We start from the raw sequence: 57671 nt of genomic DNA on the forward strand, positions 1-57671 counted from the left end.
CCCACCCATGCGCTCCAGCACGCGCACGGCGAGTTTGGTAAAGAGCGCATAGGCATCGGGATGCAGCGCGAGCCAGCCCCACAGCGCCAACCCGGCGCGCTCCTTCCACGGCCGCAGGTGTCGCTCCATCTGCTTTTCGCGCAGCTTGCGCAACAGATCGGACAGCGGGATACCGACCGGGCACACGCTATTGCATTCGCCGCATAACGTCGCCGCTTGCGGCAGGTCGAGCGCCTTGTCGATGCCGACATAGCTCGGCGTCAGTACCGACCCCATCGGCCCCGGATAGACCCAGCCATATGCGTGCCCGCCGACCTTCTGATACACCGGGCAATGGTTCATGCACGCGCCGCAGCGGATGCAGCGAAGCATCTCCTGGAAGTCGCCGCCGATCAGCCCTGTGCGGCCACCGTCGACCAGCACCACGTACATATGCTCGGGCCCATCCTGATCGCCCGCGCCACGCGGCCCGGTCAGCATCGAAAAATAGTTCGAGGTGGCCTGGCCGGTTGCCGAACGCGGCAGCAGGCGCATAGCCGTCGCGAGATCCTCGAGCGTCGGCAGCACCTTCTCGATGCCGGTGACAGCGACATGCACGCGCGGCAACACCGTGCACATACCTTCGTTGCCCTCGTTGGTCACGAGCGCGACCGAGCCCGTTTCCGCGATGATGAAATTGCCGCCCGTCACGCCCATGTCCGCGCTCAGAAAATGCGGCCGCAGCATCTCGCGCGCCTCACGCGTCATGTCGGGAATCTCGGTGAGCCGCGGCCGGCCGTGCGTCTTCGCGAACAGATCGGCGATCTCGTCCTTATCCTTGTGAACGACCGGCGCGATGATGTGGCTTGGCGGCTCGTTGTCGTTGATCTGCAGGATGTATTCGCCAAGGTCGGTTTCGATCGACTGCACGCCCATCTGCCCGAGCACTTCGTTCAGACGCATTTCCTCGGTGACCATCGACTTGGTCTTGATCACCTTCTTCACGTCGTGCTTGCGCGCAATGTCGCCGACGAGCCGCGCGGCCTCCTGCGTGGTCTCCGCGAACAGCACAGTCACGCCGCGCCGGGTCGCCTCGCGCTCGAAGGTTTCGAGCCACACGTCGAGATTCTCGAGCGCGCGATCACGGCGCTCCTTGAGCGCGGCCCGCGTCGCGGGGAAATCGATCGCGGTCATCGCGCTCGCGCGCGCCGACACGAACTTCGTGGACAGCTTGGTCAGGTTCTGCTGCAGGCGCTGGTCGGCGAGTTTCTGGCCGGCGCGAGCCTTGAACTGCATCGATTGGACTTGCATGGCGGCCCTGATGAGATCGGATTGAAACGCGCGGCGCATTCGCGCCCGACGCAATGCGTGACAGACAAGATAAACGTGACGCGAACAATGGCGGTGTTCGCCGCGCGGGGATTACACGTCGCCGGCCAGCACCTGTGCGATATGCAGCACGCGCGTCGTCGAGTCGCCGTTGCGGCGCAGCCGCCCTTCGATATTCAACATGCAGCCGAGGTCGCCGAGCACCACCGCACCGGCGCCGCTCGCGGCGATGTTCGCGCACTTTTCGTCGACGATCGCGGTCGAGATATCGCCGTATTTGACCGCGAAAGTGCCGCCGAAGCCGCAGCAATGCTCGCAGCCTTTCATCTCGGTGACCGCGACGCCGACCTGCGCGAGCAGTTCGCGCGGCTGTTCCTTGACGCCCAGTTCGCGCAAGCCCGAACACGAGTCGTGATAAGTCACCTGTCCCGCGAACTCGCCCGGTTGCAACTGCACCTTCGCGACGTTGACGAGGAAATCCGTCAGCTCGAACACCTTGCCGCGCAGGCGGCCGAAACGGTTCATCAGTTCGGGATCGTCGCGGAACACGTCGCCGTAGTGCGCGCGGATCATGCCGCCGCACGAGCCCGACGGCACCACCACATAGTCGAACTGTTCGAACTCGCGCAGCGTTTTCTCGGCAAGGTCGCGCGCGAGGCGGCGGTCTCCCGAGTTATACGCAGGTTGCCCGCAACAGGTTTGCGCGGGCGGCACTACGACCTCGAAACCGGCGCCTTCGATCAGCTTGATGACGGAGAAACCGATCTCGGGACGCATCAGGTCAATCAGGCAAGTGATGAACAATCCGACTCGCATGAGCCCTCCTTGCGGGGAAACGTCCCTGATTATCCGCTGTTTGCCGGTGCAATACCAACGGCCGAAAGGCATAGGAAGCACGCCGCGCCGGATTGGAAGCGCGCCTCGAAGCGTTCGCTTTTTTCACAATACGAGATACAATCAGTTTTCGCTGTTTGACGCATCCACCGATTCTCATATGAGCGATACGAACCCGGATCCCAAAACTTCGATCCAGGTGATCGAACGCATGATGCGCCTGCTCGACGCACTGGCGGCGCATAGCGACCCGGTCAGCCTGAAAGAACTGGCCATCCGCACGGAGCTGCATCCATCCACCGCGCACCGCATCCTGAATGATATGGTGATGTGCCGGCTGGTCGACCGTTCAGACCCCGGCACCTACCGTCTTGGCATGCGCCTGCTCGAACTGGGCAATCTCGTCAAGGCGCGCCTGTCGGTGCGCGACGCGGCGCTCACGCCGATGCGCGAGCTGCACCGCGAAACCGGGCAGACCGTGAACCTGTCGGTGCGTCAGGGCGACGAAATCGTCTATATCGAACGCGCGTATTCGGAGCGCTCGGGCATGCAGGTGGTGCGGGCGATCGGCGGGCGCGCGCCGCTTCATCTGACCTCGGTCGGCAAGCTGTTCCTCGCGGCCGACGAAGCCACCCGCGTGCGTGCCTACGCAACACGCACCGGTCTGTCGGGCCACACGCAGAACAGCATCACCGATCTCGCGAAACTCGAGCGCGAGCTGTCGCATGTGCGCCAGCAGGCCTGCGCGCGCGACAACGAGGAACTGGAGTTGGGCGTGCGCTGCATCGCCGCCGGCATCTACGACGATACCGGCAAGCTGGTCGCGGGGCTGTCGCTGTCGGCGCCGGCCGATCGTTTGCAGGATTCATGGCTCGGGCAGTTGAGCCAGACCGCGTTGATGATTTCGGAATCGCTCGGCTACCGCCCGCAGCCGCAGCAGGACCATGCGCACGGCGGGCACGGCTCACATGGCTCGCACGGCCAGCATTAGTAAAGGGGGCGGCCGCCCAACCGCCGTGCATCCTTTGCCCTCCCGCCGGCGCCATGAAAAAAGCCTCGCATCCGCGAGGCTTTTTCTTTGCCCGTCATCTGCAGCCGGACTGACTACCACCGGCTGAGTATGCGTTGCGGCTTCAGGTACCCGGACCGCCGGCATCGGCGCTCGTGATACGCGGCTGGTCGCCGCCGTTGTCGAGCCACGTACGCAGACGCGTCGCGTCCGCGAAACGCGAGTACTTGCCCGACGAATCGAGCAGCACCAGGATCATCGGCCGGCCGTGGATGGTCGCCTGCATCACGAGACACTCGCCCGCTTCGTTGATGAAGCCGGTCTTCTGCAGACCGATGTCCCACGTCGGGTTGCGCACCAGCGCGTTCGTGCTGTTGTACGCGAGCGTGCGCTTGCCGGTGTACACCTCATAGCTGTGATCGGTCGAGAACTTGCGGATCAACGGGTACTGATACGCCGCGTTGACCATCTTCACGAGATCGCGCGCGCTCGACACGTTCATGCTCGTCAGACCGGTCGGGTTCTCGAAGTGCGTGTCGTTCATGCCGAGCTGCCTGGCCTTCGCGTTCATCGCCGCGAGGAACGCCGGACGGCCGCCCGGGTAGTAGCGCGACAGCGCCGCCGCCGCGCGGTTTTCCGACGCCATCAGCGCGATGTGCAGCATGTCCTCGCGCGACAGCACCGAGCCCACCGACAGACGCGAACCGGTGTTCTTCTCGTAGTCGCGGTCTTCGTCGGTGACTTCGATCTGATCGGTCATCGGCTCTTTCGAATCGAGCACCACCATCGCGGTCATCAGCTTGCTGATCGATGCGATCGGTACCACCGCGCGCGAGTTCTTGTCGAACAGCGTCTCGCCGCTGTTCTGGTCGATCACATAGGCGACGCTCGAGCGCAGCATCAGCGCGTCCGGCGTCTCGTGCAGACCAAACGCCTGGCCGACGCTCGGCTGGCGCGGCTCGTACGCGACGCGTCGCATCACCGAACGGTGTCGGCCGTTCGCCGTGAACGTGACGCGCTTGCGTTTGACGCCGGCGTGCGGGGCATCTTCATCCGCCGCAGCGGCTTTGACGGCCTCACCCTTGCCGGCTTTCGCCGCATGGCTCGACACCTTTCCGGTGGCGGCCGCCTGCGCAGGCTTCCTGGCAGTTTTAGCGTGTTTGGAAGTGTTTGCGGATGCAGCAGACGTAGCTGCAAAAGTGCTGACAGGCGTAGCGAACGCCGCTGCGACGGCCAGCGAGACGGCCACCGATAGAGCGGTGCTGCGCGCCGCGCCGTGGAGCACTTTTAGCGACGAAAACATGTCGGTTTTCATGGGTGTTCGATAGGGAGCGGCGAGAGGTTTCCGCAAGTGTAGTAAAGCAACGAAAAATTAGCAATTTGAAGCACTTATACGCGCTCCTTAAACCGGCTTGTCAGCTCCGATCGCGAAAACACGAATAAGTGCCGCGCCTCGATCGAAAAAAAACGATCGTCGCGCCAGCAAGCCTCGCCATCGCCGCCCGGCCCAATCGAGCAGATCATTGCAGGATAACGGCAATTTTGAGACAACCTTGATTCGGGGAAATACTGTCAGAGCACAGGCGGAAACTACTGCGCCGCGCCATGAAGGCGTTGCGAGCGTGCGACGGACTTTTTTAAGTGTCCGACGAAAGTCGCTAACGCGCGTTCGACTGCCATCGTTCTTTAACGTTCCTTGTCATCTTGTGGTTTACATCGAATTGATGATGATCGGTTTTTTAGGGGCGAATTGCTGCCACACGAAAAAATAATCTCCCGACGGCCTGCTAAACGGTTGGTTTATGTCGCACCAGTACGGTGCAACGAGCAATCGTTCCGCGTCATGTTAATGACATGCCTACTGTATAACCTATTGTTTTGTCGCCATTTTCTTAACATTGTGCGATGCACAAAAAGCGCTTGACATTCCTTGTGGGCATCCTAAAATGGGAACCATTGCTGCGATGCACAAAACATCGCGGTCCGGGGAGACGATAAATCTGCGTCTCGCCACCCACCCAATGCGGTCCGCACAGACCGGCCGCAATCCAGGAGCGTAAACCATGACTCTGCTGACCCCTGAGCAATTCGCCGCAGCCCAGAAAGCCAACTTCGAAACCCTGTTCGGCCTGACGACCAAAGCATTTGAAGGTGTCGAAAAGCTGGTCGAGCTGAACCTGCAAGTTGTGAAGTCGACGCTCGCCGAAAGCCAGGAAAATGCCCAACGCGCGCTGTCCGTGAAGGATGCGCAGGAACTGCTGGCACTGCAAGCAAGCCTCGCCCAGCCGGTGGCTGAAAAGGCGCTGTCGTATGGCCGCCATGTGTACGAAATCGTTTCGGCAACGCAGGGTGAATTCACCCGCGTCGCGGAAGCGCAATTCGAAGAGCAAAACCGCAAGGTTCAGGCGCTCGTCGAAAACGTCGCCAAGAACGCGCCGGCCGGTTCGGAAACCGCTGTCGCCGTGATGAAGTCGGCTATCACCGCCGCCAACACCACGTACGAAACGGTCCACAAGGCAACCCGCCAGGCTGTCGAAATCGCCGAAAGCAACTTCAACGCAGCTGCAACGGCCGCTTCGAAGGCAGCTTCGCAAGCCGCTGCGCAAGCATCGCGCGCCGCCGCCAAGAAGGCCGTCTAAGCTTCACGCGTCAACACGCCAGGCTTTATGCCTCGCGTCGTCTTTCACGCCGGCCCAGCCTATGCGCTGCGCCGGCGTTATCGCAAGCAACAGCGTCGTGCCGTTGCCGCTTATACGGTTTGATGAGCCGAACGCTCCGATACGTTGCAATGGCGTATCGTTTGCCCGGCCGCCAAGCCGGGATTTTTTTGCCCGCCACTGGCCGCCACGAAAACAGAAACGGCGCGCTCCGCCATGGAGCGCGCCGTTTTTCTTTGCCGTACGGCTCGACCGGCTTTGCCGCGCCCGCATGTCGTCACGCAGGCGCGGCGCACCGCGTTACTTCTTCTTGACGGGCGGCAGATCGGTACAGACGCCTTCATACAACTCGGCCGCCATGCCGATCGATTCGCCGAGCGTCGGATGCGGATGGATCGTCTTGCCGATATCCGTTGCGTCCGCGCCCATCTCGATCGCGAGACAGACTTCGCTGATCAGGTCGCCCGCATTCAGACCGACGATACCGCCGCCGATCACGCGATGCGTTTGCTCATCGAACAGCAGCTTCGTGAAGCCCTCGTCGCGACCGTTGGCGATCGCGCGACCCGATGCGGCCCACGGAAACACCGCCTTGCCGAACTTGACGCCTTCGGCTTTCAGCTGGTCTTCCGTCTTGCCGGCCCATGCCACTTCCGGATCGGTGTAGGCCACCGACGGAATCTGCAGCGCGTCGAAGTACGCCTTCTCGCCATGCGCGGCTTCCGCCGCCACGTGGCCTTCGTGCACGGCCTTGTGCGCAAGCATCGGCTGACCGACGATGTCGCCGATCGCGAAGATGTGCGGCACATTCGTGCGCTGTTGCCTGTCGACTTCGATGAAGCCGCGATCCGTCGCCGCGACGCCGGCCTTTTCCGCGCCGATCCGCTTGCCGTTCGGCGAGCGGCCGACGGCCACCAGCACGAGGTCGTAGCGTTGCGGCTCGGCCGGCGCCTGCTCGCCCTCGAACGACACGTAGATGCCGTCGTCCTTCGCTTCGGCGGCGATGGTCTTGGTTTTCAGCATCACGTTCGCGAAACGCTTGCTGTTGTACTTCTCCCAGACCTTGACCAGATCGCGGTCCGCGCCGGCCATCAGGACGTCGAGCATTTCGACCACGTCGATGTTCGCGCCGAGCGTCGAGTACACGGTTGCCATTTCGAGACCGATGATGCCGCCGCCGATCACGAGCATGCGCTGCGGAATCTGGCGCAGTTCGAGCGCGCCGGTCGAATCGACCACCCGCGGATCTTCCGGAATGAACGGCAGCTTCACCGCTTCCGAGCCCGCTGCGATGATCGCCTGGTTGAACCTGACGACCTTCTTGCCGCCCTCGGTCTGCACTTCCATGTGGTTCGGATCGACGAACGCACCCGTACCGACCACCACTTCGACCTTGCGCGCCTTCGCCATGCCGGCGAGACCGCCGGTCAGCTTCTTGACCACGCCGGACTTGAAATCGCGCAGCTTGTCGAGATCGATCTGCGGCTTGCCGAACGTGATGCCGTGCGCGGCAAGATCAGCCGCTTCGTCGATGACGAGCGCGGTGTGCAGCAGCGCCTTCGACGGGATGCAGCCGACGTTCAGACACACGCCGCCGAGCGTCGGATAACGCTCGACCAGCACGGTCTTCATGCCGAGGTCGGCTGAGCGGAACGCGGCCGAATAACCGCCGGGGCCCGAACCGAGCACGAGCATGTCGCACTCGATGTCGGCGCTGCCCGAATAGCTGCCGGCTTGCGCACCCGCTGCCGCGGCCTTCGGCGCCGCAGCGGCAGGCGCCGGCGCGGGAGCCGCCTTCTCGGGCGCTTTCGGCTCCGCAGCGGCCGCAGCCGCGCCGCCCGCCGTTGCCTCGACGAGCGCGATGACCGTGCCCTGCGAGACCTTGTCGCCCGGCTTGATACGCACTTCCTTGACGGTGCCGGCGGTATCGCTCGGCACTTCCATCGACGCCTTGTCGGATTCGAGCGTCAGCAGCGACTGCTCTTTTTCGATGGTGTCGCCCGGCTTGATGTTGACTTCGATGACGTCGACGTCCTTGAAGTCACCGATGTCCGGCACTTTTACTTCGACGAGACTCATGGTGTCCCCTTCTCTTATTGATCGATGATGAGCGGCGCCTTCGACGCGCACAGCGCACGCGAACGCGCGGACGGCGCGACGCGGATCGGTCGAAACCATCCGCGCCCGCGCCGGCGGACCTCACCAGCCGGTCAAAGAATCACACGCCGGAAATCGGCAAGAATCGAACCGAGGTATGCGTTGAAGCGCGCGGCTTCCGCTCCGTCGATCACGCGATGGTCGTACGACAGCGACAGCGGCATGGTCAGGCGCGGCTCGAACTGCTTGCCGTCCCACACCGGCTTCATCGCGCTGCGTGACAGGCCGAGAATCGCGACTTCAGGCGCATTGATGATCGGCGTGAAGTGCGTGCCGCCGATACCGCCCAGCGACGAGATCGAGAAGCAGCCGCCCTGCATCTGGTCCGGCTTCAGCTTGCCCTCGCGCGCGGCCTTCGACAGGTCGGCCATTTCCTTCGCGATGTCGACGAGGCCCTTCTTGTCCGCGTCGCGAATCACCGGCACCATGAGGCCGTTCGGCGTGTCAGCGGCAAAACCGATGTGGTAGTACTGCTTGAACACCAGGTTGTCGCCGTCGAGGCTCGCGTTGAAGGTCGGGAATTTCTTCAGGGCCGCCACGCAGGCCTTGATCACGAACGCGAGCATCGTGAACTTGACGCCCGCCTTCTCGTGTTCCTTGTTCAGCTTGACGCGCAGCGCTTCGAGCTCGGTGATGTCCGCTTCGTCGTTGTTCGTGACGTGCGGAATCATGACCCAGTTGCGATGCAGGTTCGCGCCCGAGATCTTCTTGATACGCGACAACGGCTTCGGATCGATCGGACCGAACTTCGTGAAGTCGACCTTCGGCCACGGCAGCAGATTCAGCTCGCCACCGCCGGCGGCCGGCGCGGCCGCACCAGCCGGCGCCGCGCGCTGGCCCGTCATCACGCCCTTCACGAACGCGGTCACGTCGGCCTGCGTAATGCGGCCCTTCGGACCGGTGCCCTTCACCTGGCCGACGTCCACCCCGAGTTCGCGCGCGAACTTGCGCACCGACGGCGACGCATGGCTCGGATGACGCGAGCCGCCTTCTCCAGCCGGGATCAACGGCGCCTGCGCGAGCGCGGACGGCGCGGCCGGTGCCGGGGTCGGCGTGGCCGGCGCGTCGAACGGCTTTTCAGTCGGCGCCTTCGCGGCCGGTGCCGGCCCGGGTGCCGGGGCAGCGCCGCCTTCCGCTTCGATCACGACGATGACCGAGCCTTCCGACACGGTATCGCCAACCTTCACCTTCACTTCCTTGACGACGCCGGCGGCCGAGCTGGGCACATCCATCGTCGCCTTGTCGGATTCGAGCGTGACGAGCGACTGTTCCTTCTCGACACGATCGCCGACCTTCACCGCGATCTCGATCACGGGAACGTCTTTGTAGTCGCCGATATCCGGCACCTTGATTTCCTGCACGCCACCGCCTGCCGCCGCGGGTGCGGGCGCCGCAGCGGGAGCTGCCGCCGGCGCAGGAGCAGGAGCCGGTGCGGCAGCCGGCGCGGGCGCCGCGGCAGCGGCGTTGGCGCCTTCGAGCACGATGATCAGCGTGCCTTCGGACACCGCATCGCCGACCTTGACCTTCACTTCCTTGACGACGCCGTCGGCCGAGCTCGGCACGTCCATCGTCGCCTTGTCGGATTCCAGCGTAACGAGCGATTGCTCTTTTTCGACGGTGTCACCCGCCTTCACCAGCACCTCGATCACAGGGACGTCCTTGTAATCGCCGATGTCCGGCACCTTGACTTCGATCGCTTGACTCATTGTTAGTGTCTCCTGGGCCGCGCACGCCGCCGGCCCCTCGCGATGAGGAGCAAGCGCGTGCATCGTGGCACACGGGTGATGCCTTAGACGGTCATCGGGTTGGGTTTGGCGGGATCAAGGTTGTACTTCTTGAGCGCCTCGGCGACCACCTTGCGTTCGATCGTGCCTTCGTCCGCCAGCGCGTTCAGCGCGGCGACCGTGACCCAGTAGCGATCGACTTCGAAGAAGTGACGCAGCTTCTCGCGCGTGTCCGAACGGCCGTAGCCGTCAGTGCCCAGCACGACGAACTTCTGCGGCACGAACGCGCGGATCTGCTCGCTCAGCGCGCGCACGTAGTCGGTCGATGCGATGACCGGACCCGGCGCATCCTTCAACAGCTTCTCGACGTGCGACAGCTTCTTCTCTTCGGTCGGGTGCAACAGGTTCCAGCGCTGCACTTCGTGACCTTCGCGCGCGAGCTCGGTGAAGCTCGGCACGCTCCACAGGTCGGCGTTGACGCCCCAGTCGTTTTTCAGCAGGTCGGCCGCGGCGATCACTTCGTTGAAGATCGTGCCCGCGCCCATCAGTTGCACGTGCGGCGCCTTTTTATCGGCTGCGGTCTTGCTGAACGAGTACATGCCCTTGATGATGTCGGCCGCCACGGTCTCGCCCTGCGGGATCGCCGGGTGCTCGTAGTTCTCGTTCATCACGGTGACGTAGTAGTAGACGTCTTCCTGGTCGGCGACCATGCGGCGCAGACCGTCCTGCACGATGACCGCGAGTTCGTAGCCGAACGTCGGGTCGTAGCTGATGCAGTTCGGCACCGAAGCCGCCCACATCAGCGAGTGGCCGTCTTCGTGTTGCAGGCCTTCGCCGTTCAGCGTCGTGCGGCCCGCCGTGCCGCCCAGCAGGAAGCCGCGCGAGCGCATGTCGCCAGCGGCCCATGCGAGGTCGCCGATGCGCTGGAAGCCGAACATCGAGTAGAAGATGTAGAACGGGATCATGATCTCGCCGTGCGTCGAGTACGACGTCGCGGCCGCGATCCAGTCGGCCATGCCGCCGGCTTCGTTGATGCCCTCCTGCAGGATCTGACCGGTCTCCGACTCACGGTAGAACATCAGCTGGTCGGAATCTTCCGGCACGTACTTCTGGCCGTCCTGATTCCAGATACCGATCTGACGGAACAGACCTTCCATGCCGAACGTACGCGATTCATCCGGCACGATCGGCACGACGCGCTTGCCGAGCGTCTTGTCCTTCAGCAGGATGTTCAGGATCCGCACGAACGCCATCGTCGTGGAGATCTCGCGGCCTTCGCCCGTGCCCTTCAACAGCGGCTCGAATGCCGACAGTTCCGGCACCGGCAGCGACTCGGCCTTCTGACGACGCGCCGGCAGATAGCCGCCCAGGTCCATGCGCTTTTGGCGCATGTACTCGAGTTCCTTCGAGCCTTCCTCGAACGTCAGGTACGGCACGTCGACGATCTGCTCGTCCGTGATCGGCAGACGGAACTGGTCGCGGAACTTCTTCAGCTGCTCCACCTGCATCTTCTTCTGCTGGTGGGTGATGTTCATCGCCTGGCCGGCTTCGCCCATGCCGTAGCCCTTGATCGTCTTCGCGAGGATGACGGTCGGCTGGCCCTTCGAATTCGTCGCTTCCGTGAACGCCGCGTAGATCTTGTGCGGATCATGGCCGCCGCGGTTCAGATTCCAGATGTCGTCGTCGGACCAGTCGGCGACCAGCGCCTTCAGCTCCGGCGTGTTGAAGAAGTGTTCGCGCACGAACGCGCCCGACTCCGACTTGTACGTCTGGTACTCGCCGTCGACGACTTCCATCATGCGGCGCATCAGCGCGCCCGACTTGTCGCGCGCGAACAGCGCATCCCAGCGGCTGCCCCAGATGACCTTGATGACGTTCCAGCCGGCGCCGCGGAATTCGCTTTCGAGTTCCTGGATGATCTTGCCGTTGCCACGCACCGGACCGTCGAGACGCTGCAGGTTGCAGTTGATCACGAACACGAGGTTGTCCAGACGCTCGCGGCCGGCCATGCCGATCGCGCCGAGCGATTCCGGCTCGTCCGTTTCGCCGTCGCCGAGGAAGGCCCAGACCTTGCGGCCGTCGGTCTTCGCGATGCCGCGCGCCTGCAGGTACTTCATGAAGCGCGCCTGGTAGATCGCCATGATCGGGCCCAGGCCCATCGACACGGTCGGGAATTGCCAGAAGTCCGGCATCAGCCACGGATGCGGATACGACGAGATGCCCTCGCCGCCGACTTCCTGGCGGAAGTTGTCGAGCTGCTTGTCGGTCAGGCGACCGAGCAGGAACGCACGCGAGTAGACACCCGGCGACGAGTGGCCCTGCACGAACACGAGGTCACCGCCGTGCTCGGCCGACGGTGCGTGCCAGAAGTGGTTGTAGCCGACGTCGTACAGCGTGGCGGCCGATGCGAACGACGCGATGTGGCCGCCGACGTTGGTTTCCTTGCCGGCGCGCAGCACCATCGCCATCGCGTTCCAGCGGGTGTACGAGCGGATACGGTGTTCGATGTCCTGGTCGCCGGGGTTCTTGGCCTGGCGCGCGACCGGAATCGTGTTGATGTAAGGGGTGTTAGCGGAGAACGGCAGATGTTCGCCGTGCACGCGTGCGAATTCGATCTGTTTTTCGATCAGGTAGTGGGCACGGTCAGGGCCTACTGCAGAAATCACGCCATCCAGCGCTTCCAGCCATTCGCCGGTTTCCTGGGGATCGTCGTCTTTATCGGCGGCGACATATTTCATGACTTCGTCGGGTACAGCGGACATGCTCGTCTCCTGGGTATGGGGAACGCACTTTGAACAGACGACGCGGACGCAGGAATGGCCGCGGCAGCTCCGGCCGATTGTAATAAGGGTCCCGACGTCAGCGCAACCAAATTTTCAAATTACGAGATCAATTCTCATAATGCGGAAAATTGCTGCGACGCAACCTGGTTTGACTGCCGATCGACTGATCCGCCGGCTAGTTTGCGCCGATTAACTGCACTTTCCGTGCTTTTTTGCGCCATTTGTCGGGGACGTGCTGAGCTACAATGCCACGCATGTTGACCGAACGGCTCTTCTCTCGCTCGGCGCGCACCGCGGGTTCGCCGGCGGATTCGTCGCCGTCCTCGCGCTGGCACCACGGACCCTGGTGGTCCAATTCCTATTTGCTGACGCCGCTCCTGTCGATCCTGGTGTTCCTGGTCGTCATGAGCCTGATTCTGTGGAGTCTGAACCGGCGCGAGCAGCAACAGCAGGAAGACACGCTGTACCGCAACGTCGCGTGGGCGCAGCAGCAGATCCGCCTGTCGATGACGGGCGCGCAAGAGCAGATCCAGGCACTCGCGCGCGACCTCGCCGCCGGCCATGCCGACGAGCATTCGTTCCAGGTGAGCACCACGGACATCATGCAGGGGCATCCTGAGATCCTCTACATGAACTGGTACACGGGCCAGCAGCAGCCGCGCTGGCCCAACGCCGCGCCGCCGGTGCTCGGCCAGCGGCTCGCGCGTCCGAACGACGCGCAGATGGACGAAGCTGTCAAGGCCGGCTTCGCCGAGGCGCGCAACACGCGCCGCCAGGTGTACTCGCCGCTCATCTACGACGACCTCGGCAACGGCTTCATCACGCTGCAAACGCCGATCTTCCGCGACCGCGATTTCCTCGGCACCATCGCCGCGGTGTTCTCGGTGGAAGGCATTCTGAAGCGCGACATCCCGCCCGAGCTGTCGGCCAAATACAAGATCTCGATCATCGACGCGAACAACCGCGAGTTGACCACCACGTCGACCCGCCCGCGCCTGCCGCGCGACATGTTCTACGACCTGCCGCTCGACCCGCCGGGCCAGGGCATTTCGGTGCGCGTGTACGCGTTCCCGCAGATCACCAACTTCACGAACAACACGCTGGTGTGGCTGGTGGCCGGCCTCTCCTGCTTCGTACTGTGGAGCCTGTGGAGTCTGTGGAAGCACACGCGCCAGCGCTTCGAGGCGCAGCAGGCGCTCTACGCGGAAGCGTTTTTCCGCCGCGCGATGGAAAACTCCGTGCTGATCGGCATGCGCGTGCTCGACATGCACGGCCGCATCACGCACGTGAACCCGGCGTTCTGCCGCATGACCGGCTGGGACGAAAGCGACCTCGTCGGCAAGAGCGCGCCGTTCGCCTACTGGCCGCGCGACGCGTACCCCGAGATGCAGCGTCAGCTCGACATGACGCTGCGCGGCAAGGCGCCCTCGTCCGGCTTCGAGCTGCGCGTGCGGCGCAAGGACAGCTCGACGTTCCACGCGCGGCTCTACGTGTCGCCGCTGATCGACAGCTCGGGCCGCCAGACCGGCTGGATGTCGTCGATGACCGACATCACCGAGCCGAAGCGCGCGCGCGAAGAGCTCGCCGCCGCCCACGAACGCTTCACGACCGTGCTCGAAAGCCTCGACGCGGCAGTGTCCGTGCTCGCCGCCGACGAAGCCGAGCTGCTGTTCGCGAACCGCTATTACCGGCATCTGTTCGGCATCCGCCCGGACGGCCACCTCGAACTCGCGGGCGGCGGCTTCGACGCCTCGCAGGCGTCGTCCGATTCGATCGACATGGTCGACACCTTCGTCGGCCTGCCCGCCGCCGCGCTGACCGAAAGCACCGCCGACGCGCAGGAAATCTACATTCCCGGCATCCAGAAGTGGTTCGAGGTGCGACGCCAGTACATCCAGTGGGTCGACGGCCATCTCGCGCAGATGCAGATCGCGACCGACATCACGACCCGCAAGCGCGCGCAGGAACTCGCGCGCCAGCAGGACGAAAAGCTGCAGTTCACGAGCCGCCTGATGACGATGGGTGAAATGGCCTCGTCGCTCGCGCACGAACTGAACCAGCCGCTCGCCGCCATCAATAACTATTGCTCCGGAACCGTCGCACTGGTTAAATCCGGTCGAACGACGCCCGACAATCTGCTGCCGGTGCTCGAAAAGACCGCGCAGCAGGCGGTGCGCGCCGGCATGATCATCAAGCGTATCCGCGAGTTCGTGAAGCGCAGCGAGCCGAAGCGGCAGGCCACGCGGGTCGCGGATATCGTCGCGGACGCGGTGGGTCTCGCCGAAATCGAGGCAAGGAAGCGGCGCATTCGCATCGTTACCGATCTGCGCTCGCGGCTGCCGGTGATCTACGTCGATCCGGTGCTGATCGAGCAGGTGCTCGTGAACCTGCTGAAGAACGGCGTCGAAGCGATGGCCGAAGCGCGCCCGAACGCGGTCGACCCGGTCATCCGCGTGGTCGTGCGACTGGAGAGCGGCTTCGTCTGCATCAGCGTCGTCGACCAGGGGCCCGGCGTCGACGAAGCGACCGCCGAGCGGCTGTTCGAACCGTTTTACAGCACCAAGTCCGATGGCATGGGCATGGGGCTGAACATTTGCCGTTCGATTATCGAATCGCACCGCGGCCGTCTGTGGGTGGTCAACAACGTCGAATCCGACGGCCACATCACGGGCGCCACGTTCCATTGCAGTCTGCCCATTGGGGAGCCTGACGGCCCGAGCAACGGCGGGTCCGAGGCGCCGATACCACAAACCGTTACGGGAGAGCTATGAACAGCCCAGTCACCACACAGGAAACCGTGTTTGTCGTCGACGACGACGAGGCCGTGCGAGATTCGCTGCGCTGGCTGCTGGAGGCGAACGGCTACCGCGTTCAGTGCTTCTCGAGCGCCGAGCAGTTCATCGACGCATGGCAGCCGCATCAGCATCCGGGCCAGATCGCGTGTCTGATCCTCGACGTGCGGATGTCCGGCATGAGCGGGCTCGAGTTGCAGGAACGCCTGATCGCCGACAACGCGTCGCTGCCGATCATCTTCGTGACGGGCCACGGCGACGTGCCGATGGCGGTGTCGACGATGAAAAAAGGCGCGATGGACTTCATCGAAAAGCCGTTCGACGAAGCCGAACTGCGCAAGCTCGTCGAGCGCATGCTCAACAAGGCACGCAGCGAAAGCACCAGCGTCCAGCAGCAGCGCGCCGCGGCCGAGCGCCTCGGCAAGTTGACCGCGCGCGAGCATCAGGTGCTCGAGCGGATCATCGCGGGCCGCCTGAACAAGCAGATCGCCGACGACCTCGGCATCAGCATCAAGACGGTCGAAGCGCATCGCGCGAACATCATGGAAAAGCTGAACGTCAACACGGTCGCCGATCTGCTGCGACTCGCGCTGTCGAACAAGCCGCAAACGGCGCAGTAACAGAGGCACGGGCGGCCTTTCGTTCGGAGGGGCCGTTGGTACGTGGCCGCCATCCGTGGCGGTTGCGTCGCCGGTTCGCGACTGCCTGACCGACGCCGAGTCCGGCGTGCGGGTGGCGCGCGAGCGGCCTGCCCCGCCGCTCGCAGTGCGCTTCCTGGCCGCCACAGGACCGCCGCCACAGGGCCGCCGCCTCACATCCCGGACGCTCCCACGCGCGCCGCGCGCCCCGAATCCACTGCGAAAGCGCGCCCCCGCGCCGGTATAATGTCGGACTTCGCAGCGGCGCCTTGCCCGAACCGGCAGCGCGCCTGTCGCAGGGCGACGGGGCTCCGTGGCTCCGTCAGCCAGCCGAAGCACGCCGTCGCGCGCCCCTCCGCGCGAGCGCTTCGCCCCGCCTGCCAAACCGTCTGTCCCGACCTGATTCCCGATCCCAATCTCGACCCAACGTTCGACCGACCATGACTGCCAAACTGATCGACGGCCTCGCCCTCTCCAAGACCCTGCGCGCCGACGTCGCGGCGCGCGCCGCCGCCCTGACCGCCCGCGGTCATCAGCCGGGCCTCGCCGTGATTCTGGTCGGCGACAATCCGGCCAGCGAAGTGTATGTGCGCAACAAGGTGAAGGCCTGCCACGACAACGGCCTCGGCTCGTCGTTCGACCGCTATCCGGCCGATCTGCCCGAAGCCGACCTGCTCGCGCGCATCGACGAGCTGAATCGCGATCCGGCCATCCACGGCATTCTCGTGCAGCTGCCGCTGCCGAAGCACATCGACAGCCACAAGGTGATCGAGGCGATCGCGCCCGAGAAGGACGTCGACGGTTTCCACGTCGCCAATGCGGGCGCGCTGATGACGGGTCAGCCGCTGTTCCGTCCGTGCACGCCGTACGGCGTGATGAAGATGTTCGCGGCCTACGGCATCGATCTGAAGGGCGCGAACGCGGTCGTGATCGGCCGCTCGAACATCGTCGGCAAGCCGATGGCGCTGCTGCTGCTCGAAGCGGGCGCGACCGTCACGATCTGCCACAGCAAGACGCGCGATCTGGCCGCGCACACGCGCAACGCCGACGTCGTGGTCGCCGCGACCGGTCTGCGCAACATCCTGACCGCGGACATGGTGAAGCCGGGCGCGACCGTGATCGACGTCGGCATGAATCGCGACGACGCCGGCAAGCTGTGCGGCGACGTCGACTTCGCGGGTGTCAAGGAAGTGGCCGGCCATATCACGCCGGTGCCGGGCGGCGTCGGCCCGATGACGATCACGATGCTGCTCGTCAACACGATCGAAGCGGCCGAGCGCGAGGCGGACGCGGCCAAGGCGTAACCGCTGGGCGGTGAGCGCGAGGCGGAGTGAGGCGACTCATCCGTCTCGTCCACCGGATCATCACCCGCCCTTCTCTCTCGCAGAGCCACCGCCTCCTTACCGCGTCGCCGGATCCCGCGGCCCGCGGCCTGCCCCAACGCGCGCCCAACGCGCCGCAACATCTGTTAATTTGTCAGCCGATGGATTGGAATCGGCGCCCCCCGCCCCAATAATGTCCGTAGCCGGTGCCGCCATGCGCCGGGCGTCGAGCGACCCAGCACGAGACGGCACGCGCGAGCGCCGCACCGCCCCCTTCACCCGCGTCAGACAGGAAGCCTTATGTCCACTACCGCCACGCATCAAGACAACCCGCTCCTCGATTTTTCCGATCTGCCGCGCTTTGGCTCCATCCGACCCGAACACGTGACGCCCGCCCTCGACGTGCTGCTCGCCGACGCGGCGGCCGCCGTCGAGCGTGCCGCGCTGCCGGCCACGCCCGCGTCGTGGGCCGACGTCGTCGAACCGGTCGAGCGCGCCACCGAGCCGCTGTCGCGCGCGTGGAGCGTGATCGGTCATCTCAATGCCGTCGCCGATACGCCCGAGCTACGCGCCGTGTACGGCGAGAACCTGCCGCGCGTGACCGAGTTCTGGTCGAGCGTCGGCCAGAATCTCGCGCTCTACGAGAAGTACAAGGCACTGAACGCCAGCGACGAATTCGCATCGCTGAACGGCGAACGCAAGAAGATCCTCAGCAACGCGCTGCGTGATTTCCGTCTGTCGGGCGCCGAGTTGCCGGAAGACCAGAAGCCGCGTTTCGCCGAATTGCAGGAGCGCCAGGCGGCGCTGTCGAAGGCGTTTTCGGATCACGTGCTCGATGCGACCAACGCGTATGCGTACATCGTCGATGCGGGCAACGAAACGCAACTGGCGGGACTGCCCGAAGACGTGATCGAAGCCGCGAAGGAAGCCGCCGAGCGAGACGGCAAGACTGGCTACAAGTTCACGCTGCACTTCCCGTCTTATTTCCCGGTCATGCAGTACTCGGAAAACCGTTCGATGCGCGAAGCGATGTATCGCGCATACGTGACGCGCGCGTCCGAGCTCGGCGCGCAATACGGCAACGGCAAGACCGAGTGGGACAACACCCAGGTGCTCGCCGACGAACTGAAGCTGCGCGCCGAAGAAGCGCAGATGCTCGGCTACGGCAACTTCGCCGAAGTGTCGCTCGCGCCGAAGATGGCCGAATCGCCGGCGCAGGTAATGGCCTTTCTCGAAGACCTCGCGACGCGCGCGCGTCCGCATGCCGAGCAGGACTGGAAAGAGCTGCGCGAATTTGCCGCGAGCGAACTCGGCATGACCGATCTGCAGCCGTGGGACATGACGTTCGCCGCCGAGCGCCTGCGCCAGAAGCGCTATTCGTTCTCGGAAAACGAAGTGAAGCAGTACTTCCCGGAAGACGCGGTGTTCAAGGGCCTGTTCAAGGTCACCGAGACGCTGTTCGGCGTGCGCATCCGCCGCGACGAAGCGGCCGTCTGGCATCCGGACGTGCGCTTCTTCCGCGTCGAGAATCAGGACGGCGGCCTCGTCGCGCAGTTCTATCTCGACCTGTATGCACGCGAAGGCAAGCGCGGCGGCGCCTGGATGGACGACGCACGCGGCCGTCACAAGCTCGCGCATGGCGCGGTGCAAACGCCGGTCGCGTATCTGACCTGTAATTTCTCGGCGCCGGTCGGCGGCAAGCCCGCCTGCTTCACGCACGACGAAGTGATCACGCTGTTCCATGAGTTCGGCCACGGCTTGCATCACATGCTCACGCGCGTCGATGAGCTCGGCGTGTCGGGCATCAACGGCGTCGAATGGGATGCGGTCGAGCTGCCTTCGCAGTTCATGGAGAACTTCTGCTGGGAGTGGGACGTGCTGTCCGACATGACCTCGCACGTCGATACCGCGAAGCCGCTGCCGCGCGAGCTGTTCGACAAGATGCTCGCCGCGAAGAACTTCCAGAGCGGCCTCGGCACGCTGCGGCAGATCGTGTTCTCGATGTTCGACATGCAACTGCATACCGGCTTCGACGCGAACGGCGCGAAGAGCGCCAACGAACTCGCGCGCGAAATCAACGAACGCTTCCACGTCGTGCCGCAAGCGCCGTTCTCGCGTTGGCCGAATACGTTCAGCCATATTTTCGCGGGTGGTTACGCGGCCGGCTACTACAGCTACAAGTGGGCTGAAGTGCTGTCGGCCGACGCGTACGCGGCGTTCGAGGAAGCCGCGCAAGCCGCGGGCAGCGTGCTCGATCAGTCGACCGGCATGCGTTATCGTCGCGAGATTCTCGAAGTGGGCGGCAGCCGTCCGGCGATGGAATCGTTCAAGGCGTTCCGTGGCCGCGAGCCGAATATCGATGCGCTGCTGCGGCATAACGGCATGGCGCCGGGTGCCGCGCACTGAGCGATTGAAACGTCGCGATGATCGTTCGTTCGGCCTGGATGCGATGGCGCTGAATGAACGATGCCGATAGAAAAACCGGCGGTCTGCTCGCGCAGGCCGCCGGTTTGTCATTGATGCGCGAGATACGTCGCTACGCGCGATGCAGCTTGAAATCGACCTGCTCAGGCCGCCCTTCGAGCGATAACGACACGCTCGCGGCCGGCGCGCGGCCGACCACCCTGCCCCGGCTCACCACCACGAGCCGCGCGGCGCGCAGACGGATCGCCTCGAGCTCGTCGCGCGCATCGAGCACGACGAGATTGGCCGCGCATCCGGGCGCGATGCCATAGTCTTCCAGACCGAGAATGCGCGCCGCGTTCACGGTCACCGCGTCGAAACAGGCGTGCATGCCGTCGACGCTGGTCATCTGCGCAACATGCAGGCCCATCTGCGCGACTTCGAGCATATCGGCCGAACCGAGGCTGTACCACGGGTCCATCACGCAGTCGTGGCCGAACGCGACCGTGATGCCCGAGGCCAGCATCTCCGGCACCCGCGTCATGCCGCGCCGTTTCGGGTACGTGTCGCTGCGGCCTTGCAGCGTGATGTTGATCAGCGGATTCGCGATCGCCGCGACGCCCGACTCGCGAATCAACGGCAGCAGCTTGCTCACGTAGTAGTTGTCCATCGAATGCATCGACGTCAGGTGCGAGCCGGCGACACGTCCGTGCAGGCCGAGCCGGTGCGTTTCGGCCGCGAGCGTTTCGATGTGGCGCGATAGCGGATCGTCCGATTCGTCGCAATGCATATCGACGCGCAGGCCCTTTTCGGCCGCGTACTCGCACAGCATGCGCACCGACTGCGCGCCGTCGGCCATCGTCCGCTCGAAATGCGGAATGCCGCCGACCACGTCGACGCCCATGTCGATCGCGCGCTTCAGATTATCGAACGCGCCGGCGCTGCGCAGCAGACCGTCTTGCGGGAAGGCAACCAATTGCAGATCGAGATACGGCGCGACGCGGCGCTTCACTTCGAGCAATGCCTCGACCGCGAGCAGACGCGGATCGCACACGTCGACGTGGCTGCGGATCGCGAGCAGGCCGCGCGCGACCGCCCAATCGCAATACTGCATCGCGCGTTCGATCAACGCTTGCTGCGTGAGCTCGGGCTTCAGCTCGCCCCATAGCGCGATGCCTTCGAGCAGCGTGCCCGACGCGTTCACGCGCGGCAAACCGTACGACAGCGTCGCGTCCATATGGAAATGCGGGTCGACGAACGGCGGCGTGACGAGCGAACCGGCCGCGTCGATTTCGTCGCGCGCGCTCGCGGCCAGGTTCGGCTCGATGGCGACGATACGGCCCGCGTCGATGCCGATGTCGACTGGGGACTGGTGATGCGGGGACAGCTGGGCGGCACTGCGCGGCAGCGTCGCGTGGCGGATGATCAGATCCATGTTCGCTCCGGTTGATCGCGTTCGGACTCGCTACGATTCTATCGGCGCCAGAAAAATGCGGGCACCGATGCGTACCGGCGCGCAGGCCGAAATCCGTACCGGCTGCGCGCGATGCGAGGCGCCTATACTCGCCGTTTCGGCCATGCATTGACGGAGCGTACAGATGAAAACGATCGGCGTGATCGGCGGAATGAGCTGGGAGTCGTCCACCGAGTATTACCGGCTGCTGAACCGCCACGCGAAGGCGCGGCTCGGCGGCCATCACAACGCGCGCAGTCTTCTGCTGACCGTCGATTTCGCGTCGATCGAGGCGAACCAGCGCGCCGGCGACTGGCACGCGCTCGGCGAACAGATGGCCGACGCCGCGCGCCAGCTCGAACGCGGCGGCGCCGATCTGGTGATTCTTGCGACGAACACGATGCATCGCGTGTGCGAATCGATCGAGCAGGCGATCACGGTACCGTTCCTGCACATCGCCGATCCGACCGGCGCGGCGCTGCGCGCGGCGGGCGTCGAGCGGGTGGGCCTGCTCGGCACGCGCTACACGATGGAGCAGACGTTCTATATGGGCCGGCTGCGCGAGCGCTATGGACTCGACACGCTCGTGCCTGATGAGGACGAACGCGCGGACGTGCACCGCATCATTTACGACGAGCTATGCCACGGTAACGTGGCCGACGCGTCGCGCAAGGTTTATCAACGCGTGATCGAGCATCTGGCCGCGCGTGGCGCGCAGGCGGTGATACTCGGCTGCACCGAGATCACGCTGCTGATCAAGCCGGAAGATTCGGTGCTGCCGGTGTTCGATACCACTGCGTTGCATGCGCAGGCGGCGGTGGAGTGGGCGATCGGGGCGAAGTGAAAATGGGCTCGGGGCTCTGGTTTTGCGCCGGAAGGAAAACAGATTCGTCTCCCTTTGTCGGCGAGAGATGGCGCGAGTCGAAAGCGATAGATCGACACTCATCACGTCCCGTGCATACACATCGGACCGGATGGAACTGTCCGCGCCTTGCAACAAGCCGATTACTCGTTGAGGAGGCGCTGGATCTCGTCAAGAAAAGAAGCGACGGTGTAGCCCCACGGCTCGGGAGAAAATCCGCGCCCATACATCTGATCGAACGCAATGGCCAGATCGTGCGAGTGTTCGGTCCTGAACGAGTCTATTTCCCGAACTAAATTGGCGTAATCGTGAGGACTGTCCTGCTTGTAACACGCGACTATTTCCGGGACGGTTTCTCCGAACAGGTCGAAGTCCTGGCCGAAATACGTTCTCATGAGGTGGTCCATTGCGGGATAGCGCTCTGATGAACTCATTTCTCTCTCATTCAAGGTAGGCGGTGAGGATGTAATAAGGCATGCCGTTGTAGGGTTCGTATTTCAGCGTGACGAAGACGTTGTTCATTCGCGTAAGTTCGCCAGTAACCCGCGTCACTCCATAGCCGATGTCGCCAGAGACGACTTTGGTGACTGTGATCTTTGCGTTTCGAGTTGGGGACTGCACCCACGTCCTGATTCTTACGGCATTGGCCTGCACCGTTTCCGAAATGGCGCGTTCGGCATGCTCAAGGGTTATAAACGAGGATACGATTTTTCGCTTTGGTTCACGTTTCAGCCGCTCCCTGAGCCATGCTTCGTTCTTACCAACATGCTTCTGGAGCGTGTGCCCTCCGAGCCTTGGATTGAGCGCTTTCGCCTCGTGCATTTGCAGATGGATCCGGCCCATCCTAACGCTGGCCGCGCGTGCAGCCTTGATCGAGCCAGCAAAGCCGAACGGCACGGCCATCTCGATAGACAGGCCGATCTGGTCTGCCATGTCAGGGCTGACCCGCATCGCCTCTGCCAGCTTCGCCGTGCCCTGCTGAGTCAAGCTGGCGGTATCGCGCCCTGTCCAGACCTGACGCAGGCCCGCCGCGGCCGTGTCCGAACCATGCGCCCCGAACACTACACACCCGGCCTTGCTTGCCATCGCCGGTTCGGGCAACACGCACAGCGCTGCCGCTCCGGCCATTTCAAGCACCCCGCCGACAACCTGCAAACCGCCCCACAGACGGTTGGAAAGCATTTCGGTGGGGCTAATCGAGTGGCGAGCCAGCACGGCCGACAGCTGCGGGGCGCTCAGCACCACGCGCACGCTGTCTGAATCCTGTTCATATGACATCTGAAACCTACTCCTGGTCGTTGGGACGACCACGCTAACCGTCGGCTTAGACATCGGATATGGGCGATGGATGATTCTTGCGTCACACCGGTCAACGAAGATTCGGATACTGACTCGCGCTCGGCGAACGGATGGCCAACGCCGCGCGCCAACTCGAACGCAGCGGCGCCGATCTCATGATCCTCGCGACGAACACGAGCCGGAAGATTCAGTGCTGCCCGGCTTCGATACCGCCGCGTTGCATGACGAGGCGGCGGTGCAGTGGGCGATTGGAGGAGAGAGACGATGGGATCGAGGCCTCGATCCCGCGCGAATCGTGTTGCATCTATTCACGCGCGCAGCATACGCAGCGAGCGCCACAAGCAAAACGTAGCGCCGAAAGTCAAAAAGCCCGCATGGCTTGCGCGATGCGGGCTTTCAACAATGCTTTGGTTGCGGGGGTAGGATTTGAACCTACGACCTTCGGGTTATGAGCCCGACGAGCTGCCAGACTGCTCCACCCCGCGTCAGAGAAAAAAGAGTATATCGGATCGCTGACACAACGTCAAATGTTGGCGCGAAATACATATCGAGTGCGGTCGAGCAAGCGGCACATTCGCGCGGCGCGATGCGTCGCACGCGCTACGAAACATCGCAACGGCAAGGTGCACACTCCCCGCTCGCGCACGCGATAAGATGCGGGACTACCGCGAATCGGAGCAACTGGCCGGGACTTCATTCATCGAGCCTCGCCCGCGCGAACGCAACAACGCAAGAAGCTATCTTCATCGTTGAGCGGAACTTGATATGACGTATCCACCCGATGCAATTCTTCCTGCGCTGCCCGTGAAAACCTCTTTGCTCAAGTTGCGCAGGCATCGGCACCCATGCACGAGGAATCAACACGGCATTTAAATTCTTCTGCCGCGAGCACGGTCGCCCATGCTCATGCGTATTGCGCCATGAGTCGTCCCTTCGTGCTTCCAATCGATCATCTATTTGCGTAAGCGGGGATACCCGTTCACGCGATACACCATTTCTTTCAACCAAGAGGGTCCATCTTGCTGCGCGCGGTGTGCGGCTTTCCTGCTCGGACGAACGCATCTTCCTGCGGCGGGTGCCGATAGTTGCCACATCAGTGAGACCGCCATGACACTTCTATCTTTGGTCTCGCATCCTTCCAGGCGCGTCATCTCAGGTTCCCGGTATCGCGGCGCTTCGAAGGTCGCGGCTTCGCGCGCGAAGGGTTGAGCAACGCAATCGACCACGTCTTTAGCACGCTGCAACTGCATCGCGTAACGGCGAATTACCGGCCCGACAATCTGCGCAGCGCGCGACTCCTCGAGCGGCTCGGCTTCGAAAACGAAGGCCTCGCGCGTGCGTATCCGAAGATCGACGGCGCGTGAGCCGATCATGTGCTGACATCGCGAATCAACTCGCGCGACTGACGCCGATAGCCATGCAAGCGCCGCAGCGCGCCGCGCGGCCCTTGCTGCGCGACCACCGCCACCGCCTGAAACGCGACCGGCGCAAACACCAGCCCGAGCAAGGTCGCCGTCACGACGCCGCCGAACACGCCCGTACCGATCGACCGGCGGCTTTCCGCACCGCCGCCGCTCGCCACCACCAGCGGCACGACGCCCAGCAGGAACGCCGACGACGTCATCACGATCGGGCGAAATCGCGCGCCCGCCGCGCGTATCACGGCGCGCGTCAGCGGCACGCCGCGTAGGCTCAGGTCGCGCGCGAATTGCACGATCAAAATCGCGTTTTTCGCGGACAAGCCGATCACTGTGATCATCCCAACCTTGAAGTAGACGTCGTTCGGCATGCCGCGCATCAGCATCGCCGCAATGGCGCCGACTACGCCAAGCGGTACGACCATCAACACCGCGAGCGGAATCGTCCAGCTTTCGTATAGCGCGGCCAGCGCCATGAACACCGCCAGCAGCGACAGTCCGAGCAGCAACGGTGTCTGCCGCGCCGCCGCGCGTTCTTCGCGCGCCGCATCGACCCAGTCGAACGCGATGCCCGCAGGCAAGCTCGCCGCGAGCCGCTCCATCGCCTCCATCGCCGCCCCCGAACTGACACCGCTCGCCGCACGGCCGTTCAGATCGAGCGACGGATAGCCGTTGTAGCGCGTCAATGCGACTGGCCCGATGGTCCAGCGGTGCGTCGCAACCGACGACAGCGGCACCATCGCGCCCGACTGGTTCGGCACCGACAACGCCAGCAGATCAGTTTCCGTCATCCGCGTCGACGCATCGCCCGCCACCAGGACGCGGCGCATCCGGCCACCCGCCGGAAAATCGTCGACGTAGTGCGAGCCAAAGGTGCTGCCGAACACGTCCGCAATCCGGTCGAACGATACGCCGAGCGCGTACGCCTTCGCGCGGTCCACGTCGAGTTCGATACGCGGCGCGTCGGGCAGATCCTCGAAATGAATCGACGCCAGCGACGGATCGGCCTTCGCGCGCTCGGCAAGCTGGTCGCGGGCGGCCTTCAACGCGTCGCGGCCCAAGCCGCCGCGATCTTCGAGCCGGAACGTGAAGCCGTCCGAATGCCCGACGCCCGGCACCGACGGCGGCAATTGCGCCTGCACGTTGCCGTCGAGAATCCGGCTGAACGACCGGTTCAACGTGTCGCGCAGCGTCATCGCATCAACGCCGCGCTGGCCCCAGTCTTTCAGCGTGACGAATGACATCGCTACGTTCTGTCCGCTGCCCTCGAAACTCCAGCCGATCACGCTTGTCACGTTCGCCACCGCCGTTTGCATGCGCAAAATCGACTCGGTCGTTTCGACGACGGCGAGCGTGCGCGCCTGCGTCGCGCCGGCCGGCAACTGGATCATCACCTGCAGCTGGCCCTGGTCTTCGACGGGCAGGAAGCCGCCCGGCATCCGCCAGTACAACGCGCCGCACAGCAGCAGCAATACGGCATACACCGCGAGCAGCGGCCCGACCCTGCGCATCGCGGCGGCCGTCATGGCCCGGTAGGCGCGCGACGCGCGATCGAAGCCCTGTTCGAAACGCGTCGAGAGGCGCGCGGCAACGCCACGCAAACCGCGTCGCGCGTCACGCTGACGGACCGATTGCGCAGGCGCGCTCAGCAGGTTCGCACACAACGCGGGCGTCAACGAAAGCGCCATGAAAGACGACACCAGCATCGACGCAATCATCGCGACCGCGAATTGCCGGTAAATCCCACCGACGCCGCCAGGAAAGAACGCCATCGGCACGAACACGGCGGTCAGCACCGCCGTCACGCCGACGATCGCACCGCCGATCTGTTTCATCGCTTTCAATGTCGCGTCGCGCGGCGCCATGCCCTCCTCGTCCATCACGCGATGCACGCTCTCGACCACCACGATCGCGTCGTCGACCAGAATGCCGATCGCCAGCACGAGGCCGAACATCGTGAACACGTTGATCGACAAGCCGAATGCGTACATCGTGACAAACGCACCCATCAGCGTGACCGGAATCACCACTGTCGGCACCAGCGCGTAGCGCAGATCGCGCAGGAACAGCCACATCACGAGAAACACCAGCAAGATCGCCTCGGCCAGCGTGATCAGCACTTCGCGAATCGCAACGCTGACGAAGCGCGCGCTATCGAACGGCACCTGAACCGCGACGCCCGGCGGCAAACGGTTCGCCAGTTCCGCGAGCCGCGCCCGAATCGCGTCCGATGTTTCGAGCGCGTTGCCGCGCGGCCCGAGTTGAATCCCGACCGTCGCCGACGGCTTGCCGTTCAGGCGCGACCAGAACGTATAGTTGTCGCGGCCGATCTCGACCCGCGCGACGTCGGCAAGCCGCACTGCCGAGCCGTCGGGGTGCGCTTTCAGCACGATCTGGCCGAATTCCTCCGGCGACAGCAACTGCCCTTTGACGTTCACCGACGCGCTCAGCTGCTGGCCGTCCACCAGCGGCGCGTCGCCGAGTGTGCCTGCCGCGACGCTCGCGTTTTGCGCGGCAATCGCGGCGTTGACGTCGGACGCGGCGAGGCCGAATTCGCGCAGCTTCATCGGATCGAGCCAGACGCGCAACGCTTCGTCGGCGTCCCACAGTTGCGCGGAACCGACGCCCGGCGCGCGCTTCAGTTCGCGCATGATGTCGCGGCTGAGGATGTCGCTCAGTTGCGCGGAATCGCGCGTGCCATCGGTGGATGTCAGCGCGACCAGCATCAGGAACGTGTTGGCGGCCTTGAAAACGCTGATACCCTGCTGCACCACCTGTTGCGGCAAACGCGGCTCGACCTGCTTGAGCCGGTTCTGCACGTCCATCATCGCGATATCGGGGTTGGTGCCGGGCGCGAAGGTCGCCGCGATTTCAAGGTTGCCGAGGCCATCGCTGGCGGTTTCGTAGTAAAGCATCCCGTCGGCACCGTCGAGACTTTCTTCGATGATGCTGCCAACGTTCGCATCCACGGCTTCCGTCGATGCACCCGGATAGACGGCGTCGATCACGATACGCGGCGGCGCGAGTCGTGGATATTGCGCGACCGGCAGTTGCGTCAACGCGAGCGCACCCGCGATGCTTACCGCAAGCGCCAGAATCCACGCAAAGACCGGTCGGTCGATAAAAAAGGCGGCCAAGGCATGCTCACGCGTGTGGGTTCGGTGCGAGCGCGACCGGCGAAGCGAACACCGGCGCATCGGCGAAACGGGCCATATGGAATGCATCGACCAGCTTGCCGTCGCGCATCGCGAACGCTGGCGAGCGGCCTTCCTCGACGAAACCGAAGCGCTGGTACAGAGCGATCGCGCGGTGGTTGTCGACGAACACGGTCAACTCCAGCCGACGCAGGCCGAGCAGCGTATCCGCGCACTCGACGGCCGCCGCGAGCAGCGCCGTGCCGACGCCGCGCCCGACGTAATCGTCATGCACGGCGATACCGATTCCCGCGCAATGCGCCATCCGGTGCATGCGCGGCAACACGTCGATCATCCCGACCACGCGACCGCCCGCCTCCGCGCACAGTCCGAGCGTGTTCGCGGGCATTTTTTCGAGCCAGCTCCCGACCGTCGCGTTCGAGCGATACGGCGTCTGCAACGTGCCATGCCGCGCGCCGGGGCAGTTCATCAACGAAGTGATCGCGTCGAGGTCGGACACTTCGCGGGCGCGGATAATCACATGCGCCGTGTCGGGTTTCAACGAGACGTTCATACGGCCGCCTCGATTTCCGCTTGCAGATGACCCATCGGCGCGCGTAAGCGGCCCATGAACACCGAGTCGATCAGCATGCCGTCGCGCAGCACGGCGCCGCGAAAGGTCGCTTCGTGCGAAAAACCGAACTTGCGATACAGCGCAATCGCGCGATGGTTATCGGCGAACACGTTCAGCTCGAGACGGCGCAGCCCGTACCAGTTGTCGGCGGCATCGATCAGTTCGGCCATCAGCCGCGTGCCGACGCCCTTGCCCTGCCAGTCGTCGTGCACGCTGATACCCAGCCAGCCGCTATGCGCGCGACGCAGCGTGCCCGGATGCAGATCGGCCGAGCCGACCAGCGTATCGCCCACCAACGCTGCAATCGCCATCGACGGCGCCGCGAGCTTCGCGAGCCAGCCTTGAGTCTGCTGCAAGGTCGGATATGGACGCATCGGGTTCTGGCGCATCACACCGGGGCATGAACGCAGCGCGTGCAATTGCGCGGCGTCGTCCGGATCCAGCGGCCTGATGCTCATCTCGACCGGTTCGGCCCCGAACCGTGTCGTGCTCTCAAATATTGTCGTTGGTTCTGTCATTGTTATGGCCTTCAATCTGTCATCGGAAACTCGCTCACAGCGTCAGTTCGAACGAGCGTGCCAGCAAGCCGGGTAGTTTCCAGCCGCCGGTCTGCCGCTCGCCCTCCGTTCCATCGTTCAGCAGCAGTTCCGGCTGGGCGTCGAGACGTTCGAGTTCGCTCGACAGCAAACGGTACAGGCTGTCGTCGAAACGCATCGCGTCGACCGGCGCGACGATCTGGCCGCGTTCGACCCAGAACGTCGCGAAACGCGTCATGCCGGTCAACCGGCAATTCATCCGGTCAGAAAAATTCACGTACCAGAGATTGCCGACATACAGCCCGGTATCGAGTGCGGCAAGGATATCGGCGGCGTCGAGATCGCCGCCAGCCATCGCCAGCGACTCGGGCGTTTCGCTGGCGAGCGCGCCGTTCGGCGTCAATCCGTATTCGCGCGCGCTACGGGCGTTGGTCAGTTGCCCGGCGTTGCGGCCGTCGTGAATCAACGGCACGCTGTCGCGCTGATAACCGTCTTCGTTGAAGCGCGGCGTGATATTCAGGCTCAGGTCTTCGGTCATCGACACGCGCGGATCGAGCGCGACTTCGCCGCTGTGCAGCCGGTAAAACGGGCTGCGCGCGGTGGCGTTCGCGCGCGCGGAAAACCCGCCCCACGACGCCGTGCCGACCAGTTCCAGCATCGCCGCCGGCGCCAAATACGTGCGATACCGCCCCGGCGACAACGCGCGCGGCGTGTGTCCAAGCACCGGCAAACGTGCGGCGGCCTGTTCTACCTTCGCGGCGAACACGCTGTCGTCCCAGTGGTCGCCGGTGTACGTGCTTTTGATCGCACGGCCGCTCGGGTCGTACAACGACCAGCTAAAGCTGAAGTTGCTGACTTCGTACCAGCCGCGACTGCCGCCCGACGACGAGAAGCCGCGCACCATCGAGCCACCTGCATAGAAGCCGACGAAATCGAGTCCGCGCGCGCTTTCGGTGGCGATCCGCAACAGTGCGTCGGGCGCGGGCAGCTTGCCGCTGCGGCGCGTCGATTGGGTCCATTGGGTGGCGTCGTACAACAGATGGGGGTCGTCGGGCGCATCGCGCAAGCCGTCGCGCAACGTATTCAGCGCATCGGCGATATCGCGCAGGTCCGTCGCTGGATCGCCGCATACCGTGAAGCTCGAATACGCCTGCCTGGCGCCGTCGATCAGGCGGACGGTCAGTTTGCCTTGCGACACCTGGCCGATCTGCCGAACCTTGCCACCGTTGAAGCGGATAAAGTCGGATCGCTCCGCCGACAGCCGCGTCAACGCCACTTCGTCGCCGCTGAGCAACGTGTCGATCGCATCGGCAAGCAGCGCGAAATGCGCGTGCCAATCCGGCGACTGCGCGTTCGAGGCGAAATCGAAGCCGCTCGATGCATTGACTGCATTGACTGCATTGGTTGTAGTCATCGCGCGCCTCCGAATACATCGACATGCGTGAACACGCACGGCGGCGACGCATGGCCGACGCGCACCACCTGCGTCGGTTCGCCTTTGCCGCACATCGACGTGCCGAACACTTCGCGCGTGCCGGCATTGCCGACCGCGCTCAGACTGCGCCAGAAATTCGCGGATATGCCGCGGTAATTCGGTTGCCTGACGATTTGCGTAAGCTTGCCGTTTTCGATCAACTGGCCGAACTCGCAGCCGAATTGAAACTTGTTGCGGTGATCGTCGATCGACCACGACGTATTGGTGCGCATCAGGATGCCGTGTTCGATGCCGGAAATCATTTCGCCCAGCGTGCTGGTTCCCGGTTCGATATTCAGGTTCGCCATCCGGTCGATCGGCGCGCGATTCCAGCTCGACGCACGCGAATTCGCGACGCCCGCCATCTTTGCGCGCTGTTGCGACAGCGCGCCACCGAGCGGACGTTCGAGCACGCCATCGCGAATCAGATACTGTTTGCGCGCTTCAGTGCCGTCGTCGTCGAATGCGTACGACGCGGCTTCTTCGCGCAACGACGGATCGAATGTCACGTTGAGCAGTTCCGAGCCGTAACGGTAAGTGCCGAACATCTCCGGCTTCACGAAACTCCATCCGGCGAAGTTGCGTTCGTCGCCGAGAATCCGGTCGAGTTCGAGCGGATGCCCGATTGATTCGTGAATCTGCAACATCATCTGATCGGGCATCAGCAGCAGGTCGCGCGGACCAGCCGGACAGTTCGGCGCGGCCAGCAAGGTCAGCGCGTCGGTGGCGAGCCGCACGCCTGCGCCGTCGAACGCGTAGCGGTCCAGCACTTCGACGCCGCCTTGCGCGAGCGTGCCGTAATTGCCGCCGAGCGTGCGCACCTGCGTGTCGCCGTTCGCGTGCGCCGCGACGCTCATTTCCGGCATCACGAGGCAAAAGCGCTGGTCGATTCGCGCGCCGTCGCTGGTCAGATAAACCTGTTCGGTGCGCGTGATCTGCACGGATGCCGTGCGCTCGACGATCCGGTCGTCGATTTTCGCGGCGGCGCATTCGTGCGCGAGACGCGCGAGCCATTCGCCGCGCGTCGGCAGCGGCTGGTCGGCATTGGGCGAGACATACGCGCCGCTGAGCGCTTCGCGCGACACCGCGCGATGGTCGATCAGCGATGCGCCGGCGCTCGCCAGCGCACGTTGCGTCGCGATATCGAGCGCAGCCTGCAAGCCCGCGATGGACAGATCCGTGCTTGCCGCATAGCCTGCGCCCGCGCCGGCCCACGCGGTCAGCATGGCGCCGCGTTCGCGCTGCGTGCGCAGCGGCTGCGCGACGTCGTTGCGCACTTCGTGGTCGTCGATCTGTTCATCGACAATCCGTAAGGACCAGAACGCCGCATTGCTCTTCAACGCACGGGCGGCCTGCGTCCAGCGCGATTCACTCATTGCAGCACCTCGGGTTCGTCGTGCTCCGGCGCAATCATCGACGCGGCGAGCAACGACTGCGTATAAGGATGTGACGGCGCATGCAGCACATCGAGCGTGTCTCCCGCCTCGACCACGCGGCCGTTCTTCATCACGATCACGCGATGCGCCATCGCACGCATCACCGCCAGATCATGGGTGATCAATAGATAGCTTAACCGGTACTTCTTCTGCAAGCCCGCCAACAACTTAAGCACCTGTTGCTGGATCGACACATCGAGCGCGCTGGTCGGCTCGTCGAGAATCAGCACTTCCGGTTCGACCGCCAACGCACGCGCGATCGCTATGCGCTGCCGCTGCCCGCCGGAAAACTCGTGCGGATAGCGCAGCATCGATTCGTGCGGCATGCCCACTTCTTCGAGCATCGTCCCCACCCGCGCGCGGCGCGTGCGCGCGTCGATTTCCGGCCGGTGCACCTCGATCCATTCCCCGACGATCTGCTCGACCGTCATACGCGGCGATAGCGACCCGAACGGGTCCTGAAACACCACCTGCATCCGCGAGTACAACGCGCGGCGCGAGTTCGCGCCACGCAAAGCCGACAACGGCGCGCCGTCGATATGGATATGACCGGCGGCGGGCCGTTGCAGACCGAGCAGCGTCGCCGCCAGCGTCGATTTTCCGGAGCCCGATTCGCCGACCACGCCGAGCGTCTCACCGCGACGCAGCGTCAGATCGACGTCGTGCACTGCGCGAAAGGTCGAACCGCTGAACAGCGAGCGCCAGCCTTTCGCGGCCGTCCGGTAATCGACCGCGAGGCCTTGCACCTCGAGCACCCGACGCGCGTGCGGTTCGATCGGCCCGATCTCGCGATGCGGTTCGCTGTCGAGCAATCGCTGCGTGTAAGGATGCTGCGGCGCTGCGAACAGCGCCTGGGTCGTATTGGTTTCGACCAGCACACCCTTTTCCATTACCGCCACGCGTTGGGCGAAGCGGCGCACGAGATTCAGGTCGTGCGTGATCAGCAGCACCGCCATGCCGCGATCGGCGGCTTCCTGTTCCTGCAACTCGATCAGCAGATCGACGATCTGCTGACGCACGGTGACGTCGAGCGCGGTAGTGGGTTCGTCGGCGAGCAGCAGGCGCGGACGGCACGCGAGCGCCATCGCGATCATCGCGCGCTGGCGTTGTCCGCCGGATAGTTGATGCGGGTAGCTGTCGATCCGCCGTTCCGGCTCGGGAATGCCGGTACGGCGCAGCAGTTCGATGCCGCGGGCGCGCGCCGCGTTCGACCGCAAACCCTCGTGCAAACGCAGGCTTTCGGCGATCTGCTGACCGATCGTGAACAGCGGATTGAGCGCGGTCATCGGCTCCTGAAACACCATCGCGACGTCGGCGCCGCGAATCCCGCGCATCTGCTGCTCGGTTTTCTGTAATAGATCGACGCCGTCGAGACGGATCTGGCCGCTGGTCTGCGCATGTTCGACGAGGCGCAGGATGGACAGTGCCGTGACGCTCTTGCCTGAACCGGATTCGCCGACCAGCGCAACCCGCTCGCCGCGCCCGATCGTCAGATTCAGTTCGCGAACCGCGACCTTGTCGCCGAAACGGATCGAGAACGTGTCGATTTCCAGCAAAGGCTTGTGCAACGTCGCGTCGCTCATCACTTCCTCCCGCCGAACGCCGACCCGCGTGAACGGGCGTCGAGCGCATTGCGCAACGCGTCGCCCATGAACGTCAGCAGCAACAACGTGATCACCAGCGCGGCAAACGCAGATACCGAAATCCACCATGCGTCGAGGTTGTTCTTGCCCTCCTGAAGCAGTTCGCCCAGGCTCGGCGTGGGCGGTGCGACACCCAGCCCCAGAAAGTCCAGACTCGTCAGCGACAGAATCGCGGCGCTCATCCGGAACGGCAGGAAGGTGATCACCGGCGTCATGCTGTTCGGCAGCAGATGACGCCAGATGATCTGCCAGTTGCTCAAACCCATCGTGCGCGCGGCGCGAACGTAATCGAGCGAACGGTTGCGCAGGAATTCGGCGCGCACATAGTCGGACAACACCAGCCAGCCGAACATCGACAGCAGGATAAACAGCAGCCACAAACTCGGCTCGAAGATCGACGCGAAGATGATCAGCAGATACAGGTCCGGCATCGAACTCCATACTTCGATCAGGCGCTGCCCGATCAGGTCGGTGCGGCCGCCGTAAAAGCCTTGCAACGCACCCGCCAGCACGCCCAGCACGATACCCGACACCGTCAGCGCAAGCGCCATCAACACCGACAGCCTGAAGCCGTACAGCAATCGCGACAGCACGTCGCGGCCGTATTGATCGGTGCCGAGCCAGTTGGTCGCGGACGGCGACGCCGGAAACGGCCGCGTCGCGAAGTAATCGATCGTGTCGTAGTGGTAGTGATTCGGCGGGTAGATCGCGAAGTTGCCTTTCTCCGTCAACTGCTTGCGGATAAACGGATCGAGATAGTTCGCGCGGGTCGGAAAATCGCCGCCGAACATCGTTTCCGGATAGTCCTTCACGATCGGAAAATAGTCATGGCCGTCGTAACGGACCATCAGCGGCCGGTCATTCGCGAGCACTTCGCCGAGCAGGCTCAGCACGAACAGCGTCGCGAACACGATCAGGCTCCAGTAACCGAGCTTCTGCCGGCGGAAACGCTGCCATACGCGTCGCCCAGGCGACACGGACACCGGCAACGCGCCGGGCGGCAGCTTATCGGTCCAGGCTGTTGAACTGGATGCGGGGGTCGACGAGGACATAGCAGACGTCAGCAATGAGTTTGGTCACGAGACCAATCAGCGTGAACAGGAACAGCGAACCCAGCACGACCGGATAGTCGCGGCGGATCACCGAGTCATAAGACAGTTGGCCCATGCCGTCGAGCGAAAACAGCGTTTCGATCAGCAGGTTGCCGTTCAGGAAGGCGCCGATAAACGCGGCGGGCAGTCCGGTCAGCAGCGGAATCGCGGCGTTGCGCAATACGTGCTTCCACAGCACGTCACGCTTGGGCGCGCCTTTCGCCCGCGCGGTCAGCACGTATTGACGACCAATCTCTTCGAGAAACGTATTCTTGGTCAGGATCGTGACGATCGCGAAGTTGCCAACCACCGACGCCGTCACCGGCAACACGATGTGCCATAGATAATCGAGCACCTTGCCGAACGCGCTGAGTTCGTCGAAGTTATCGGACGTGAGGCCGCGCATCGGGAAGACCTGCCAGAACGTCCCGCCGCCAAACAGCATCAGCAGCAGCACGCCGAACACGAAGCCCGGAATCGCGTAGCCGGTCAGCACCATCACGCTGGTGGCGGTATCGAAGCGCGAGCCGTTGCGCACCGCTTTCGCGATCCCGAGCGGCACCGACACGATGTAGGTCAGCACGACCGTCCATAACCCGAGCGTGATCGACACGGGCAGTTTCGAGCGGATCACCGCCCATACGCTCTGATGGTGATAGTAGGACTGGCCGAGATCGAAACGCGCGTAGTCCCTCAGCATCTTCAGATAGCGCGTCAGCGGCGGTTTGTCGAAGCCGAACTGCTTCTTGATCTGCTCGATCTGCTGCGGATCGACGCCCTGGCTGCCGTGATACGCGCTGCCGCCGCCTCCGCCTTCGCCGCCGCGCTGCTGGCCGTGACGCAACTGCGTCATCATCTGTTCGACCGGGCCGCCCGGCACGAACTGCGTCACGAAGAAAGTCAGCGTAACGACGCCGATCAGCGTCGGGATCATCAGCAGCAGACGTTTGATGATGTAGATAAACATAAGCCCCTCACTTCGCAGCGGCGGTGTTGGCCGCAGCGGACGGCGTCTTGCGATACCAGTAGCTGACGATCCAGTCCTCGCCCTGGAAACTGACCGGCGTCACCGACGGGTAGCCGAGGGCGCTTTTGTACGCGATCCGCGTGTCCGGCGCGAAATATTCGGGCACCAGGTAATAGCCGTTGATCAGCACGCGGTCGAGCGCATGGGTCGCGGTTTCGAGTTCGTTCAGCGTGCTCGCGTGGATCACCGCGCGCACCAGCGCATCGACCGCCGGCGACCTCACGCCCGGATAGTTCTCCGAGCCGACCTGCGATGCCGATGCGCTGCTGAAACGACGCTCCAGTTCTGAACCTGGAATCGTCACGCGCAGATAGATGAACGTCGTCATATCGAACTCGAAGTTGTCGATCCGCTTCTGATACAACGCACTATCGATCTCGCGCATATGCGCATCGATGCCGAGCAGTTGCAGGTTGCGCATATACGCCAGCAGTACGCGATCCATGCCAGGCTGATCGTCGATGATTTCGATCGACATCGGGTCGCCGTGCGCGTCGCGCAACTGGCCGTCGCGCACCGTCCAACCCGCTTCGGCGAGCAGGCCGCGCGCTTCGCGCAGGTTCTCGCGCAACGTGTGCGGCGCAATCGTGTCGGCCTGCCTGACCATTGGACCGAACACGGCCGCCGGCAAACTCGCGCGATACGGGTCGAGCAGCTCGAGTTCGGCATCGGTGGGCACGCCTTGCGCGGCGAACGGGCTATCGTCGAAGTAGCTGTTGGTGCGCCGGTACTGGCCGTAGAAGGTCATCCGGTTCAGCCAGTCGTAGTCGAACGCGAGTGCAAGGGCATGCCGCACCCGCACATCCGAAAACATAGGCCTGCGCGTGTTGAACATCAGCCCCTGCATCTGCGCGCCGTGATCCGGAAAGAGTTTGCGCTGCAACGCGCCGTTATCGAAGTTCTTGCCGATATAACGGCGCGCCCATTGCATCGAACTGTATTCGACCATCACGTCGGTATCGAGCGCTTTCAGCGATTCGAGCTGCGTGTAATGATCGTGATAGAGCTTGAACGCGACGCGCGCGAAATGGTACATGCCGCGCCGCGACGGCAAATCGGCGGCCCAGTAAGCCGGATTGCGACGGTAGACGATCTGCGTGTCGTTCTTGCGCTGCTCGATCAGATACGGGCCGCTCGACACCGGCGGCACGTTGGTCAACTGATCGAATGCGATGCGCGTGCCGTTGGCTTGCATTGCCCACTTGCGCGAGAAAACCGGCAGGTCGCCTGCGATCAACGGCGCGTCGCGTTCCACGTGCCTGAAGTCGAAGCGCACCCGCGAAGGGTCGAGCACCGTGGCGCGGCTGATCACCGCGAACTGCGAGTTGAACAGCGGCGATGCCTGCGGGCTGGTCAGCGTATCGAACGAATACTTGACGTCGTCGGCGGTAATCGGATCGCCGTTCGAAAAGCGCGCTCGCGGGTCGATATGAAACACCGCTGATTTGCCATCCGGCGCCACCTCGACGTCGTCGGCGATCAATGCGTATTCCGACGCGAGTTCGTCCCAGCTGCGCTGCATCAGCGTATCGAACATCAGATGCAGGATGTCCGGCGCCGGCGCACCGCGCGTCAGGAACGGATTCAGCGAATCGTAGCTTTGCGCTTCGTCGTAGTTCTGGAAAACCAGCGTGCCATCGGTCGGCGCATTCGGGTCCGCGTAATCGAAATGCGTGAACCCGGATGGATACTTCGGCGCGTCGTACTGCGCGATCGACGCCCTCGCGAACACGGGCGCGGTCGTCAACGGCACGACCAGCAGCCCCGCGACGAGCGTCACCGCAACCCGCGCCGCGAGCATCTTAACGACGTGCGCGCGCGGGCTTCGAAACCTGTCGGTTGTCATCATGCGTGTCTGGACGCAATCGGCTCGTAGCCGATGCGCGATGCTTCGAAACCGCGCGGGCGGCGGCGGGTAGCCACCGCTCGCGCGGTTCCGGGTTGAAGGCCGGATGGGTAAATTGCGAAGGCCGGAAGTTCGCGTCGAAGCTGAGCTTATTCGTCGTCGTTACTCGTCGTGGTTACTCGTCGTCGGACGGTGTGGTCTTGAACGAGAACTGAACTTCGCCAACATACGGCTCGGCATTCTTCTCGCACTTGTACGCCTTGCCTGCGGCAATCACGGCTTCGTTGAACACCGACGTCGGCGGCGTGACGCGCATGATCTTCACGTCGCTGACCTTGCCGTCCGTACCGATCGTCAGATGCGCGATCACGTCCGCCGAAATACCGTCCGTCAATGCCTTGCGCGGAATCACCGGCTGCACCGACTGGCAATGACCGCGGCCGTCCACCACGCCATGCAGCGCGGGCGGCGCCGGCGCCGGCGGCGCGGCCGGTGCCGGAGCGGGTGCCGGCGCAGGCGTCGGCGAGGCGATCGCCGGAGCGTTCGGAGCCGGATTCGCCGTGGGCTGGATCACCGGCTGCGGCGTCGGTCGCGGCGGCGGCGGCGTCGGGGTCGGCTTCGGTATTTCGTGCTTCGGCTGCGCTTTGGGCGGCGCCGGCGGCGGCTCCAGCTTCTTGACCTCGGGCGGCGGCGGTGGCGGAGGCGGCGGCGCAATCTGCACGCGCATCTCCTTCGGCGGCGGAGGCGGCGGCGGCTGGAACTTCATGTGCGACACGCCCAGAATCACCAGCGCCTCGACCAGCACCGCAACGCCGATCGCCAGCTTCATGGGCATGCGACCGTGATGCGCCGGCGTCGTCGATGCCCAGAGTGCACCGTCCAGGCGGTTTTGCGGATCTTTCATGTCGATGGCCGGTGAACTCATGTCGTCGGGTTCGTGGCCAATGCAACCGAACTGATGCCCGCCGCGCGCACCAGGTCCATCACCTTGACGATATTCTTGTAGCTCGTGCCTTCGTCGCCGGCAATCGCGACATCTACTTTCTTCGAGTCGTGAACCAGACCTTGCAGACGCGCGGTCAGTTCGTCGGGCGTCACGGGCTTCGAATCCAGATAGATTTCATCCGTCTTCGTCACGCCGATCGATAGCTTGACGGTCTGCTGCAACTGCTCGGCGGTGCTCGATTGCGGCAGGTCGAGCTTGATGCCTGTGCCCTGGATCATCTTCAGCGTCGCGAGCATGAAGAACACCAGCAGGAACATCATGATGTCGATCATGGGGATGATCTCGATGCGCGCTTTCTCTTCACCGCCGAGGTAATGGCTGCGATGGTTTCGCATGGTCCGTCTCCTTGAGTGCGGGCGTCAGACTGCGAAGCGCGATACGAGCAGCGACTTGATGAGGTCGAACTGGTTGACCGTCATCCGGATACGCTTGTTGAAGTAGTTCAGGAAGATCACGCAGATGATCGCGATGGTCAGCCCGCATGCGGTGGCCGTCAGCGCGTGACCGATGCCGCCCGTCACGCCGTTCGGGTTCGCGGTGCCGCTGGTGCCGAGCACGTTGAACGATTCGACCATGCCGATGATCGTGCCAAGCAGACCCAGCAACGGGCCGAGCGTCACGGCCGTGTCGAGAATCCACAGGTTACGGTCGAGACGCGGCAACTGGAACATGATCGTTTCCTCGATCTCGCGTTCGACCACAGCTTCGCTCTTGCCCTTCACTTTCATCGCCGACTTCACGAGTTCGCCTTGCACGGTCTGCTTGTAGTGCTCGGCCACTTTGGCGGCATCTTCGGGATTGGCTGCATCGACGAGTTTCAGGTCATGTTCGAGGGTCTTGCCGGCACGCACGGCACGCGAGAAGAACATGAATCGTTCGATGATGATCGCGATGCCGAGCAGGAAGATGAATGCGAGGAGAGGGATCAGACCCATCGACTGGATCGAGTAGTTAATGAGGGTATTCAGCACTGCGGACTCCGGTTAGTACAGGCTCAAGCGGCCGTTGAATAACGGTAGGTTTCGAGATGCCGGCTGCCTTGTGAGTCGCCGGCTAAAGGCCCGCCACCTATGCAAAGCCCGTACCAGGTCAGGCGACTGGTTTCTCCGTAACGAGCGTCGCCAGTCCTTTACACGGGACGCTTTGCCTTTTATTTCATGGACTTGCCGAGCGCGACAAAGATCTCGCATGCCCGCGGCTTGCGTGGCGCCCGCGCACGCATATAGCAAAATAAATTGGTTTTTGTAATTGGAGTAAGTCCGCTTTCCAAGACTTATTCTGCCAAAGCCTTTAATTTCATATTGCATAAATGGTGCGAAAAGTCGCACTTGAAGCGTTTTGGTGCAATCTCAGAATACCTATAGACAATTTCATTACATCTACCTTTCATATTACTTTCCATTTAGTATGATAATAGGCACCAATTGAAGACCAGCTACCAGCCATAAATGCCTACACGTAGCGCGAAGCAACCTTACAGAATCCATTTCTTACATTTATTACTGTTCATTTCAACGGTAGATTAATCGCCCCGAATTAGTGAATTTAATCGTAATGGACCATTCGTTATTTAATGCACCAATTCTGTAATTAAGCATTCTTACGGTGCGTAAGCTGCACCAAATCGTAATTAAAATAAGCCGCCTAACTTTATTTTTTTCTAATGGAAACTTTCCTGCGTTCTGTTACGCGCGAGGAATGCTTTATTTCCAGGCACTACCCGCGCGACACAATTTTTCGTAGCTCTGAATTCCTAAGCAAATCAATCGCTTCGATGCATTTGCGGAGGCCGCTCAAGGCCTTTCCGACGGTCCGCGACCTCACACATGGCATATCTCGTGCTCTTGCTGCGCTCGCTTCAAGACCAAGGCGCGCGTCCGACACGATCGGCGACGCACCCTGGACGGGATGTGCGGGACGGCGCGGGGATGCGCCGGACAGCGAAGAACTCGCTGACGTCAACGCACTGCAGCGCACGCGCAACTCGCGCCCGCGTTTGCGTGATCGTTCAACGGAAGTGGCCTTAACAACAAGAAGGAGCGCAAGTGAAACAGAAGCGATTGGCCTCAGCCATCAAAAGAATCATCGGAGCCGAGCTGGTGTTGACAGCGGCGTTCGTCCCGCTGGCACACGCACAAAGCCAACCTGATACAGCGGCCGTTCCGACGGCCGCAAGCACGCCAGCGGCGACTCCCCCCGCCGTCAGCAAGCTCGAAAAAGTAGAAGTCACCGGTTCGCTGATCCGCACATCGGACAAGACCGGCAACGTCGAAGTCCAGACCGTTACGGCAAGGGAAATCCAGCAAAGCGGCTACACGACCGTGGCCGACTTCCTGCGCGGCATGTCTGCCAACTCCGCGTCCAGTTGGGGTTCCACCACGATGAACGGCACGGCGCCGGGCGGCTCGGGGATCGCATTGCGCGGTCTGTCCGAGAAGTACACGCTGGTGCTGGTCGACGGCCAACGCGTCGCGAACTACGCACAGGCGGTGAACTTCACCGACACGTTCTTCGACGTCAACACGATCCCGCTGAACATCGTCGATCACATCGAAATCGTGAAGACGGGCGCCGTGTCCGCATACGGTTCCGACGCGATTGCCGGCGTGGTCAACATCATCACGAAGAAGAACTTCCAGGGTCTTCAGATCGACGGGCAGCTCGGCAAGGCACAGCATCCGGGTAACGCTCAGGGCAACTTCAGCGTGCTCGGCGGCTTCGGCGACCTGAACTCGGATCGTTTCAACGTGACGGCAGCCGCCAGCTATTATCGCGATTCCGGTTCGACGCTCGACCAGCGCGACATGACCAAAAACGAAGACTTCAGCCAGTACCCAGGCGGGTCGGCTGGTCCTCTGGGTCCGAATCAGCAGTCATTCTGGCAACTGCCCGACGGCTCGACCGCCGCGTTGAGCCCATGCCCTCCGGGCAGCACTAACGCGGCGGGCGCATCGTGCGTGTACAAGAACGCGAACACGTACTCGCTGATTCCACAGACGACGCGTCTGAACGCGAAGGTGCGTGGCACCTTCAAGATCAACGACGACATACAGGCTTACGCCGACCTGTGGGCGAGCCGCAACGAGACGGTCCAGTACTTCGGCAGCCCGGCCATCAGCAGCGTGTCGAACGTGTTCAATCCAGTGACCGGCTCGGTGTCGCAACTCGACCGCACGGTGTCGGCGCTGAATCCGTACAACCCGTACGGTGTCGATACGCCGATCAACCTGACCTTCCCGGGCATTGCGCAGCGCGCAGACACGGTATCGACGTTCTGGAAGGCCTCGACGGGCGTGAAAGGTTCGTTCACCACGCCGAAGGCCGGCGACTGGGACTGGTCGGTGGACTATGGTCATTCGCAGAGCACGGTCGACACGACGTACTCGAACATGATCAACACGGCCGCGCTTGAAAACCTCCTCGACCCGAACGGCGGCTACAACTTCGCGAACCCGGCATCGACGCCGAACGGTCTGAACGGCTTGTTCCAGAACGACTACCAGCAGGCGATCTCGAAGCTCGACAGCGTGACGGCGAAGACCTCGACCGGCAATCTGTTCAACCTGCCGGCTGGCCCGGTCGGCATCGGTTTCGGTACGGAATTCCGTCACGAAAGCTCGCTGATCAACCCGCGCACGTACTCGTCGCAAGGGATCGTCGTGCCGGCGAACGTTCAGTCCGTCGACGGCGAACGCAACATCGCGGCCGTGTATTACCAGATCGATATTCCGATCATCCACAACCTGACGTTCACGCAAGCGGGCCGCTATGACCACTATAGCGACTTCGGCGGCGCGTTCTCGCCGAACTTCGCACTGCGCTTCCAACCGGTCCAGATGCTGACGACGTACGCGTCGTACAGCCGTGGTTTCCGCGCGCCGACGCTGATCGAAAACTCGCAGGCAACCTACCTGGCTCACCAGAACCTCGTCGATCCGAACGACCCGAGCGGCGTGCCGACCAAGCACTTCACGACGGAACAGATCAACGGCAATCCGAACCTCCAACCGGAGCACACGAAGAACTACAACATCGGCTTCGAACTGTCGCCGGATACGTCGACCGATATCGGTGCAGCGTTCTACAAGATTCATATCGACGGCGTGATCGGTACCGACGATCCGAATGCCGTGCTGGATGCCAACGACCCGTCGAGGGTCGTGCGCAATCCTGACGGCACGATCCGCTACATCTCGCAACAGTTCATCAACCTCGGCTCGCTGGATACCGACGGCTTCGACATGAACTTCCGCAAGTCGGTCGGCACGAAGTACGGCACGTTCACGCTGTCGGGCGACTGGGCGTACGTGTGGCACTTCAAGCTGAACAGCCCGGGCGCTGCAACGCAGGACTTTGCGGGTAACAACCTCGCGCTGCTGCAACCGTTCGGTGCGTCGAATCCCCGCTGGAAGGGCAACACGAGCCTGACGTGGGATTACCGCAAGATGACCACGACGCTGAGCTGGCAGTACACGGGTCCGTACACCAACGCAGTGGCAGCCGAGTTCGGCGACGGTGGCACGGGTTCGGTGGCGTCGTATAGCCAGTTCAACCTGATGATGACGTATCGCGGCTTCAAGAACTGGACGATCTATGGCGGCATCCAGAACATCTTCGACAGGGAGCCGCCGTTCGACGTCGAGTGGCAATCAACGCCGGACATCACCGGCTACGACCAGTCGCTGTACACGAATCTGGGCCGCTTCTTCCAGATCGGTGCGACCTACCGCTTCTGATCGTCGCAGCGGGCTTTATCGCAGGACCGTAGGTCTCCTCTTGCCTCTTCTTCGTTGTTGAAGAGGATTGGCGGCGGTGCCTCGTGCACCGCCAGCTTTTTTGCTATTCGGATGCCACTTGAAATACGCAATGAAACCGATTCACGCCACTCGGGCGGCGTTGGCCGCGTTGGCGCTCGCCCTTCTCTCTCCCGCCCACGCCGTGACGATCCCGCCCGGCGTCACGCTCGCAGCCACCCAGGAACTGACGCGGCAAACACCCGTCGAGGCAGAATCGATCGACCCCGCGCATATCGAATCCTGGGCCGCTAATACCATCGGCCTCGACCTGTTCGAAGGCTTGACGCGAATCGCCGCCGACGGTGCGGTCGTGCCGGGCGTCGCGCAATCGTGGAGCCGCAGCGCGCCCGATACATGGATCTTCAAGCTGCGCCACAACGCGCGCTGGAGTAACGGCGAGCCGGTCACGGCCGCCGATTTCGTCTATTCATGGGAACGCGTGGTCGATCCGAAGACCGGCTCGAAATACACGATCCTGGTCGAGTTCGTGAAGAACGCGAAGGCGATTCTGGCGGGCAAGGCGCCGCTCTCCAGTCTCGGCGTGCGCGCGGTCGATCCGTACACGGTAGAGGTCAAGACCGAAGACCCGACCGCGTTCTTTCCGCAACTGACCGCAATGTCGACGATGGCGCCGGTGAACCGCGCGACGGTCGCGAAGTACGGCGACGAATGGACCCGTCCCGGCCACATGGTCAGCGACGGTGCGTATGCGTTGAGCGACTGGCAACCGGGCAACCGTCTCGTGATGGTGAAGAACGACAAGTACTGGGATGCGAGCCAGGTCGCGATCACGAAAGTCACCTATCTGCCGATCGAAAGCGACGAAACGGCAATGCGGATGTATCAGGCCGGCCAGTTCGATTACACGTATTCGATTCCGTCCGGCATCTATAACCACGTCAGCAAGCAGTTCGGCTCCGAACTGAAGACCGGGATGTTTATCGCCACCTACTACTACTCGCTGAACAACGCCGACCCGGCCTTCAGGGACAAGCGCGTGCGCGAGGCGCTGTCCATGGTGATCGACCGCAACCTGCTGACGTCTAAACTGACCGCAAGCGGCGAGTTGCCGCTGTACGGCCTGATTGCAAAAGGCACGCAAGGCGCGGCGCAATTCCAGCCCGACTGGGCCGCGTGGCCGATGGCGAAACGCATCGAAACCGCGCGAGACCTGCTGAAACAGGCGGGCTATTCCGCTGCAAAGCCGTTGACGTTCACGCTGACATTCAACACCAACGACCTGCACAAGAAGGTCGCGCTATTCACGACGTCGGAATGGCGCACCAAGCTCGGCGTCAACGTGAAGCTCGAAAACGTCGAGAACCGCGTGCTGCTGAAAATGCGCCACGACGGCAAGGTGCAGGCGTCGCGCGACGGCTGGTTCGTCGACTACAACGATGCGATGTCGTTCTTCGACCTGATCCGCTGCAACAGCGTGCAGAACGACCAGCACTACTGCAATCCGAAGGTCGATGCGTTGATCGATCAGGCGAACCAGCAGATGGACGAAGCGAAGCGTACCGCGATGCTAACGCAGGCGCACGACATCGCGATGAACGACTATCCGCTGATTCCGATGTTCCAGTACTCGGCGGTGCGGCTCGTGAAATCGTATGTGGGCGGCTATTCGCCGACCAACTACGTCGATCAGCGGCAGTCGCAGGACATGTACATCATCAAGCACTGAGCGCAAGGAGCTTGCCATGCTGGCTTATACATTGCGCCGCGCGTTATGGGCGATCCCGACGATTCTCGCCGTGATCACCGCGTGCTACCTGCTGCTGCACCTGACGCCCGGCGGCCCGTTCGATTCGGAGAAGCATCTGTCGGCGGCCGTGCTTGCCAATCTCGACGCGAAATACCACATCGATCAGCCGCTGTGGAAGCAGTATTTGCTGTACATCGACTCGCTGCTGCACGGCGATCTCGGCGCGTCGTTCCGTTACACGGACTGGTCGGTCAGCGAACTGGTGTGGAAAGCCCTACCGGTCAGCCTCGGCGTCGGCGGCATTTCGGTGCCGATCGCGCTGGTGATCGGTGTGGCGCTCGGCACGGTTGCGGCGGTGCGCCGCAATGGCGTGATCGACTACGGCGTGATGTTGCTCGGCAATCTCGGCAGTGTGGTGCCGCCATTCATCCTCGGCCCCGTGCTGGTGTGGGTCTTCGCGATCCTGATCAAGCGCGGCGAGCATGGTCTGCTGCCCGCCGGCGGTTGGGGTGACGGCGACTGGCACTACCGCGTATTGCCGATCGTACTGCTCGTGATCATCAACGTATCGACGATTGCGCGCGTGATGCGCGGCAGCATGATCGAAGTGCTGTCCGGCAATTTCATCCGGACCGCGCGCGCGAAAGGTCTGGCCGGGCGCACCATCGTCTTGCGTCATGCGCTGAAACCGGCGCTGATGCCGGTCGTATCGCTACTCGGCTCGCTGTGCATTTCGTCGATCACCGCTGCGGTCGTCACCGAATCCGTATTCGCGCTGCCCGGTCTCGGGCAACTGGTCGTGAACGGCGCGATCAATCGCGACTACACGCTGGTGCTCGGTCTGGTCGCATTGATTACGGCATTCGCGGTCCTGTTCAATCTGCTGGTCGATCTTGCTTACGCATGGCTCGATCCGCGCATCCGGTACTGACATGAAGATTCGTCGATTCAACCTGGCCGCGCGTGCGTTCGTCGCGCCGCCGGCCGATGCGGCGTCCGCAGGCGGCTGTCTGTCCGGCGGCATCGTCACGAAGGCTTCGCGCGGACCGTTCGCGATCGCCGGCATGCGTTTTTTGCGTAATCGCGCGGCATTTGCAAGTCTCGTGATCCTGCTGCTGATCGTCGTCGCATGCTTTGCGGGGCCGCTGTTTCTGCCCAACAATCCGGTCGACAGCGACTGGGGATCGATCAGTCTGCCGCCGTCTTGGCTCGGCCTGCATCTGTTCGGTACCGACGAACTCGGTCGCGACCTGCTCGCGCGCACGCTGGTGGGCGGGCGCGTATCGCTCGAAGTCGGGTTGCTCGGCACGCTGGTGTCCGGACTGATCGGCGTCGCGTGGGGCGCGACAGCCGGCTTCATGGGCGGACGCGTCGATGCCGTTATGATGCGCATCGTCGACGTGATGTACGCGATTCCGTACATGCTGATCGCGATCATGATGATGACGCTGTTCGGCCGCGCGTTCTATCTGGTCGTGCTGACCATCAGCGCGTTTTCGTGGCTCGATATGGCGCGCGTGGTGCGGGGTCAGACGCTGTCGCTGCGTTCGCGCGAATTCGTCGACGCGGCGCGTGCGACTGGCGTCAGCACCCGCGCCATCATCGCGCGGCATATCGTACCGAACCTGATCGGCGTGGTGGTGGTGTATGCCACGGTCACAGTGCCGTCGATCGTGCTGACGGAATCGGTGCTGTCGTTTCTCGGACTCGGCGTCCAGGAGCCGATGACGAGTTGGGGCGTGCTGATCGAAGACGGCGCCCAAAAACTCGAATCGATGCCGTGGCTGCTGCTCTGCCCTGCCGTCATGCTGTGCGTGACGCTTTATTGCGTGAACTTCGTCGGCGACGGTTTGCGCGACGCTCTCGACCCCAAGGATCATTGACATGGCGCTACTCGAAGTGAAGGACCTGAGTGTGCGCTTCACGCGCCGCGAAGGACCGCCGGTCGATGCGGTCCAACGCGTGTCGTTTTCGCTCGACGCGGGCAGCACGCTGGGCATCGTCGGCGAATCGGGGTCGGGCAAGAGTCAGACCGTGATGGCGCTGCTCGGTTTGCTGTCGTCGAACGGCAGCGTGTCGGGCACCGCACTGTATCGTGGCGAAGACGGCGGCGATCTGCTGAGGATGAACAACGCAGCGCTGAACAGGATTCGCGGCAACCGGATCGGCATGGTGTTTCAGGACCCGATGACGGCGCTCAATCCGTTTTTGACCATTGAACGGCAGATGACGGAATCGCTGCAATTGCACAAGAAGCTGTCGCGTCGCGAAGCGCGTCGGCGTGCCATCGAGGTGCTCGACACGGTGCGGATTCCCGATGCCGCACGCCGCATCGGCATGTATCCGCATGAGTTTTCCGGTGGTATGCGGCAGCGCGTGATGATTGCGATGGCGTTGCTGTCCGAACCGGACATTTTGATTGCCGACGAACCGACTACCGCGCTCGACGTCACCGTTCAGGCGCAAATCATCGAATTGCTGCGCGAACTGAATCGCGAGCGCGGCACGGCAATCGTCCTCATCACGCACGACATGGGCGTGGTCGCCGGTTTGTGCGATACCGTGATGGTGATGTATGCAGGGCGTACGGTCGAGCAGGCAGACGCGCGCGCGCTGTTCGCGGCGCCGACCCATCCGTACACGATCGGCCTGCTGAACGCGCTGCCGCGCATCACCGACGACGACGACCGCCCGTTGCAAACCATTCCGGGCAATCCGCCTTTGCCGGGGCAAATCGGCGCGGGTTGCGCGTTCGCACCGCGTTGTTCGTTTGCAGACGATACTTGCCGCACCACAGTGCCGTCGCTCGATGCGCGTAGCGATCTGGCGGGTGCATTGCGCGCGTGCCACCGTCCGGTTTCAGCCATTCTGGAGGCCGTTCGATGAACCAGCATTCCGCTTGCAACAGTACCGAACCGCTGCTGTCGGTGAACGAACTGAAGGTGCATTTCAGCGTGCCGCGCGGCAAATTACCGTGGTCTGGCAAGGCCACGCTGCGCGCTGTCGACGGCGTGTCGTTCGATGTACGGCGCGGCGAAACCGTCGGGCTGGTGGGTGAATCCGGCTGCGGCAAGTCCACGCTCGCGCGCGCGATCGTCGGTCTTGCGCCTGCGTCGGGCGGCAGCGTCAAGCTTCATGGCGTCGAAACCGTGCAAGGCGCGAAGCGCGATCTCGGCATCTTGCGGCGCGACGTGCAGATGATCTTTCAGGACCCGCTCGCGTCGCTCGATCCGCGCATGACGATCGAGCAGATCGTCGCGGAGCCGTTGATCACGCATCGGCCCGATGTCGCGCGCGCCGATGTGCGCGCTCGCGTGCTGAGCATCCTCGAACGCGTCGGCCTGAATGCGCAGCATCTGCGGCGCTATCCGCATGAGTTTTCGGGCGGGCAATGTCAGCGCGTCGGAATTGCACGGGCATTGATCAGCGAGCCGCAACTCGTGATCTGCGATGAACCGGTGTCCGCGCTCGACGTGTCGATTCAAGCGCAAATCGTTAATCTATTGCGCGACTTGCAACGCGAACTGTCGTTGTCGCTGCTGTTCGTCGCACACGATCTGGCCGTGGTGAAAGCAATCAGCCATCGCGTGATGGTGATGTATATGGGGCGCGTGATAGAGTTCGGCGAAAAACGCGCGCTGTACGCGGCACCTGCGCATCCCTATACCCGTGCATTGCTGTCGGCCGTACCGGTTCCCGACCCGACCGTCGAGCGCGCGCGACGGCATCTGCTGCTTCAAGGCGAGATTCCGTCGCCCTTGCAACCGCCGTCGGGATGCGCCTTCCGCACGCGCTGCCCCGCCGCGATCGACGCATGCGGCGATGCGCAACCGCAAGCGGTTTCCCAGCAAGGTGATGCACGGCGGGTTGCGTGCATCCGGGTTCCCGTTCCTACCGAATAGCGCCTGTTTCATGGGCGGGAGTTCAACAACCGGGACAGCGGCGAAAGCCCACGCTCGACCGGCCCGAGCTGATGGCCTGGTGATGGGCCAAAAGCAAAGCCCGTTCAAGTTCCCATGAACGGGCTTTGTCCGGCGGAGTGGACGGGACTCGAATCCGCGCCCCCGGCGTGACAGGCCGTATCATATAGGCTGCGAGGCCGGACTGGCATGGCGTGTGACTCCTGAGTAACGGAACACCACTCGCGGAACACCACTCGCGAAATGGTATATCGATACGTATATCACGACCACATCAAGTCAAATATTTATTGAAAATCAACAAGTTGTGCAACTGATGAAAATCGCCACCTGGAACGTCAATTCCCTCAAAGTCCGCCAGCAACACGTCATCGACTGGCTCGCGAGCAGCGGCACCGACGTGCTGTGCCTGCAGGAACTGAAGCTTCCCGACGAAAAATTTCCGCGCGCCGAACTCGAGGCGGTCGGCTATCGAAGCTGGTACGCGGGTCAGAAAACCTATAACGGTGTCGGCATTCTGGTGCGCGAAGGTTTGAACGTCGACGAAAGCAGCATCGTGCGCAACATCCCCGGTTTCGAGGACCCGCAGCAGCGCGTGATCGCGGCAACCATCGACGGCGTGCGCATCATCTCCGCGTATTTCCCCAACGGCCAGGCGCCCGGCACCGACAAGTTCGCGTACAAGCTGCGCTGGCTCGACGCGCTGCACGACTGGCTCGCAACCGAGATGACGCTGCATCCGAAGCTCGCCTTGCTCGGCGACTACAACATCGCGCCCGACGATCGCGACGTGCACGATCCGAAGGCATGGGAAGGTCAGAATCTGGTGTCGCCCGAGGAACGCGCGGCGTTCGTGCGGCTGATCGGCCTCGGTCTGCTCGACGCGTTCCGCCAGTTCGAGCAGCAGGAAAAAATCTATTCGTGGTGGGACTACCGGATGATGGCGTTCCGTCGCAACGCGGGACTGCGCATCGATCACATCCTGCTGTCGAAGGCATTGGCCGACATCTGCTCGGCGTGCGACATCGACAAGGTGCCGCGCAAGTGGGAGCAGCCGTCGGATCACGCGCCAGTGTTCGCGCAGCTGGGCTGATCCGGCATACAGCGACGAAACGAGGCAGCGCTGCCTCGCGTCCCTATTGCTTCAAGCGCCGCCCAGCACACCCCACAAGAACCCGAACACCATCGCATCATGCTCGGCCTGCTCCAACTCATCGGAGCCGCCGTGGCCGCCTTCCGTATTCTCCCGATACCACACGTGCTGCGCGCCCAGCGCCTGCATGCGCGCGGCCATTTTGCGCGCATGGCCGGGATGCACGCGATCGTCGGCGGTCGACGTCGTGAATAGCACCGGCGGATACGCGACACCCGCCGCGAGGTTGTGATACGGCGAATACGCGGCGAGCGCACGCGCTTCATCGGGTTCGTCGGGGTCGCCGTACTCGTCGATCCACGAGGCGCCCGCATGCAGCAGGTGATAGCGGCTCATATCGAGCAACGGCACCTCGCAGACGACCGCGCCGAATAGCTGCGGCCGCTGCACCATGCAGGCGGCCACGAGCAAACCGCCGTTGCTGCCGCCCTGAATGCCGAGCTGTGCGGCGCTCGTCACGCCGGTCGCGATCAGCGCCTCGGCGACCGCGATGAAATCATCGAACGCGCGCTGGCGATGCTCGCCTTGCGCCGCCGTGTGCCAGCGCGTGCCGAACTCGCCGCCGCCGCGAATATGCGCGACCACGTACACGCCGCCGCGTTCGAGCCAGCCGATGCCCTGCCCCGTCAGATAGCTCGGCAGCAGCGGAATCGCGAAGCCGCCGTAGCCGCTCAGCAGACAGGGGCGCGTCGGGCTTTCATCGCCCGGCGATAACGGCGCTTGCTTCGGCCCAATCACCGTGTAGGGTACGCGCGTGCCATCGGCCGATACCGCATGTCCGCGCGTCATTGCAACGCGCGTCGCGTCGAACTGCGTCGGCCAACGGTCGAGCAACTCCCATTCGCCGGGCTCCTCGAGCGCGAGATCGGAGAGCCAGTAGGCGGGCGGTTGCAGATAATCGTCGGTGTCGACGAACACTTCGTCGTTCAATGTCGACTCGACCGGCGACACGTCGACCTGCGCATCGCCGCGCGACGCGAACACGCGCTCACGCCACTGCCAGGTGCCGTCCTCGCGCTGCGACGGCGTCCAGATCAGCGTTTTGCCGCGCACGTCGTCGAGATACGACACGATCAGATGATGGCGCGTATGCGACCACTCGCAGGCCGAGGTCAGCGGCGTCGGCGTGAAGAGCGGCGTCACGTCGCGCTCGCCGCGCAAAAACGCGTCCTCGCGAATCGCGAGCAGCGCGCCGCCCGGATAGCGCGCGAGATTGCCGTCCCACTCGCACTCCCAATCGAGCCGCGGCTCGAGCAACAGCCAGCCCTGCCACGCCCCCACCGCGACGTGCGACGGCACTTCGTAACGATGCCAGGCGTCGCTAGCGTCGTCGAGGTAATACGTGTGCGAATCGAAAAAGTCGACGCTGCTCGTCACCGTATGCCGGCGATCGACCGGATCGTAATGCGCCTCCACGCCGATGTCGCCAAACTCGCCGCGAAACACGACGGGTGCGTCGGCGAGCGCCGTACCGCGGGTCCAGCGCCGCACGTCGCGCGGATAACCGGAGCGCGTCAGCGTCTTGCGCCCATTGTCCCAGCCGACGTACAGCGTATCGCGATCGATCCACGACACCGTGTGCTTGCCCGCCTTCGCAATCGCGAAGCCATCGTCGACGAAACGCCGCGCGTCGAGATCGAACTCGCGCACGACGAGCGCATCCGAACCGCCCGGCGACATCGTGATCAGCGCGCGGTCGCCGTCCGGATAAAGGATGTCGAGATCGACGCACACCCACGGCGTGCCGTCGGCCGCGCCGAGCGCGTCGAAGTCGAGCAGGTTCTGCCACACCGGTGCGCCGTTGCGCCATGCGGCCCACGCAGTGCGTCGCCAGATACCGCGCGGATTGCGCTCGTCCTGCCACAAATCGTAGGCCCAGTCCTTCCAGCGATCCGGAATCACCGGACGCTCGCGCGGCAGATAGGCATCGGCGAGCCGCCGTCTGAGCGCGTCGAACGACTCGCCACTGCACCACGCCACGCGGGTGCGCGCATTCTGCGCGTCGACCCATGCGAGTGCGTCAGCGTCGTACAGCTCTTCGAGCGACAGGAAAGGATCGGGGGAAAGCGGCCACTCGAACGGGGCGGGAGAAGCTGAAGAAGCTGGCATCGTCGGCTGTTGGATCGGAACAGCGTTGATTATGCCTCGTGCGCGGTGGTTGACGGTTTGCCGCGGGGCGCGATGCAACAACGACGAAGGCGGCCTGAGCCGCCCCCGCCTGCCATGCAGCATCGCTCAGAACGAGCGTGTCAAGGCTCCAGATTGAGCTCCTGAATCTTGCGCGTAATCGTATTGCGCCCGATGCCGAGCCGCTCGGCCGCCTCGACCTTGCGGCCGCGCGTGAAGTCGAGCGCCTCGCGGATCACGGCCGCTTCGAAGCGGCGCGCGAGTTCGTCCATCACGTCGGCCGCGTTTTCGCGCAGCATGCGCGCGACTTCGGTGCGCAAGCCGCCTTCCCATGCGCTCAGCGCGGTGGCGACCGACGCGCCGGCCGCCCCACCCGGATGCACGAGCGCGCCGCCGTTCGTGCCAGCGAGCGGCACGCCGCCCGCGATTCCCGCATTGGTCACCACGGTGCCATCCGTCGTCGCTCCGGCAGCGGCGCCCGCACCAAGCTCGCTCCCGGCGCCGTGCGCGGGACCGAGATCGGGCGGCAGATCCTTGGTTTCGATCGTCTGCGCGGGCGCCATCACCGTGAGCCAGTTCGCGAGGTTCTCGAGTTGCCGCACGTTGCCTGGAAACGGCAGCGACGCGAGATACGCGAGCGCCTCCTCGGACACGCGCTTCGGTTCGACGCCGAGATCGCGCGCACTCTTTTGCAGGAAATGCCGCGTCAGCAGCGGGATATCCTCGTTGCGCTCGCGCAACGCGGGCAAGCGCAGACGGATCACGTTCAGACGGTGATACAGGTCCTCGCGAAACAGTCCTTGCCGCACGCGCGATTCGAGATTCTGGTGCGTCGCCGCGATCACCCGCACATTCGCGCGCAACGGATTGTGGCCGCCTACGCGATAGAACTGCCCGTCCGACAGCACGCGCAACAAACGCGTCTGCAGATCGAACGGCATGTCGCCGATTTCGTCGAGAAACAGCGTGCCGTTCTCGGCCTGCTCGAAGCGTCCCTGGCGCATCGCCTGCGCGCCGGTGAACGCCCCGCGCTCATGACCGAACAGTTCGGACTCCAGCAAATCCTTCGGAATCGCGGCCGTGTTCAACGCGATGAAGGGGCCGTTCGCGCGTGGGCTATGTCGGTGCAGCGCGCGCGCGACCAGTTCCTTCCCGGTGCCTGATTCGCCGGTAATGAGCACGGTGGCCGCCGAATGCGACAGGCGGCCGATCGCGCGAAACATGTCCTGCATCGCTGGCGCCTGGCCGAGCATCTCGGGCGCTTCGGCGACGCGGTCGTCCCACGTCTGCTCGCCGCGCATGCTTTCGTCGACCGCGCGGCGAATCAGCTCGACGGCCTTGTCGACGTCGAACGGCTTCGCCAGATACTCGAACGCGCCGCCCTGGAATGCGGCGACCGCGCTATCGAGATCCGAGAACGCAGTCATGATGATGACCGGCAAGCCCGGCACCTTGTCGCGTACGGTTTGCAGCAGCTCCAGCCCGGAGCCGCCGGGCATGCGGATATCGGAGACCAGCACCTGCGGGCTGTCGTGATCGAGCGCGGCCGACGCTTCGCGCACGTTCGCGAAGCTGCGCGTCGCGAAGTTCTCGCGCGCCAGCGCTTTCTCGAGCACCCAGCGAATTGATTGATCGTCGTCTACTATCCAGATCGGCTTCATATAGGTCGGTCAGAAGTCTTGAGGTGCTTGTGTTATCTAGAGGTCGAGCGGCAGCAGAATCTGAAACTCGGTATGGCCCGGCCGGCTGTCCACCTCGATCAGACCTTCGTGCTGCTGCACGAAGGTCTGCGCTAGCGTGAGACCGAGACCGCTGCCGTCCTCGCGCCCCGACACGAGCGGATAGAAAATGCGGTCGCGAATCTCTTCGGGAATGCCTGGGCCGTTGTCGATGATATGCAAGTCCAATGCCAGCTTGCACAGGCGTTTTGAAATCGTTACCTTGCGCGCGATGCGCGTGCGCAATTCGATGCGCGCATCGCCCTGCGAGATCCGCTCGCGCAACGCCTCGGCCGCATTGCGCACGATGTTCAGCAGCGCCTGGATCAGCTGCTCCTTGTCGCCGCGCAGATCCGGCACGCTGACGTCGTAGTCGCGCTCGATCGTCAGGCCGCGCGGAAACTCCGCGAGAATCACCTGACGCACGCGCTCGCACACCTCGTGAACATTCACGTCGCCGACGATATGCGGATGCCGGTGCGGTTCGAGCAAGCGGTCGACCAGCGTCTGCAGACGGTCCGACTCCTTGATGATGACCTGGGTGTACTCGCGCAACTCGTCGCGCTCACGTTCGCCGAGTTCGAACTCGAGCAGTTGCGCGGCGCCGCGAATGCCGCCCAGCGGATTCTTGATTTCGTGCGCGAGATTGCGGATCAGATGCTTGTTGACGGCGGTCAGGTCGTTGATGCGCTCTTCGCGGTCGGTGCGCAGATGCCGCTCGTTCTCGAACAGTTCGAGCAACACGTAGTCCTGCGCGCTTTCCAGAAAACCGACGATCGCATGCACGTGCAGCGGCTCGTGGCCAGGACGCTCGAGCACGGCGTCCAGATGCGTCGCGTGAAAACGGTGTGCGGCGATCGAGGTGATCGTCGCGACCAGTTCGTCCGCGTTCGAGAAGATGTCTGGCCACGCCATCTGCGTGAGTTGCTTGCGAGACATCTCCAGCATCGACTCCGCCGACGGATTCGCGAACGCGACGCGCAGCGTGCGCTTCTCGAGCACCAGCAAGACGGTCGGCAGCGCCTCGAAGCCTGGCAACAGGCCAGAACTCACGAGCTGCATGTCGTCCGACAGCGTCTGTTCGTGTCCTTTCCTTGCCTTGATCAGATTCTTGAGAACCATCTTGCAGTCTGGCCGGTAGGAGATGGTGATAAATCAGGAGTGCTGCTTTATTGTGCTGCACCGAATGCCGTGTTGCCCGCGCGCGGCCGGCCGTGCGTACGGCCTAACGAAAAAGGGACGGCGCCGCCGTCCCTTCGTGACCGATCGCGAGCGTCGGGCAAAGCGCTTCGCCGGGTGAAGGGCGAAGCGCCATGGCCCCTTACAGCGAGTAATACATTTCGAATTCGATCGGGTGCACCGCCTGACGATAACGCTGCAGTTCCGTCGTCTTCAGTTCGATGTACGCGTCGAGCATCGCATCCGTGAACACGCCGCCGCGCGTCAGAAACTCGCGGTCCGCGTCGAGCGAGTCGAGAGCCTGGTCGAGGCCCGCGCACACGGTCGGGATCTTTGCATCCTCTTCCGGCGGCAGGTCGTACAGGTTCTTGTCGGCGGCTTCGCCCGGGTGAATCTTGTTCTGCACGCCGTCCAGACCCGCCATCATCAGCGCGGAGAAGCACAGGTACGGATTCGCCAGCGGATCCGGGAAGCGCGTTTCGATACGGCGGCCCTTCGGGTTCGACACGTGCGGAATTCGGATCGATGCCGAACGGTTGCGAGCCGAGTAAGCGAGCTTGACCGGCGCTTCGAAGTGCGGCACGAGACGCTTGTACGAGTTCGTACCCGGGTTCGTGATCGCGTTCAGCGCGCGAGCGTGCTTGATGATGCCGCCGATGTAGAACAGCGCGAATTCCGACAGACCTGCGTAGCCGTTGCCCGCGAACAGGTTCTGGCCGTCCTTCCAGATCGACTGGTGAACGTGCATGCCCGAACCGTTATCGCCGACGACCGGCTTCGGCATGAACGTTGCCGTCTTGCCGTACGTGTGCGCGACGTTTTGGATGATGTACTTCAGTTGCTGCGTCCAGTCAGCGCGCTGCACCAGCGTCGAGAACTTCGTGCCGATTTCATTCTGGCCCATGCCCCCCACTTCGTGGTGATGCACTTCGACCGGAATGCCGATCTGTTCGAGCAGCAGACACATTTCCGAACGGATGTCCTGGAACGAATCGACCGGCGCGACCGGGAAGTAGCCGCCCTTGGTGCCCGGACGGTGGCCGGTGTTGCCGCCTTCGAATTCCTTCGCCGACGACCACGGTGCTTCTTCCGAACCGATCTTCACGAAGCAGCCCGACTGATCCGTGTTCCACTGGACCGAGTCGAAAATGAAGAATTCCGGTTCCGGACCGAAGTACGCGGTGTCGCCGAGTCCCGAACTCTTCAGGTACGCTTCGGCGCGCTTCGCGAGCGAGCGCGGGTCGCGCTCGTAGCCCTTGCCGTCAGCCGGTTCGACGACGTCACAGGTCAGCACGAGGGTCGATTCTTCGTAGAACGGGTCGATGAAGGCCGTGTTCGCGTCCGGGACCAGCAACATGTCCGATGCTTCGATGCCCTTCCAGCCGGCAATCGACGATCCGTCAAACGCATGGCCGCTTTCGAACTTGTCTTCATCGAATGCCGACACCGGCACCGAAACGTGTTGTTCCTTGCCGCGCGTGTCGGTGAAACGGAAGTCGACAAACTTGACGTCTTCGTCCTTGACGAGTTGAATGACGTCGGCCACGGATTTACTCATAACCTATCTCCTGATTAACAATTTCGGCGGATTCAGCCGCCGCCCAATCTAGCTGACCCATCCCGGAACGTCCACTTATATGGCGTCGCGAGCGGAAAATTCTGCCGGGATAAATCGATCGGCACCTATAAAGCAGATAGTGTGCCACCTCTGGGCCTCGCATGGGCCAATCCGGCGCACACCATTACGCCGCTTACGTTTGCCGGCCACGCACGAGGCGCGAGCAGCCTCGCAAACAAACGTGCGGGCATTGCAACGCACCAATTTCGCGCATTCACCGCTTTGGAAATGACGATCCATACCATTTTGGTGCATTCAGCAGGAAATGCACCATATTTGCGCATCGAGGTTGGGACGGCCGCCCGCGACTGCCTGGCGCCGTCCAGTCTACACAGGTCTGTGCGCTGCCTGCAGCGCGCTAGAATGATCATTTGGTCCGAAGGAGATTGACACTCATGAGCACGCTCGAACAGCTTTACGCGAAGGCGGACGCCCGCCGCACCGAGAACCAACTGCCCTACGCGGGCGCGGTATCGCCGGCCGAGGCGTTCGAACTGCTGGAACTCGATCCGCGCACGCGTCTCGTCGACGTGCGTACCCGCGCCGAGCTCGACTGGGTCGGCCGGCCGGTGATCGGTGATGGTCAATACGCGCATGTCGAATGGACGCGCTATCCGGGCGCGGTGCCCAATCAGGAGTTCGTGCAGCAACTCGCGAAGGTCGCCTCGCCCGACACGCCGGTGCTGTTCCTGTGCCGCAGCGCCGCGCGCTCGAAGCTCGCCGCGATCGCCGCGACCCAGGCCGGCTTCACGAAGGCGTATGACCTGCTGGAAGGCTTCGAAGGCGACAAGGACGGCCAGGGGCATCGGAAGACGGTGTCGGGATGGTGTTTTCGCGGCTTGCCGTGGATCGGAGCCTGATGGCGCGTGGCGCACTGCCCGCGTCTGCGGAAGCCCGTGGCGCGGCGCTGAAGCACGCCGATTGAAACGGTTCGCGCCGACCACGCATTGATTGCATCGTCGGCGC

At 63.3% G+C, this 57671-nt stretch carries 41 protein-coding genes, 1 tRNA gene and 1 pseudogene (1 of these 43 only partly in view); 17 read left to right on the plus strand and 26 right to left on the minus strand.

Annotated features, from left to right (window positions below; all coding sequences use genetic code 11):
• Together HWY30_RS14605 and HWY30_RS14610 are read right to left on the minus strand one after the other, a co-directional pair.
• Positions 1-1290, minus strand: the 5' portion of a protein-coding gene (locus HWY30_RS14605; RefSeq protein ID WP_090805369.1) for a lactate utilization protein B. 126 nt of this gene lie to the left of the window's left edge; 1290 of the gene's 1416 nt are visible here — the first part of the coding sequence; the start codon lies at positions 1288-1290; its stop codon lies off the left edge, out of view.
• Between the two features lie 111 nt (positions 1291-1401).
• Positions 1402-2124 carry a (Fe-S)-binding protein gene (locus HWY30_RS14610; RefSeq protein WP_090800803.1) on the minus strand — a complete coding sequence of 241 codons (723 nt, stop codon included), beginning with the start codon at positions 2122-2124 and terminating at the stop codon, positions 1402-1404.
• A 178-nt stretch (positions 2125-2302) separates the two neighbouring features.
• Here HWY30_RS14610 and HWY30_RS14615 point away from each other — a divergent pair, with 178 nt between their 5' ends.
• Positions 2303-3133 (plus strand): IclR family transcriptional regulator, encoded by an 831-nt coding sequence (locus HWY30_RS14615; protein ID WP_090800805.1) that lies wholly within the window; start codon positions 2303-2305, stop codon positions 3131-3133.
• A 142-nt stretch (positions 3134-3275) separates the two neighbouring features.
• On the opposite strand, the gene pbpG is transcribed toward HWY30_RS14615, so the two are convergent.
• Positions 3276-4466, minus strand: a complete 1191-nt coding sequence (gene pbpG / locus HWY30_RS14620; protein ID WP_090800807.1) for a D-alanyl-D-alanine endopeptidase — start codon at positions 4464-4466, stop codon at positions 3276-3278.
• A 748-nt stretch (positions 4467-5214) separates the two neighbouring features.
• Between pbpG and HWY30_RS14625 the strand changes: the two genes are divergently transcribed.
• Positions 5215-5790, plus strand: a complete 576-nt coding sequence (locus HWY30_RS14625; RefSeq protein ID WP_013089827.1) for a phasin family protein — start codon at positions 5215-5217, stop codon at positions 5788-5790.
• 318 nt (positions 5791-6108) lie between these two features.
• Here the strand turns inward: HWY30_RS14625 and lpdA are convergent, their stop codons facing one another.
• The 3 genes from lpdA to aceE all read right to left on the minus strand — a co-directional run bounded on the left by lpdA (position 6109) and on the right by aceE (position 12451).
• The gene (gene lpdA, locus HWY30_RS14630; protein ID WP_090800809.1) at positions 6109-7887 is read right to left on the minus strand and encodes a dihydrolipoyl dehydrogenase; all 1779 of its coding nucleotides are present in this window, start codon (positions 7885-7887) and stop codon (positions 6109-6111) included.
• A 131-nt stretch (positions 7888-8018) separates the two neighbouring features.
• Positions 8019-9671: a dihydrolipoyllysine-residue acetyltransferase gene (gene aceF / locus HWY30_RS14635; RefSeq protein WP_090800811.1), complete on the minus strand. Its 1653-nt coding sequence runs from the start codon at positions 9669-9671 to the stop codon at positions 8019-8021.
• Positions 9672-9754: 83 nt separating this feature from the next.
• Positions 9755-12451 carry a pyruvate dehydrogenase (acetyl-transferring), homodimeric type gene (aceE, locus tag HWY30_RS14640; protein ID WP_090800813.1) on the minus strand — a complete coding sequence of 899 codons (2697 nt, stop codon included), beginning with the start codon at positions 12449-12451 and terminating at the stop codon, positions 9755-9757.
• A gap of 275 nt (positions 12452-12726) precedes the next feature.
• Between aceE and fixL the strand changes: the two genes are divergently transcribed.
• The 4 genes from fixL to HWY30_RS14660 all read left to right on the plus strand — a co-directional run bounded on the left by fixL (position 12727) and on the right by HWY30_RS14660 (position 19630).
• Complete coding sequence (gene fixL / locus HWY30_RS14645; protein WP_167368661.1) at positions 12727-15243, plus strand: oxygen sensor histidine kinase FixL; 2517 nt, start codon at positions 12727-12729, stop codon at positions 15241-15243.
• Complete coding sequence (gene fixJ / locus HWY30_RS14650; RefSeq protein WP_018417512.1) at positions 15240-15884, plus strand: oxygen response regulator transcription factor FixJ; 645 nt, start codon at positions 15240-15242, stop codon at positions 15882-15884. Before fixL ends, fixJ begins: the two co-directional genes overlap by 4 nt.
• A gap of 458 nt (positions 15885-16342) precedes the next feature.
• Positions 16343-17206 carry a bifunctional methylenetetrahydrofolate dehydrogenase/methenyltetrahydrofolate cyclohydrolase FolD gene (gene folD / locus HWY30_RS14655; protein ID WP_090800818.1) on the plus strand — a complete coding sequence of 288 codons (864 nt, stop codon included), beginning with the start codon at positions 16343-16345 and terminating at the stop codon, positions 17204-17206.
• A 318-nt stretch (positions 17207-17524) separates the two neighbouring features.
• The gene (locus HWY30_RS14660; RefSeq protein WP_090800820.1) at positions 17525-19630 is read left to right on the plus strand and encodes a M3 family metallopeptidase; all 2106 of its coding nucleotides are present in this window, start codon (positions 17525-17527) and stop codon (positions 19628-19630) included.
• A gap of 130 nt (positions 19631-19760) precedes the next feature.
• Here HWY30_RS14660 and HWY30_RS14665 read toward each other — a convergent pair whose 3' ends face one another.
• Positions 19761-21062, minus strand: a complete 1302-nt coding sequence (locus tag HWY30_RS14665) for an amidohydrolase family protein (protein WP_090800822.1) — start codon at positions 21060-21062, stop codon at positions 19761-19763.
• Between the two features lie 163 nt (positions 21063-21225).
• Between HWY30_RS14665 and HWY30_RS14670 the strand changes: the two genes are divergently transcribed.
• Positions 21226-21924, plus strand: coding sequence for an aspartate/glutamate racemase family protein (locus HWY30_RS14670; RefSeq protein ID WP_090800823.1), 699 nt, complete (start codon positions 21226-21228; stop codon positions 21922-21924).
• Between the two features lie 161 nt (positions 21925-22085).
• Here the strand turns inward: HWY30_RS14670 and HWY30_RS14675 are convergent, their stop codons facing one another.
• Together HWY30_RS14675 and HWY30_RS14680 are read right to left on the minus strand one after the other, a co-directional pair.
• On the minus strand, positions 22086-22376 hold the full coding sequence (locus HWY30_RS14675) for a contact-dependent growth inhibition system immunity protein (RefSeq protein ID WP_090800825.1): 291 nt from the start codon (positions 22374-22376) through the stop codon (positions 22086-22088).
• Between the two features lie 7 nt (positions 22377-22383).
• A complete protein-coding gene (locus tag HWY30_RS14680; protein ID WP_090805370.1) occupies positions 22384-23220 on the minus strand; it encodes an RNase A-like domain-containing protein in 837 nt (278 codons plus the stop codon).
• A gap of 113 nt (positions 23221-23333) precedes the next feature.
• Between HWY30_RS14680 and HWY30_RS42975 the strand changes: the two are divergent.
• Positions 23334-23429, plus strand: a pseudogene (locus tag HWY30_RS42975) (aspartate racemase); the annotation flags it as partial.
• Between the two features lie 220 nt (positions 23430-23649).
• Here the strand turns inward: HWY30_RS42975 and HWY30_RS14685 are convergent.
• Positions 23650-23726 (minus strand) — tRNA-Met (locus HWY30_RS14685).
• A gap of 633 nt (positions 23727-24359) precedes the next feature.
• On the opposite strand from HWY30_RS14685, the gene HWY30_RS42480 reads away from it, so the two are divergent.
• On the plus strand, positions 24360-24605 hold the full coding sequence (locus tag HWY30_RS42480) for a GNAT family N-acetyltransferase (RefSeq protein ID WP_090800827.1): 246 nt from the start codon (positions 24360-24362) through the stop codon (positions 24603-24605).
• Positions 24606-24610: 5 nt separating this feature from the next.
• Here the strand turns inward: HWY30_RS42480 and HWY30_RS14695 are convergent, their stop codons facing one another.
• The 12 genes from HWY30_RS14695 to HWY30_RS14750 all read right to left on the minus strand — a co-directional run bounded on the left by HWY30_RS14695 (position 24611) and on the right by HWY30_RS14750 (position 39457).
• Entirely contained in the window at positions 24611-27796 is a 3186-nt protein-coding gene (locus HWY30_RS14695; protein WP_090800829.1) for a multidrug efflux RND transporter permease subunit, read from the minus strand.
• Positions 27797-27803: 7 nt separating this feature from the next.
• A complete protein-coding gene (locus HWY30_RS14700) occupies positions 27804-28367 on the minus strand; it encodes a GNAT family N-acetyltransferase (protein ID WP_090800830.1) in 564 nt (187 codons plus the stop codon).
• A complete protein-coding gene (locus HWY30_RS14705) occupies positions 28364-28885 on the minus strand; it encodes a GNAT family N-acetyltransferase (RefSeq protein ID WP_244144912.1) in 522 nt (173 codons plus the stop codon). Before HWY30_RS14705 ends, HWY30_RS14700 begins: the two co-directional genes overlap by 4 nt.
• A 94-nt stretch (positions 28886-28979) precedes the next feature.
• A complete protein-coding gene (locus HWY30_RS14710) occupies positions 28980-30377 on the minus strand; it encodes a TldD/PmbA family protein (protein WP_244144913.1) in 1398 nt (465 codons plus the stop codon).
• Positions 30374-31813, minus strand: a complete 1440-nt coding sequence (locus HWY30_RS14715; protein WP_090800834.1) for a TldD/PmbA family protein — start codon at positions 31811-31813, stop codon at positions 30374-30376. The genes HWY30_RS14710 and HWY30_RS14715 overlap by 4 nt, the downstream gene beginning before the upstream one ends.
• Positions 31810-33456, minus strand: coding sequence for an ABC transporter ATP-binding protein (locus tag HWY30_RS14720; protein WP_090800835.1), 1647 nt, complete (start codon positions 33454-33456; stop codon positions 31810-31812). The genes HWY30_RS14715 and HWY30_RS14720 overlap by 4 nt, the downstream gene beginning before the upstream one ends.
• Positions 33456-34568 (minus strand): ABC transporter permease, encoded by a 1113-nt coding sequence (locus HWY30_RS14725; protein WP_090800836.1) that lies wholly within the window; start codon positions 34566-34568, stop codon positions 33456-33458. Before HWY30_RS14725 ends, HWY30_RS14720 begins: the two co-directional genes overlap by 1 nt.
• On the minus strand, positions 34522-35574 hold the full coding sequence (locus tag HWY30_RS14730; protein ID WP_090800838.1) for a microcin C ABC transporter permease YejB: 1053 nt from the start codon (positions 35572-35574) through the stop codon (positions 34522-34524). The genes HWY30_RS14725 and HWY30_RS14730 overlap by 47 nt, the downstream gene beginning before the upstream one ends.
• Before the next feature lie 7 nt (positions 35575-35581).
• Positions 35582-37480: an extracellular solute-binding protein gene (locus HWY30_RS14735; protein ID WP_090805374.1), complete on the minus strand. Its 1899-nt coding sequence runs from the start codon at positions 37478-37480 to the stop codon at positions 35582-35584.
• A gap of 175 nt (positions 37481-37655) precedes the next feature.
• Positions 37656-38405 (minus strand): energy transducer TonB, encoded by a 750-nt coding sequence (locus tag HWY30_RS14740; protein WP_090800840.1) that lies wholly within the window; start codon positions 38403-38405, stop codon positions 37656-37658.
• Entirely contained in the window at positions 38402-38821 is a 420-nt protein-coding gene (locus HWY30_RS14745) for an ExbD/TolR family protein (protein ID WP_090800842.1), read from the minus strand. The genes HWY30_RS14740 and HWY30_RS14745 overlap by 4 nt, the downstream gene beginning before the upstream one ends.
• A gap of 24 nt (positions 38822-38845) precedes the next feature.
• Entirely contained in the window at positions 38846-39457 is a 612-nt protein-coding gene (locus tag HWY30_RS14750; protein WP_090800844.1) for a MotA/TolQ/ExbB proton channel family protein, read from the minus strand.
• Between the two features lie 1074 nt (positions 39458-40531).
• Here HWY30_RS14750 and HWY30_RS14755 point away from each other — a divergent pair.
• The 7 genes from HWY30_RS14755 (at position 40532) to xth (ending at position 50003) form a co-directional block, all read left to right on the plus strand.
• On the plus strand, positions 40532-43222 hold the full coding sequence (locus HWY30_RS14755; protein ID WP_090800846.1) for a TonB-dependent receptor plug domain-containing protein: 2691 nt from the start codon (positions 40532-40534) through the stop codon (positions 43220-43222).
• 130 nt (positions 43223-43352) lie between these two features.
• Positions 43353-44969, plus strand: a complete 1617-nt coding sequence (locus tag HWY30_RS14760) for a peptide ABC transporter substrate-binding protein (RefSeq protein WP_090800847.1) — start codon at positions 43353-43355, stop codon at positions 44967-44969.
• Positions 44970-44985: 16 nt separating this feature from the next.
• Complete coding sequence (locus HWY30_RS14765; RefSeq protein WP_018417493.1) at positions 44986-45921, plus strand: ABC transporter permease subunit; 936 nt, start codon at positions 44986-44988, stop codon at positions 45919-45921.
• A 1-nt stretch (position 45922) separates the two neighbouring features.
• Positions 45923-46873 (plus strand): ABC transporter permease, encoded by a 951-nt coding sequence (locus tag HWY30_RS14770; protein WP_341809933.1) that lies wholly within the window; start codon positions 45923-45925, stop codon positions 46871-46873.
• 1 nt (position 46874) lies between these two features.
• Positions 46875-47876 (plus strand): ABC transporter ATP-binding protein, encoded by a 1002-nt coding sequence (locus HWY30_RS14775; protein ID WP_090800849.1) that lies wholly within the window; start codon positions 46875-46877, stop codon positions 47874-47876.
• Positions 47873-48892 (plus strand): ABC transporter ATP-binding protein, encoded by a 1020-nt coding sequence (locus HWY30_RS14780; RefSeq protein ID WP_090800851.1) that lies wholly within the window; start codon positions 47873-47875, stop codon positions 48890-48892. The genes HWY30_RS14775 and HWY30_RS14780 overlap by 4 nt, the downstream gene beginning before the upstream one ends.
• A 334-nt stretch (positions 48893-49226) precedes the next feature.
• Positions 49227-50003, plus strand: coding sequence for an exodeoxyribonuclease III (xth, locus tag HWY30_RS14785; RefSeq protein WP_090800854.1), 777 nt, complete (start codon positions 49227-49229; stop codon positions 50001-50003).
• Positions 50004-50054: 51 nt separating this feature from the next.
• Here the strand turns inward: xth and HWY30_RS14790 are convergent, their stop codons facing one another.
• From HWY30_RS14790 to glnA, 4 genes are all read right to left on the minus strand, one after another.
• Positions 50055-52172, minus strand: a complete 2118-nt coding sequence (locus tag HWY30_RS14790) for a prolyl oligopeptidase family serine peptidase (protein WP_090800856.1) — start codon at positions 52170-52172, stop codon at positions 50055-50057.
• A 140-nt stretch (positions 52173-52312) separates the two neighbouring features.
• Positions 52313-53851: a nitrogen regulation protein NR(I) gene (gene ntrC, locus HWY30_RS14795; RefSeq protein ID WP_090800858.1), complete on the minus strand. Its 1539-nt coding sequence runs from the start codon at positions 53849-53851 to the stop codon at positions 52313-52315.
• 36 nt (positions 53852-53887) lie between these two features.
• Entirely contained in the window at positions 53888-55030 is a 1143-nt protein-coding gene (gene glnL, locus HWY30_RS14800; RefSeq protein WP_090800860.1) for a nitrogen regulation protein NR(II), read from the minus strand.
• A gap of 199 nt (positions 55031-55229) precedes the next feature.
• Complete coding sequence (glnA, locus tag HWY30_RS14805; RefSeq protein ID WP_090800862.1) at positions 55230-56645, minus strand: type I glutamate--ammonia ligase; 1416 nt, start codon at positions 56643-56645, stop codon at positions 55230-55232.
• A 455-nt stretch (positions 56646-57100) separates the two neighbouring features.
• Between glnA and HWY30_RS14810 the strand changes: the two genes are divergently transcribed.
• Positions 57101-57565: a rhodanese-like domain-containing protein gene (locus tag HWY30_RS14810; protein ID WP_090800864.1), complete on the plus strand. Its 465-nt coding sequence runs from the start codon at positions 57101-57103 to the stop codon at positions 57563-57565.
• Positions 57566-57671: the final 106 nt, after the last annotated feature.

This window comes from Paraburkholderia tuberum STM678 (assembly GCF_902833905.1).
GTDB classification, from domain to species: domain Bacteria; phylum Pseudomonadota; class Gammaproteobacteria; order Burkholderiales; family Burkholderiaceae; genus Paraburkholderia; species Paraburkholderia tuberum.

Coding starts and splice junctions, on each gene's coding strand:
- HWY30_RS14610 (WP_090800803.1), bottom strand. CDS start 2,124: ATGCGAGTCGGATTGTTCATCACTTGCCTGATTGACCTGATGCGTCCC.
- HWY30_RS14615 (WP_090800805.1), top strand. CDS start 2,303: ATGAGCGATACGAACCCGGATCCCAAAACTTCGATCCAGGTGATCGAA.
- pbpG (WP_090800807.1), bottom strand. CDS start 4,466: ATGAAAACCGACATGTTTTCGTCGCTAAAAGTGCTCCACGGCGCGGCG.
- HWY30_RS14625 (WP_013089827.1), top strand. CDS start 5,215: ATGACTCTGCTGACCCCTGAGCAATTCGCCGCAGCCCAGAAAGCCAAC.
- lpdA (WP_090800809.1), bottom strand. CDS start 7,887: ATGAGTCTCGTCGAAGTAAAAGTGCCGGACATCGGTGACTTCAAGGAC.
- aceF (WP_090800811.1), bottom strand. CDS start 9,671: ATGAGTCAAGCGATCGAAGTCAAGGTGCCGGACATCGGCGATTACAAG.
- aceE (WP_090800813.1), bottom strand. CDS start 12,451: ATGTCCGCTGTACCCGACGAAGTCATGAAATATGTCGCCGCCGATAAA.
- fixL (WP_167368661.1), top strand. CDS start 12,727: ATGTTGACCGAACGGCTCTTCTCTCGCTCGGCGCGCACCGCGGGTTCG.
- fixJ (WP_018417512.1), top strand. CDS start 15,240: ATGAACAGCCCAGTCACCACACAGGAAACCGTGTTTGTCGTCGACGAC.
- folD (WP_090800818.1), top strand. CDS start 16,343: ATGACTGCCAAACTGATCGACGGCCTCGCCCTCTCCAAGACCCTGCGC.
- HWY30_RS14660 (WP_090800820.1), top strand. CDS start 17,525: ATGTCCACTACCGCCACGCATCAAGACAACCCGCTCCTCGATTTTTCC.
- HWY30_RS14665 (WP_090800822.1), bottom strand. CDS start 21,062: ATGGATCTGATCATCCGCCACGCGACGCTGCCGCGCAGTGCCGCCCAG.
- HWY30_RS14670 (WP_090800823.1), top strand. CDS start 21,226: ATGAAAACGATCGGCGTGATCGGCGGAATGAGCTGGGAGTCGTCCACC.
- HWY30_RS14675 (WP_090800825.1), bottom strand. CDS start 22,376: ATGAGTTCATCAGAGCGCTATCCCGCAATGGACCACCTCATGAGAACG.
- HWY30_RS14680 (WP_090805370.1), bottom strand. CDS start 23,220: ATGTCATATGAACAGGATTCAGACAGCGTGCGCGTGGTGCTGAGCGCC.
- HWY30_RS14700 (WP_090800830.1), bottom strand. CDS start 28,367: ATGAACGTCTCGTTGAAACCCGACACGGCGCATGTGATTATCCGCGCC.
- HWY30_RS14705 (WP_244144912.1), bottom strand. CDS start 28,885: ATGAGCATCAGGCCGCTGGATCCGGACGACGCCGCGCAATTGCACGCG.
- HWY30_RS14710 (WP_244144913.1), bottom strand. CDS start 30,377: ATGACTACAACCAATGCAGTCAATGCAGTCAATGCATCGAGCGGCTTC.
- HWY30_RS14715 (WP_090800834.1), bottom strand. CDS start 31,813: ATGAGTGAATCGCGCTGGACGCAGGCCGCCCGTGCGTTGAAGAGCAAT.
- HWY30_RS14720 (WP_090800835.1), bottom strand. CDS start 33,456: ATGAGCGACGCGACGTTGCACAAGCCTTTGCTGGAAATCGACACGTTC.
- HWY30_RS14725 (WP_090800836.1), bottom strand. CDS start 34,568: ATGTCCTCGTCGACCCCCGCATCCAGTTCAACAGCCTGGACCGATAAG.
- HWY30_RS14730 (WP_090800838.1), bottom strand. CDS start 35,574: ATGTTTATCTACATCATCAAACGTCTGCTGCTGATGATCCCGACGCTG.
- HWY30_RS14735 (WP_090805374.1), bottom strand. CDS start 37,480: ATGACAACCGACAGGTTTCGAAGCCCGCGCGCGCACGTCGTTAAGATG.
- HWY30_RS14740 (WP_090800840.1), bottom strand. CDS start 38,405: ATGAGTTCACCGGCCATCGACATGAAAGATCCGCAAAACCGCCTGGAC.
- HWY30_RS14745 (WP_090800842.1), bottom strand. CDS start 38,821: ATGCGAAACCATCGCAGCCATTACCTCGGCGGTGAAGAGAAAGCGCGC.
- HWY30_RS14760 (WP_090800847.1), top strand. CDS start 43,353: ATGAAACCGATTCACGCCACTCGGGCGGCGTTGGCCGCGTTGGCGCTC.
- HWY30_RS14765 (WP_018417493.1), top strand. CDS start 44,986: ATGCTGGCTTATACATTGCGCCGCGCGTTATGGGCGATCCCGACGATT.
- HWY30_RS14770 (WP_341809933.1), top strand. CDS start 45,923: ATGAAGATTCGTCGATTCAACCTGGCCGCGCGTGCGTTCGTCGCGCCG.
- HWY30_RS14775 (WP_090800849.1), top strand. CDS start 46,875: ATGGCGCTACTCGAAGTGAAGGACCTGAGTGTGCGCTTCACGCGCCGC.
- HWY30_RS14780 (WP_090800851.1), top strand. CDS start 47,873: ATGAACCAGCATTCCGCTTGCAACAGTACCGAACCGCTGCTGTCGGTG.
- xth (WP_090800854.1), top strand. CDS start 49,227: ATGAAAATCGCCACCTGGAACGTCAATTCCCTCAAAGTCCGCCAGCAA.
- HWY30_RS14790 (WP_090800856.1), bottom strand. CDS start 52,172: ATGCCAGCTTCTTCAGCTTCTCCCGCCCCGTTCGAGTGGCCGCTTTCC.
- ntrC (WP_090800858.1), bottom strand. CDS start 53,851: ATGAAGCCGATCTGGATAGTAGACGACGATCAATCAATTCGCTGGGTG.
- glnL (WP_090800860.1), bottom strand. CDS start 55,030: ATGGTTCTCAAGAATCTGATCAAGGCAAGGAAAGGACACGAACAGACG.
- glnA (WP_090800862.1), bottom strand. CDS start 56,645: ATGAGTAAATCCGTGGCCGACGTCATTCAACTCGTCAAGGACGAAGAC.
- HWY30_RS14810 (WP_090800864.1), top strand. CDS start 57,101: ATGAGCACGCTCGAACAGCTTTACGCGAAGGCGGACGCCCGCCGCACC.